We start from the raw sequence: 55,818 nt of genomic DNA, 5'->3' as shown, positions 1-55,818 counted from the left end.
AATTTGTTTGGCTTGAGAGCTTGTGTTATGTAAAATCTGAAAATTTTAAAATATAGAATTGGTTTTCTTGATATAAAATCTTAAACTTATCGAAGTCGATAAACTACATTAAAAAGATTTAAAAATAGGCTGCAAAAAAATTAGTTTTTATTTAATGAATTTTATTTGCCACCAAATTTAAGTAGAGCACTTCCCCAAGTAAATCCGCCACCAAATGCGTCTAACAGCATCAAATCCCCATTTTTAAGTCTACCTTCCTCATAAGCTTCATTTATCGCCATAGGAATTGATGCGGAGCTTGTATTGCCGTATTTGCCGACAGTTACTACGCATTGGGAGTCGCTGAAATTTAGCCTTTGTTTTACTGCATCTATTATGCGTAAATTCGCTTGGTGCGGTATAAAAAGATCTATTTCATCACTTGCAATGCCGTTTTTTTCAAGTATGTCAATTACATCTTTAGTTAGCGTTTGAACTGCTATTTTAAAGACCTCGTTACCCGCCATTTGGATAAAATTTAGCCTCTCTTCAAGCATCTGAGGCGAGCAAGGATGTACGCTTCCGCATCCAGGAGTTATGAGTAAGTCGGCGAAATTTCCGTCACTTGCAGTATGCACGTCGATGATCTCGTTTTCTTCGCTTGCCGTAACGATAGCCGCACCCGCTCCATCGCCAAATAGTATGCAAGTGCTTCGGTCTTTGTAATCAACTATTGAGCTAAGTTTTTCTGCACCCACGATAAGTACATTTTTTTTTGCACCGCTTTCTATGAGTGATTTTGCAAGCTCAAGTAGGTAGATGAATCCCGTGCATGCCGCACTTATGTCAAAAGCGGTTACATTATCTATGCCTAAAATTTTAGCTATCTTGCAAGCGGTTGAAGGCATGCAAAGATGATCGGGGCTTATTGTCGCGCAGATAACTGCGTCGATGTCGTTTGTAGTTATACCCGCTCTTTTAATCGCAACTTGCGCCGCCTTTGCGCCTATTTCACTTGTTATTTCGCCTGTGGCTATGTGTCTAGTGTGAATTCCTGTTCGCTTTACTATCCACTCGTCGCTTGTTTCTACCATTTTTTCAAGATCAAAGTTAGTAAGAGTGTCCTTTGGAACGCAAGCGCCGATTGAGATAAGAGAGGCTTTTGGCATAAATTTACCTTACAAAATGTGAAAGTTCGTCTTTGATGACTTCGTTGATGTTTGAATCTGCGAAATTTAAAGCTTGAAATATAGCGTTTTTAATGGCTTTTGCATTGCTTTTGCCATGACTTATAATAACACAGCCATCTACCCCAAGAAGCGGTGCGCCACCGTATTCGTCGTAATCAACCTGTTGCTTAAGCGTCTTGAAAACTTTTTTCATTAGGAGTGAGCCGGCTATCGCGATAGGGGACTTTTTAACGTGCTTTTTGATAATTTTAGTTATCGCGTCGGCTACGCCTTCGCTGGTTTTAAGCAAGATATTTCCGACAAAGCCGTCGCAGATTATCACATCTACACTCCCGTCAAATACTTGATTGCCTTCGGCGTTTCCGACAAAGCTATCCAGCTTGGAAAGTAGCGCGTAAGCTTCTTTTGTTACTTCATTGCCCTTGCTTTTTTCTTCGCCGTTTGATAAAAGTCCTATTTTGGGATTTTTGATTTTTAAAATCTCTTTTGCGTAAGCTTCGCCCATTACGGCAAACTGAAATAGATGTTCGGCTTTGCAGTCAACATTTGCTCCGACGTCCAAAACAAGAGTTTTTTTGCCTAAAACATTTGGCATAAGTGTAGCTATTGCGGGTCTAGAGACATTTTTAAGTCTGCCTACTCGTAATGTAGCTAAACTCATCGTAGCTCCGCTGTGACCTGCAGATACGACTGCTTTAACCTCTTTTGCTTTAAGTAGTTCGATAGCTTTATAAATTGTACTTTCTTTTTTCTTAAGAGCGTCCGTTGCGCCGTCTTCCATGGACACTATTTCAGACGCTTCTAGGTAACTAATGTATTTTTCTAGGTGTGGAGGGATAAGAGGTTTTAAAATTTTAGATTCGCCCGCCAAAACAGCGTTAAATTTGGTTATTTTTAAAGCCTCTATTACACCTTCTATTATGGGTTTGGGACCAAAATCCCCGCCCATTGCATCAATGCAAATGCTTGTCATATATTTTAATACTCACCGGTTGTTTTGTTTGCGCGGTGAGGCATTTTCCATGAGCCGTCTTTATCTTTAACCGGCATAGGAAGTGTTACTTTATAGTGAGTTCTTCTTTTTGCCGCACGTGCGTGGCTAACTCTTCGCTTAGGTACTGCCATTTCATTCTCCTTTATAAATTTTTACATTTTTCGCAATAAAAATAATCGCTTTTAAAAGCCTCTATTTCGCTTATAAAAACTTCATCTAAATCAACAAATCCGTCAAAAAATTCGACTACATCGTCTAAATTTTCTTCCGAGCCTTTGTAAATTCCATCGCTTATAATTAATTTTAAATTTTCATCCAAATTTAGCGTAATATCCTCGCCACATCTATCGCAGGTATGCTCTAAAGAGCCGTTTATACTAGCTTTGCAATCAATTAAACTATGGCTAGTTCTTTTTAAATTTCCGCTAAATTTTAAATCTTCCTTTTTTAATTCAAAAGGAATTTCGTTGTTTGCAATCTTTGCAAATGCTATTTTCAAATTTTTCCTTAGCAGATTTCTCTTGCGGCAAAGAAAAAGTTAATTTCAATTTTCGCGTTTTCTAGGCTATCGCTTCCGTGAACCGCGTTTGCATCGATATTTTCGGCAAAATCGGCTCTGATAGTGCCTGGTGCCGCTTCTTTAGGATTCGTAGCTCCCATTAGTTCGCGGTTTTTAGCTACTGCATTTTCACCTTCAAGAACCATAACTACAACCGGTCCGCTAGTCATAAATTCAACCAAATCGTTAAAGAAAGGTCTTTCTTTGTGAACCGCATAAAATGCCTTAGCGTCGCATTTACTAAGTCTTAATTTTTTCATAGCCGCGATTCTTAGTCCGTTGCTCTCAAATCTATCGACTATCTTGCCGATCACACCTTTTTTTACAGCATCAGGCTTAATGATAGAAAGTGTTTGTTGCATCAAATTTCCTTGTGTTGTTGATTTTTTTCAAGAGTTGGGGATTATATCAAAAAAAATATTAAAAACAAAATAAGCCCGCTAAAACAGGCTTATTAAAATTTAAGCTATAACAGGAGTTGCGCTTTTTCTCATATCAGAGCTTATCTCATCGCGTGACGGCTGTCCTTCGTAAGGCATATCCCATACGATACAACCGTCGGTCGGACAGGCTGAAGCGCAAGCCGGTTCGTCGTTGTGCCCTACGCACTCAACGCATTTATCGGCATATACGTAGTATATATCTTCTCCTGTCGGGTTATCGCTATCATCTACTATGGCTTCTACCGGACACTCGTCTATGCAAGAGCCACAGCTTATGCAAATATCTGTAATTTTTACTGACATATTTTCTCCTTGGATTTAAAAATTTTTGTAACGATATCAAAATATTAGTAAATTTGATATAAAAAATAAAATTTATTTCAAGGGTTTAAATTTATAAATTTCTGTTTAATAGCAAATTTAAAATATAAAATTTAACTGTAATTTAAATAATAAATGATATAATCTAGCCATTAATAAAAATTATTATAAGGAGAGACATATAATGTTAGTAACAAAACAAGCGCCTGACTTTACGGCTGCAGCAGTTTTAGGCAACAATGAGATCGTGGATGATTTTAACCTATATAAAAATATAGGAGATAAGGGAGCGGTGGTATTTTTCTATCCGATGGACTTTACTTTTGTTTGCCCAAGCGAGATAATAGCGTTTGATAAAAGATATGATGAATTTAAGGCTCGCGGTATTGAGGTTATAGCGGTTTCAACAGACAATCAATTCTCACACTTTGCATGGAAAGAAACACCTGTAAACAAAGGTGGCATAGGCAAAGTTCGCTTCCCGATCGTAGCTGATACAAATCACGCTATATCAAAAGGATTTGACGTGCTTATCGAAGAGGCCGGAGTTGCTCTTCGCGGATCATTTTTGATCGACAAATGCGGTAAAGTTCGCCATGCAGTTATAAATGACCTCCCACTTGGAAGAAATATCGACGAGATGATAAGAATGGTTGATACTATGCTATTTACTAACGAGCACGGAGAAGTTTGCCCTGCGGGATGGAACAAGGGTGATAAGGGTATGAAAGCTGATACTGCCGGAGTTGCCGATTACCTAGCTAATAACTGCGACAAGTTATAGGACTTAATATAAAATTTGAGTGGGGCAAATTTAGCCCCTCTTTCTTACTTGAACAAAAACAGCCTTCTAAAATAAAATTCAAAAAATAGTTTAAAATTTTAAAATACGCTTTATAAATTTAGATAAAATAGTTTCAATTTAATAAAATCAATAGAAAAATTTTACTATAATTAGCAAATTTTTGATCAATAATTTCACTTGTCAAGAGGGAGGAGATCGGACTGAATGAATAAAGGTGTAAAAAATAGTAACTCCATAATTTTAAAAAGAGCCATCGATGTCTTTGAAAAAGCGCTAAATGATGGTCATTCCGTGCATTTTTTAAATTTATACAATGGTGTTAAAGTTGAGTGTTTGGGCAAAATTTTATCCGTTGAAAACGATACCGTAGTATGCGAAACTACTTTGTTGCAAATTTTAGCCATGAAAGAAGAGCGTAACGCATACATAGTAACCGATCTTTTTTTCGCTCAGAATTTAAAGGCCGACATAGTATCTTTTGATATCTCAAATTTAACGGTTACGCTTAGAAATTTTATCTATATGAACAACTTACATGCGAATTTAAGACAGTTTCAGCGCGTATATCCAAATCGTTTTACAAAAGTCGTTTTAGAACAGGGCGAAATTCAAGTTAAGGGAAATTTATACGATATCTCAGAAGGCGGCATAGGTGTTGTCAGTGCCGATTGTGCGCCGTTTGATAAGAAAAAACCTATCATAGCGCAATTTGAACTTGAGTTTAATTCAACAAAAGAGATTGTAAGTATCGAGGTGCAGATGAAACTGCTTGCCGATCTGGTTTATCGCGGAGCGGTTAGGTATTGTTGTCAGATATTAAGCGGTCAGCCTAGACAAGCTGATATTGCAAGATTTACAAAAGAGCGAGTTAAAGAGACTATAGAGGAGCTAAAAGAGCAACTTAGCTTATATAACTAAGGTGAATTTATGAAAACTATACAAGAAAATTTAAAACTGTTTTATGTAGGACTTAAGGATAAAGAGCCGTTTTTATATAAAAATAAAGATTTAACGACCCATGCGGCGATTATCGGTATGACCGGAAGCGGCAAAACAGGTCTTGGCATAACGATTTTAGAAGAGGCTTGTATAGATAATATCCCATCTATCATCATTGATCCAAAGGGCGATATGACGAATTTGGCGCTTGCTTTTGAAGAGATGAGGTCTGAGGATTTTTTGCCTTATATAGAAGAAAGCGAGGCTCAAAACAAGGGATTAAGCGTAGAGGAATTTGCGCAAAACGAGAGCCAAACTTGGAAAAAAGGTATAGAAAATTCGTTTCAAAGTTTAGAGCGCGTAAAAACTTTCAAAGATAGCGTAGAGCTTAAAATTTACACTCCAAAGAGTTCTGCTGGAGTCGGTGTGGCTCTGCTTGGCGATTTTGCTTGTCCTTATATGGATAACGAAGAGGAATTTAGCGAGTATGTAAGCTCGCTTGCAAGCTCTATTTTATCGCTTATCGGTGTTGATAACGATGTAAATTCCAAAGAACATTTGCTCATATCAAATATCTTTACTCACAAATTTAAAGAAAACTCAGACGTGACGCTTGAAGAGCTCATAGGCTTTATCGCAACTCCGCCGTTTGCGAAAATAGGCGTGTTTGACGTGGAGAAATTTTACTCTTCAAGCGAGCGCATGAAGCTTGCCATAAAGATAAACACTCTTCTTGCAAGCCCTGATTTTAAGGCTTGGCTAAACGGCGAGCGCTTAGATATAGGCAAGATGCTGTTTGATAAAAACGGCAAGGCGCGTTGCAATGTCTTTACTATCTCACACCTTAAAGATAGCGAGAGGATGTTTTTCGTCACACTTTTACTTAATGAGATCATCGCTTGGATGAGAAAGACCGAGGGAACAAGCTCGCTTAGGGCGATTTTATATATGGATGAAATTTTTGGCTTCTTTCCGCCAAATGGCAATCCTCCTTCAAAAACTCCGATGCTGACGCTTTTAAAGCAGGCTCGCGCGCATGGACTGGGCGTTATCCTAAGCACGCAAAACCCTGTCGATCTTGATTATAAAGGGCTTAGTAATATCGGAACATGGTTTATCGGCAGACTTCAAACCGCCCAAGATAAAGCTCGCGTCATTGACGGTATGACGGGAATTTCAGGCTCGGACATGGATAAAAAAGAGATAGAGGATCTAATCTCAAATTTAGCCAAGCGAAATTTTTTGGTTAAAAACATTCACGAAGACGGGCTTAGCGTTATCTCGACTAGATGGGCGTTAAGCTATCTAAAGGGACCTTTGAGTCGCGAGCAAATTTCAAATTTGATGCAAGACAAAAAGGCTCAATCTGATAGTTTAAGCCAGAAAAATAAAGGCTCAAAAACGAGCGCTAAACCTATAATCTCACCGCAGATTGAGCAAATTTACGCATCAAATAGCGATGAGCTTGAAGGCTATCTTTACGCTAAAGCTAAAGTGAGGTTTTATGACGCCAAAAAAGGACTTGATCATACCAAGGAAGTGAGTTTTCTTTATAGGCTTGATGAGGAGCAAAACGAGATTGATTGGAGTGAGGCGGGGCAGGATATACGCATAGCTACTGTCGGCGAGCCAAGCGGCAAGGTGACCTTTGCTCAGTTGCCCGCTATGATAACCAATGCAAAAGACTTTAAGGCGGTAAGTAAAAATTTTAAAGATTATGTTTATAGAAATGTAAAACTTAGTCTTTTTAGCGCTCTTGGACTAAATTCGTCTCCAAGTGAGAGCAAGGAGGAATTTTATCTAAGATTAAGCGATAAGTGTAATGAAATTCTAGAAGATGAGACGGCAAAACTTACAGAGAAATTTCAAAAAGAAAAGGCTAAGCTTGAAGATAAGCTAAATAAAGCCTTGTTGAAATTAGACAAAGAGCAAAAAGAGGTTAAGTCAAAGGGACTTGAAGCCGCTATTAGTGTAGGGGCAAGCATAATAGGAGCAATCTTTGGTAGAAATTTGCTAAGTCGCACAAATTTGGGTAAGGTGGCAAGTTCTGCAAAAAGCGCAAACAAAATCCTAAAAGAGCGTGATGACGTAAAGCTTAGCGAACAAACCGTAGCCGAAATAAACGCAGATATAGAAGCCTTAATGGCTAAATTTGAAGAAGAGGCCGGCAAGCTAAAAGAGAAAAACGATGTAAAAAATATCGACATAAACGAGATAGAAATTTCTCCAAAAAATAGCGATATATACGATGAAAAGGTAGTTATCCTCTGGCGATAACCCTTATCGTACCAAAGTACAATACACTAAAGCCTTATTTTTTACTACAATAACATCAAAAATAGAAAATAAGGATTTTTATGTCAAGTGTCGGTACTGTAAAAGAAATTTTAGGAAGCGCTTTTGTAAAAGATGAAAGCGGCGAACTTCTAGGGCTTATCGTAGGTGATAGCGTAACGACAGGCGATACCATAATCACAAATTCTATAAACGATAAAGTTGTAATCGCACTTGGTGATAAAGAGATAACTCTGATAGGAAGCGATGCGCTAAAGCTTGATCAAAGCGTCGTATTAAACGAAAGCTTTGGCGAAGAGACAAGCTTGCAGGTTGCTTCCGTGCAAACTGCCATTCTTGATTTAAATTTAAGTGATTTTGAAAATATGGATACAGGTAGCGATAAAGAATCGGCTGCTTTAAGCCAGCAGAATGCTTCTTTAGACGATTCTAAAGATTATTCGGCAGATTTTACGCTTGATTTAAGCAAGGTTGCAAGCCTTGAGAGTGCGAGTCTTAATGAAAATACAAAGCTTGCAGACGACTCAAATCTTAAAAGCATATCCAAGCAAGATCTGCTTGACATTAGCTATAAGGATAAGGGAACTATACTTAAAATAGAGGGTGAACCGACAAGTGGCGTAACTCTATCAAAAGACGAACTTAAAAAAGATGATTCTGCTACAACCGAAGTTAAGTATGAGAAATTTGACGCAGCTGGTGAAAAAGGCACGATATCCATAAAAATCGACACCGACATACAAACGGATTTTAGTTAATACCGCGGAGAATTCTCTCTGTCGGTTTTAAATTTATAAGAAAATCAGAGAAATTTAACTACTATAATATTTTTAAATAAACTCAGGAAAAAAAATGAATGAAAATATTATAGCTTATATACTTGCTTATCTGCTTGGCGGAATTCCTTTCGGGCTTATACTGGCTAAAATTTTTGCAAATGTAAATATCAAAGATGAGGGTAGCAAGAGTATCGGAGCGACCAATGTGCTTCGCGTTTTAAAGCAAAAAGATCCCAAACTCGCTAAAAAAATAGCTGTTTTAACTGTCGTGCTTGATGTCTTAAAGGGTGTTTTGCCTATCCTTATAGCCAAATTTGCAGGCTTAAGCGACGCTACTCTTTGGGCTATGGCGGTTCTTGCGGTTATCGGACACTGCTACTCTCCGTTTTTGAAATTTGAAGGCGGCAAGGGCGTAGCCACAGGTGCGGGAGTGCTAGCACTATTTTTACCGATAGAAATTTGTATCGCGCTTGCTGTTTGGTTTGTAGTGGGGCGCGTGCTTAAAATTTCATCTCTTGCTTCGCTTAGCGCGCTACTTGCGCTTATCATCTCATCTTTTATAATCCATCCTCAAATTCCTGAGATCAACTCGCATGCGCCGATTTTTATAATCGCTTTTGTAGTATTTTACAAGCATATTCCAAACATTAAAAGGCTATTTAGCGGCCAAGAGAGCAAAGTGATATGATAACTACGCTTATTAAGGATTATGAGTTTGAAACTATTGTCGGTATGCTTGAATTTGAGCGAACAAATCCGCAAAAGGTTAGGATAAATGCCGAATTTGCAAGCGAAGATTTTATAGATTATGTTGAAGTGATTGAATTTATTGAAGCGGTTTATGAGGAATTTAAATTTCAAACCGTTGAAACTTCTCTTGAAATTTGCAGTCAAAAATTAAAAGAAAAATTTAGCGGTTTAAAATTTCTAAAAATGGAAATTTTAAAAACCGAAATTTTAAAAAACGCCTTGGTAGGAGCGAAGATAGAGCTTGAATATTAAATTTTTTTTAAAGTATCTTGAAATCTCGCTTAATTTATGCTACAATCTACAAAATTTACACCCCCAAGGATTAATAAAATGAGAATTTTAATAGTAGAAGATGAAGTAACGTTAAATAAAACGATTGCTGAAGGTTTGCAGGAATTTGGCTATCAAACGGATAGCTCTGAGAATTTTAAAGATGCTGAGTATTATATCGGAATTAGAAATTATGACTTAGTGCTTACCGATTGGATGCTTCCTGACGGCGACGGCGTAGATCTAATCAGTATCATAAAGAGCAAATCGCCTCGCACGGCTGTAGTTGTGCTTTCTGCAAAAGATGACAAAGAGAGCGAAGTTAAGGCATTTAGAGTAGGCGCTGATGACTATATCAAAAAGCCGTTTGACTTTGACGTGCTTGTGGCAAGAATTGAAGCAAGACTTAGATTTGGCGGAACCAATGTAATCAAGATTGATGATCTTATAATTGATCCGGATGAGGAGAAAATCACATATCTTGGTCAAGATATCGAGCTAAAAGGCAAGCCGTTTGAGGTTTTAACTCACCTTGCTCGCCACTCCGATCAAATCGTATCTAAAGAGCAGCTACTAGACGCTATTTGGGAAGAGCCTGAACTAGTTACTCCAAACGTAATCGAAGTTGCCATCAACCAAATTCGCCAAAAAATGGATAAGCCGCTAAATATCTCCACGATAGAAACCGTTAGAAGACGCGGATATCGATTTTGCTTTCCAAAAAAAGCTTAAGAACTAGATTTATACTGCAATTAGCATCGGCTTCAACGATGCTAATTCTTATCATTTCAGTGATGCTTTATCACTATATCAAAGTAACGATATATGAAAGCATCTCTCAATCCTTAATGTATGAAGCCAAACTTATCTCCACAAGCTCAAATTTAGCTAAGATGAGAGAAGGCTTTGAGTACATGACACTAAACGACAACTCAACTCAAATAAAAATCATAAACGAAGAGCTCAAGGCTAAAAATCCCTACTTCGTAAATGAAAAAATAGGCAAAAAAACTTATCTTAAGCTTTATTATCCATACGTTGAAAATACGCATATAACGCTTACTAAAGAGACAACTCAGCAAAGCAAATTGATAGATCAAATTTTGATTGATATTTTAATCGTAAATGCGACTTCTATCTTGCTGGTGCTTTTTTACGCCCTGTTTTTATCCAGAATGCTTTTAGTACCTATTAAAATTTTAAGCTTTAAGCTAAGCCAGCTTAACGAGCGGTTTTTAAAAGAAGTTAGCCTAGATGAAATTCCTTCCGAATTTGAGCCGCTTGGCAAGAGTATAAACCGCTTAATAGAGCGAATTCAAACTTTCGTAATGTATCAAAAAGAGCTTTTCATAGGGGTTGCACACGAACTTAAAACTCCGCTTGCGGTTATGAAAACCAAAAACGAAGTTACGCTTATCAAGCAAAGGGAGCCTGAGCGCTACATAGAAGCGCTTAAAAACAATAACGAATCGATAAATTCTATGAACAAGATGATAGGCTCTATCCTTGAGATAGGGCGTCAAGAGGGTGCGCAATTTGAAGAGGCGACAAATATTGATATCATCGAGTTTTTAAACGAAATGGCGAATAATTTTAAAATTTTAGCTCGCGGCGATGATAAAGACGTAGCCACCGATCTTTCTCCTACCTCGCTTCATATGACGCTTCAGCCTACACTATTAACTCACGTTGTGCAAAATTTTGTCCAGAATGCTATTAAATTTTCACCGCCAAAATCAACCATAACCCTTGTTTCAAGGCTTAAAGAGAGCGAATTTGTGATTGAAGTAATTGACGAGGGTATAGGAATTGACGAAAGCAAGGATCTTTTTGCTCCGTTTAAGCGATTTGGCGACAAGGGCGGAGCAGGGCTTGGACTATTTTTAGCCAAAGGTGCGGCTCAAGCGCTTGGTGGAAGCGTTAGTATCAAAAACCGAAAAGATGGCATTAGCGGAGCTGTTTCTACTCTTGTTTTACCGGTCGGAAAAAATATAAAGAATAAATTTAAAAAGATAGCAAAAAATGAAAAATAAAAAGATAAAATTTAGCCTAAATTTCACTCAAAAAAGGGCGAACAATGGCTAAGAGAACCGCCGTTATAGACCTTGGCTCAAACTCTATGAGAATGGCTATATTTGAAAAGACTTCAAGGTACGCTTTTTATATACCGGGCGAATTTAAGATGAAAGTAAGGCTTGGAGAGGGTGCTTATGAAGACGGCGGAGCGATAAGCGAAAAATCGATGAAAAAGGCTCTTGACGCACTTGGCGAGTTTAAAAATATCGCAAAGAGTTACAAGTGCCACAAGGTCTTTTGTATGGGGACTTCAGCTCTTAGAGATGCACCTAATGCAAATGAGTTTATAAAGCTGGTAAAGCGAAATTTGGGGCTAAATTTAAAGGTGGTAAAGGGCGTTGATGAGGCGAATTTCGGAGCGATAGCGGCTTTGAATTTACTTGAGCCGCTTGATGAGTTTGTTACTATCGATATCGGTGGCGGCTCAACCGAGCTTGCGCTGGTAAAAGACGGCAAGATACTTGAAAGCATCTCTCTTGATGTGGGCACAGTTAGGCTTAAAGAGCTGTTTTTCGATAAGAAAAATCTAAAAGGGCTTGATGGCTTCATGAAAGATGTTTTAAAGCAACTTCCGCAAAGCTTTAAGTCCAAAAATGTCGTAGCCATAGGCGGAAGCCTCAGAGCCATATCAAACTGCATAATGCAGATGCAAAACTACGCTCTAAAAAGCGTGCATAATTTTAGCTACAAATTTAGCGATTACAAGGGCTTTATCAAGGATTTAACCGAAGCTAGCGTGCTTGATCTGGCTAAATTTTACGTCAAAAAGGATCGTTTTGATACGATTAGAGAGGGCGCATTTATATTTTTAAGTATCGTTTCGCGTCTTGACTGCGAGCGCGTTTATACTAGCGGAGCCGGACTTAGAGAAGGCGTTTTTCTAAGTGATCTTTTGCGCCCAAGCAAGAAATTTCCGCCGAATTTCAACCCAAGCGTAAAGAGCTTGCAGGATCGATTTTTAGACACTTCAAATAAGGCTGTAGTAAAATACGTAAAAGATATATTTGAAGAGCTAAAGCCTCTGCACGGGATTGATGATAAATTTGCGCGAGAGCTTGAGGTGGCGGCTAAACTTTATAACATAGGCGGATGTCTTGGGTTTTATGGCGAGCATATAAACTCATCAAATTTCGTGATAAATGCTCTAAACTATGGATTTTCACACGAGCAAAAGAGCCTTATAGCTACTATTATCGGTATGAACGGCAAGAAAAATTTAGGCGAATTTGAAAAATTTAAGAGCCTGCTTCCTAGCGAAGATACCGTTAGATGGCTTAGTTTTATGCTAAATTTGGCTAAAAATTTAGATATCAACTGCACGCATAAAAAGCTTAAATTCGAGTTTGTAAATCATACTTTGCAAATTAGCGGCGCAAAAGAAAATTTTATGGCGAAAGAGAGCTTAAAAAAGATCGCAAAACCTGCTACCTTTGCGCTGATTTTTGTTTAAGATTTTTAAGTCATTTAAAGCGTTTTTTAATTTTCTTTTTCGGATTAGCGGCGCAAAGTTTTCTTTTTGTAATTGTATACAGACTAAGATATCCAATCCAAATTTGCTTATTATGTTTTTTAGCTTGCTACAACTATTTTTTATCGCTAGAAGCTACATTATTTGCAGACTTGTTCTCAAATTTTAAGTGATACGCCAAGGCTCTTGTCAATCATTTTATGAGGGATTTTAATTTGATTTTTGTGAGTTATTGAGATTGCAAAAAATCGCTTTTAATTTTGTAAATTTCCAAAACACCAACTAGGCTTAATCCTTGCTGGCCTTATCCTTATAAGCGCTTAGCGAGTTTTGGCGCTCTTCTAAAAACTGCCCGAGTTTTCGTTTGTTCTCTTCAAAAAACGCTTCAAAATCATCTTCATTTTCTATTTTGTCCTCGCCGAATTTATCAAGCAGGACATTGGAATTTCCTACAAGCACGAGATATTTTTTATTCATATGACTTAAAAGCATTACTTTGTTAAACCTATCAAGCGGCTTTTCGTAAAGCACCTCAACGCCGCCGTTTTTATTTTTACTAAAGAGATTTGCAAATTTCGGCGTTTTTGCATATGGCAAGCCGCCTCTTGCCCTAATAGTTCTTTTGATGATAAAAAGCGTTATAAGAAGCGCAAAGAGCACACCGATCACCATATAATACCTTGCTCCTACCAAGCTCTCTTCGCTTTGAGACGGGATAGGGCTTGGAGCATTTATCTGAACGCTACTTAGTCTGTTTTCATTTTCGGCTGAGCCTAAAGCCGTTTGGATTACTCTTACTCTAAGTCCAAATCCATCAGTTGTCTTTGACGCCGTAACTGCGACGTTTGAGCTACTTTTTAGGCTCAAGACCACGCTATTTTGTTTTGGCTCTATGTAAATTTCTTGCAAAATTTTAGAATTTATATTTTTATCGACCACCTGATCGAAATTTAGCGCATTAAATATCAGCATAGTCATATCGTTTTCGTGTTTTTGAAAGATATTTCCCTCATAAGGCGCGTCAAAGCTAAGCATGATATCTACTCTATCGCTTCTTTCGTAGATGTTGTAAGTGAGTAAATTTGATGCAAATAAAGAGATAGCTAAGGCAAAAATCGCGCTTAAAATTCTCATAACTGCTCTCTTTTGAAATACTGAATTACCGATTTGGAGTCAAGAATTTCATTGATACGGATGGCTAAATTTTTCTCATATACCATTACTTCGCCTTTTCCGAAAATTCTATTGTTGATAAAAAGCTCAACACTCTCTCCTGCAGGCTTTTCAAGATCGATTACCGAGCCGTTTTCAAGCTTAAGCAGCTCACGTACGCTAATAGTCGTCGTCCCAAGCTCGGATATAAAATCTACGCTGATATCCATAAGCTCGTCATAGCTTTTAAAAAGTCCGCCGGTATCGGCTATTTGCTCAATCTCTGCACTCATGCTTTCTTATACCCTATCTGAAAAGTTCTGTTTTTTATCTTATAAATCCTCTTATCTTCAAGTTTGATTTTAAAATTTTCTATGCGCCCCAAATACTCAGGCGTTCCAAGCTTATAAGCGCCGTTTTCCTTCTCGTTTAGCAAATTTTTAGAGTATCCTACGATCAAATTTGCAACCTCTTTGCAAAGATCGCTCAGATCGTCTTCGTTAAGCTTATCGCTACCTAATAAAATTTTTGCAAAGTGATTTAAAGTATCTTTTTTAAAATAAAGATAAAAATGAAACTCGCTTTTGCCCTTATAAATCGGTAGCGCCGAACCGTAAAATTCACCCTTTGTAGTGCTTGCCGAACTTACTTCGTAGCCTAAAATTTCATTACAAAGATGCTTTACGCCAAGCTCAACAACCTCCAACATCTACTATCCTTAAAGTGCTAAATAGTGCTAATTATACTTAAAATTTATGGAATTTAGCCTAAATCAAAAAAGCTTTTCGATCTCGCGCATAAGCTCTTTGCCCTTAAATTTAGCCGTTAGCTTGACGATTTCAGTGCCGATTATCGCTCCGTCTGCGAAGCTTTTGACTTCACTAACGTCAGAGCTGTTTTTTACGCCAAAGCCTACGGCTACGGGCAAATCGCTCTTTTGTTTTAAATCTGAGACTAAATTTTTAAGTCTATCTATACTAGCTCGCTGTGATCCGCTTACTCCTACCGCGCCAAGAGCGTAGATAAATCCTGAGCCAATGCTTAAAATTTTATCCGTTCTGTGAGCCGAGGTAACGCTTATTAATGGCACCAGATCAAGCCCGAATTTAGAGCATAGCCCGCTTACCTCTTCACTCTCTTCAAACGGTAGATCGGGTATGATAAATCCGCTTATGCCGACATCGCTTGAGCGCGCGATGAATTTTTCCACTCCGTAAGCGAATATGATATTGTAATAAACCAAAAAGACAAGCGGCTTATTTACGCTTTGCTTGCACTCTTCAAGAAGGCTAAAAATTCTCTCGGTATTTACGCCGTTTGTTACCGCTTCAAAGCTTGCTTCGGCTATAAGCTTGCCGTCTGCCAGCGGGTCTGAGTAAGGAATTCCAAGCTCAAGCAGATCAAGCGAGCTGGCGTCTAAATTTAGTAAAAATTCGCGCGTGTGCTCAATGCTCGGATAGCCCGCTACTATGTAGCCGATGTTTGCTTTTTTGCCCTCAAAGGCTTTGGATATCTTAGCCATAAATTTTTCCTTTCTCATAGCTCATTACCGTGTTAATATCTTTATCGCCTCTGCCCGATACGTTTACTACGATAACGCTTTTTTTATCTAAATTCGGACATAGTTTTTCTAAATACGCAAGCGCATGAGAGCTTTCTATCGCAGGGATTATGCCTTCAAGGCGGCTTGTAAGACGAAGCGCGTTTATGCACTCATCATCGCTTACGGCTTGATATTTTACGCGCTTTATATCGTGCAGGTGCGCATGCTCAGGACCCACTCCCGGGTAGTCAAGACCCGCCGAGATACTATGTACGGGCGCTATCATACCGAAGTCATCTTGTAGTACGATAGTCTTCATGCCGTGTATGATGCCTTCGCGCCCTTTTGTAAGCGTGGCTGCGTGATATGGAGTATCCGCTCCAAGACCGGCTGCTTCTATGCCTACTAAATTTACGCTAATATCTTCTAAAAATCCGCTAAAAATTCCTATCGCATTGCTTCCGCCGCCTACGCAAGCTATGATGTAATCGGCTTTTACTCCGTATTCTTTTAGCTGCTCTTTTGTCTCGCTACCGATGACGCTTTGAAGCTCTCGCACGATCTTTGGATAAGGGTGCGGACCCACGGCAGAGCCTATGACGTAAAAGCTGCTTTCTATCTCATTGACCCACGCTTGAATCGCTGCTGTTGTAGCCTCTTTAAGCGTTTTTAAGCCGTCGTGAATGCTTACAACTTTTGCGCCGAGCAGATCCATTCTAAAGGCATTTAGTTGCTGGCGCGCTACATCGGTTGCGCCCATATACACATCGCATTCTAGCCCAAGAAGTGCCGCAGCAGTCGCAGTCGCCACTCCGTGCTGTCCGGCTCCCGTTTCGGCCAAGAGCTTTTTTTTGCCCATTTTTTTAGCTAATAGGGCTTGACCGAGGGCGTTATTTATCTTGTGAGCGCCGGTGTGGTTTAGATCTTCGCGTTTTAGATAAATTTCATGCCCATAATGCTCGCTTAGTCGCTTTGCGTGATAAAGCGGGCTAGGGCGACCCACATAGTGCTTTAGCAGATCGTTAAGCTCGTCTTTAAATTCCTGCGTACCGGCTATCTTTTCGTAAGCCTCTTCAAGCTCTTCAAGCGCGAACATAACCGTTTCAGGCACGAACTGCCCGCCAAATTTGCCAAAATATGCTTTAGTGTTCATTGCCTTCTTCCTTATTTACGATGTCTAAAATTTCTTTTATCTTGCTTGGAATTTTTATCATATTTTCATCTTCGACTCGTGAGTTTATATCCAAAATTTTAGGCTTAAATTTAAGCGCTTCAAACACGTTTGTTTCGTCTATACCGCCTGCTAATGCGAAACTAAAAGGCTTTAGGTCTTTTAAAATTTCCCAGTCAAAACTCACTCCGTTTCCTCCTAAATTTTCGCCTTTATAATCATAAAGCACCAAATCATGCGGTTCGTTTGTGGCGATAAGTTCGTCTTTTACGCTTAAAACTTTCCAAACGCTTACGCCAAGATCTTTTAAATTCGCATATAAATTTTCGCTTATATCTCCATAAATTTGAGCCGCGTCAAGTCCTGCAAATTCGCAAATTTCCATTATCTCGCAGCTACTTTGCTCGCCCCTTGACGTTAAAGAGCACTCGCTTGCGCCGACAAATACCCCTACGCATTTTGCACCGAATTTGTGAGCTAAATTCGCTATCTGCCTAGCGGTTTTGATGTCCACTTGCCTTGGGCTTTTTGCAAGAATTACTCCGATAAATTTTACTCCGAGTTCAAGCACGCTTTTAGCCTCGACTTCGCTTTTGATACCGCAAATTTTAAGCTCTGTTTTCATGATTTTACCCCGATATAATCTTTAAAATACTCATAAACTTGTCCGCTATCAATCGCCTTGACTATAACGTCCTTTGCGTCCGTCGGGTTTATGACAAAATTTGCCGTATAAAGCGCAAACATCGCGTTTAGAACGACTATGTCAAATTTCGCTCCTTTTTCCTCGCCTTTTAAAATTTTAACCAAAGTTTGTGCGTTTTCTTCGGGAGTTCCACCCTCTATCTCGCTATGAAATGCTCGCTTAAAGCCAAACTGTTCCGGAGTTACGGAGTATTCGTAAATTTCGCCGTTTTTAAGCTCGATTATCTTTGTCTCATCGCATAAACTTATCTCATCAAGCCCGTCCTCACCGCGTACCACCAGCGCATGCTCGCGCCCAAGCAGGTTTAAAGTCTGCGCATAAAGCTTTAAAACAGGCTTGTGATACACGCCTACGAGTTGGTTCTTAAGGCTTAAATTTGGATTTAGCATAGGTCCGAGCACGTTAAACACCGTCCTTATGCCAAGGCGTGATCGCACCTCTTTGACCTCGGCAACTAGCGGATGAAAAAACGGCGCATGGAAAAAGGCTAAATTTTTCTCATCAAGCAGCTCTCTTAGCGTGCTTAGTGAATTTGACATGGTTAAATTTATGCCTTCAAGCACATCCGAGCTGCCAGATCTACTTGAAATCGCCTTGTTGCCGTGCTTTGCGACTTTAACGCCAAGGCTTGCAAGGATAAATGACACCGCAGTTGAGATATTTATCGTCTTAAGCCCATCTCCACCCGTTCCGCACAGATCTATCATCGGCGAAGCGTCGCGGTAGGTTTGGGAGTATTTTAAGATGTTCTTAACGAGGCTTGCAAGACTCTTTGGATAAAGACTCTTTTCGCTAATTAGCACCAAAAGCGCTGCAAGCTGCGTTATCTCGTAATCCTTTGAAGCTATCAGCGCGCAAATTTGCTCAAAATCCCTATCGTCAAGCCCGACGTTATCTTGAAGCTTGATTAAAAACCTCTTGAAATTTGCAGGTTCGCTCTCTTGTATTTTGGCTTCGCTTTTAAAGTTTAGAAAATTTTCGATTATTTTTTTGCCGTATTGCGTGAAGTAGCTTTCAGGGTGAAACTGTATGCCAAAAACCGGGCGATTAACTTCGCGAAGCGCCATTATTACGCCATCATCGCTGATGGCAAGCGGTTTTAAATTTGACGGCAATTCATCAACATAAAGCGAATGGTAGCGCATAACCTCAAATTTGGCTGGCAATCCTTCAAAAAGCGGGCTTTCTTCAAGCACGTCGATAAATGAAGTCTTACCGTGAAACGGCTTTTCAAGACGCTTTATGACAGCACCGCCGACTAGTCCGATCGCCTGATGTCCAAGGCAAATTCCCAAAATAGGCAAGTTTAGATCGCTTTTTAAAATTTCAAGACAAATTCCGCTGTCTTTTGGATGTTTGGGTCCCGGACTTAGCATGATCTTGCTTGGATTTAGCTTGCGAATTTCTTCAAGCGTGATCTTGTCGTTTCTTACGCTTATGACCTCTTCATCGGTTAGCTCTTTGATGTATTGCTCAACGTTAAATACAAAGCTGTCGTAGTTGTCTATCAGAAGTATCATTTATGAGTTTCCCTTGCGTTATTTTTAAATACATTTAGCACCGAGGCGCGTTTTTTGCAAATTTCTTTGTATTCGTTCTCGCCCACGCTATCTATGACGATGCCCGCACCGGCTTGGATAAACACCTCGCTAGCGCCGTTTTTAGGCACAAAAACCGCACTTCGTATGAGGATAGCTTGCTGAGCGTCGCCGTTAAAGTGAAAAAATCCTATCCCGCCTCCGTATGCGTTTCGCTTATAGCTTTCAAGCTCAGAGATGATCTCCATGGCGCGAATTTTTGGCGTTCCGCTGAGCGTGCCTGCGGGAAATACGCTAGAGACTACTTCAAACGAGCTTATATCGTCGCGTTTCATGCCATAAACATCGCTAGCCATGTGCATAACGCTTTCATAAAAGACCACGTGCATCGGGTTTTTCACGCTTACGCTTGAGCTTTTTGCGACGCGTCCGATGTCGTTTCTGGCTAGATCGATTAGCATTTTATGCTCGGCGAGCTCTTTTTCGTCATTTATGAGCTCGTTTTTAAGCCTTTCATCTTCTATAGCGTCCTTGCCTCGTCCTCTTGTTCCTGCGATCGGGGCTGCGAAAATTTGAGAGTTTTTTACTTCGCACACCAACTCCGGGCTTGAGCCTACGATATCACCGTGCGGAGTCGGGAAGTGAAACATATAAGGGCTTGGGTTTGCCGCGCTTAATAGCCTATAAAACTCAAGGCTGTCCATGTCGCTTATTAGTTTCATCTGCTCGCTAAGCACGACTTGAAAGATATCGCCGCTGTATAGATACTCTTTTGCTTTTTGAGCGATGCTTAAAAAATGCTCGCGCTCTTTATCTAAATCCGTACAAATTTGATAAAAGCTATCTTTAGCTTTTAAATTTGACTCTTTGATCTCTTTTAAAAAGTCGTAATATCTGCTCTTTTCGCCGTAAAACGAGTAAATTTTGCTTGTCTTGTCAAAATGCAGATATGCTCTTGCATTTGCGTATAAGAAATTTGGAAATTCATACTGCGAGCTTTGAAATTCGGGAATTTTTTCAAAATATCTAACGCTTTCATAGCCTAAAACTCCAAAAAGCCCCGCAAACGGCGCGCTGTGTTTTTGGGTTAAAAAATAGCTCTTAAGTCCTGCAAAATCAACATCATCGCTACTTATATACTCGCAATCTATCCCGATGATGGCTTGAGCGGTATCTTCTGCTAAAAAGCTGTTTTTAAATTTTTGTCTTATCGCTTCGTAATAAACTAAAGGCTCTAGTAAAAGCATATTAAATCCTAAAAAATAAGTGAAATATTATATGTAAAAAGAGCTTTTATATGCATAAAGGGCTGAATTTAGGTCGCTAAAGTAGAGTGCGCTGAGTAAAAAAGATTCAAATTTAAGCGGGCTAGACCTCAAAAGAGGTCTAGGATTATTCCGTTAAAGCTTTGTGGAAATTTGCTTGTATTCCGCTTATTTTTTCGACTATGTCGCAGTTTTGAGCGCCGTATCTTTTAGCGATATTTTTGATATCCTCATAAGCTACGGTTGTTTTGCCTGCGTCTTTGTAGATTAAAAATTTCAGCGGTAGCTCAAGCGCGATTTGCGGTTCGCACTTCATTAAAAGCGTTCCGACTTTAGGTGCGCCAAATACCACCACGCTGGTTTCAGTCATCTCAAGACCTGCCTCTTTGGCTAGTTTTGAGTGGTTAAATACGTCAAAAAGCATAACTCCTTTTTCTTTAAGAATATTGCTAAATTTAGCTACCGTTTCATCTACGCTTAGATTGTTTGTGCCTTTTATAAGCATGCTTTCACCTCCAAATGCCAGCGACGCTATCGCAGCTACCGATATGAGCAGTTTTTTCACCTGTTCTCCTTTATAAATTTTAGATTTAGATTAAAACGTAATTATACTTTAACAAGCTTAATGCTAAAATTTGCCAAAAGGTTAAAGATGTTTATCGGATATGTTTTTTTGGGCGTTTTAGTCGGTTTTGTTTCGGGATTTTTCGGTATCGGAGGCGGCGCGGTAGTCGTGCCTGCGATGATACTTTTGGGATACGATATCAAATACGCAATCGGTGTTAGCATAATGCAGATGGTATTTAGCTCCATCTTTGGCTCGTTTGTAAATTTACGCTCCAAGATGCTTGATTTAAGACCCGCTTTGGTGCTTGGGCTCGGGGGATTTTGCGGTGCGCTTAGCAGCGGATTTATAGTCTCTCACTTTTCGTCTAAATTTCTACTTGGCGCGCTTATTACCGCTCAGATGATAAATTTAACCAAGCTTTTAACCAGCCCGCTTGAGCCAAAAGGAGAGCAAAACAGCTCGCAAATTTTACTGTTTGCCATAGGACTTATCACGGGAGCGGTTGCTATTAGCGTGGGTATCGGCGGATCGGTTTTTGTTATGCCAGCACTTATCGGCTTTTTAAACTATGATATCAAAAAAGCAGTCAGCACCGGGCTATTTTTCGTAGTGTTTAGCTCAACTGCTGGCTTTATCAGCCTTGCTTCGCATGGGCTGGTTCATTACGATATAGGCGTCGCTATCGGAATTGGCTCTTTGTTTGGGGTGTATTTTGGCGTAAAGACATCGCACGCCATAGATAAAAAGAAACAAAAATACTGGATGATCGCTCTTATAACGACCATCCTTGTAATTACGATTAGAAAATTTCTAGCCGCTTAAATTTTATTAATTTAGCGTAAACAGCGTGTTTTTACCATCTTGGTAGCTTAAGATATTCATCACGCCGTCTTTAAAGAATATGCTTCTTGCGTTTTTGATCTCGCTTGGAAAGGCTATGGTCTTTATCACTTCTTCAGCTTTTGGATCGATTACCGCGATAACGTTGTGATTTTTGCTAAGCGCGTAGATTAGCCCGTCTTTATAAGTCATTGATGTTACGTAAAGATCGCCAAGGGTTTTGCCATCCTTTAAATTTGCACTCGGTGTAAATTCGCCCGAAAGCGTGCGATCGCTTAGCATAACTTTTGAGATAACGAATTTTTTCTGATCTTTGTTGTTCGGAACTGTCGCAAGATATGCGTATTTGCCGTCCGTTGTCATACTTGCGATGTGATGAAATTTGGCTCTTACAGTGTCAATTCTTCCGCGTCCCAAGCCTTTGCCTTGACCTTCAAATTTATCATTTCCTCTTACGAAATCCGCATACTGAAGCGCTTCGTCTGCATTTGGATTTTTAGCAAATCTTAAAAGAGTTTTGTTTGAACCCATTAGCATAAATTTATCATCCATAAAAGGTATCACGCCTATGATAGGATCTACTGTTGCCGAGAAGTAAGGATCTATCTCAAAATCGCTCGTAACTTTGAAATTTTCGTCCATAAAGAATACTTCCCATTTTGAACTTGCCACAAATTCACCGCGAATGAAATCAAGCGAATTTATAGGCTTGCTAAACTCAAGCTCTTTTTTGGAAGCTATTTGGACATTTTCGTCGATATTAAGAGGCGCATTGTTTGAGTTGTTATCAAATTTTACGCCAAGCTTTTCGCCGGCAGGAGCAAATGCGTAATCAGGTGCTTTCACGTCTCTTTTTCCAAGGAAAGATATGCTGTTCCAGTGTTTTTTATATCCGCTATCGCTCCAGATGATGTATTTTGGATTTAGCGTAAAGCGCACCGGATCGCCTTGTCCGTAATAAGGGGGAAGTCCGGTACTAACGAAAGCTTGAAATACGTTTGAAGCTACGATAAACGCTGAAATCATAAATGCGTAAAGAGCCGGCTTTGAAATCTTTCTTATGCTTTCTCCGTCAAGTTCGTCCTCAAATGCGCTAAATTTAGGAGCGAATAAAAATATCACGCCAAGAATCAGCACTACCGCCCAAAATACTACTTCCGCCCAAAAGTATGTATGAATTCCAAAAATCGCAAGCCCAAATCCTTGGTCAAGATCTCGGTGAGCGTGTATGCCAAAGTGTGCAAAAGACTGCCACAAACCAAACCCGGCCATAATCAAAATCATCGCAAGATATCTTGCTTTCATTCCGTATCTAACGATAAAAAACGCCATGACACCGATAAATATCATCGCCTCTCTTTGACCCCAGCAGAGTGTGCATGGGCTATCTTTTAGCGCGTAACCAAAGTACAAATTTGCTATTCCTACGGGTAGTAAAATTATCAAAAACCCCGCTAAGCACATAAGCGTATAGAAAAATTTAGCTTTTTTAATCTCTTGTGTTCTCATTTTGCCTCCTTATAGGTTGATAGTCGTAAGCAAAGCCGCCGACTTGTGTCCTATATAAAGATACATCATAAATAGCCAAGAGACTACGACCAGACCGAAGGCGAGCTTCTCTTTTTCCGGTTTTTTAATGATGATAATCATAGCGATTAGAATCATTAGAAGTTGCAAAAACTCCATATTTTCTCCTTTTTATCGATTTTTTATTTTCTAAGCGATACGATTTTAACTAAGTAAACTTTAAAATAAAATATTAATTTAGATTTTTAAAAGAGTGTAAAATTCGGCGAGAGGATAAATTCTCGCCGAGAAGATTTAAAAATTTTCAAACAAATAAGCTGAGGTTAGCTTGTTTTCAAGATCTTTTATATAGTCTTTAACGGCTTTGTCAAATTCCTTTTTGGTTTGAGTTTTTACTTGCGAATTATCGCTCGTAAGCGTAAAGCTAAGACCGCGTTCTTTGGCAAATTTTGCGGTTTGGTTTATGATATCTTCGATTGTATTTTTGCCATTAAATTTAAGCGCTATAAATGCATCGAAATTTGATAAATCCAGCATATTGTTAAACTCATTGGCATTCATTATTACTGGATTATCTTCCGCGCTAAAATATTCAAAATATCCTCTAATGCGCTCTTTTAGTCTAGTCTTACCGTGCTCATAGACTATCTTTGGCTTTTCATGAAGGCTAAATAATGCACAATCGGCGGATAAAATTTCCATAAATCCCATATATGCGGATTTAAGAGAGTTTTCATTGTCTTTTAAAAGCTCGGCAACTTGAGCGAAATTTATACTTGCCGGAAATACTTCGCTAAACACCTGATATAGCCAGTTGTAGTTTGGTTTCATCTGTTGATTTTTGATGCTTACGTAATTGCCGTCTTTTTGTTTGACAAATAGCGAAACGATATAAAGTTTACTAAGTTCGTTAGGACCTATATCCACGTGAAAATCCTCTCCTATTAGCTCTTTGTGCACGATGAGACTTTTTCTAAATACTTTATTTGTGAAAAAATCAATAGCCTGCTCCTTGTCTATCCTATTTCTGAAATTTGCATTGATATACTCATCAAAGCCTTCCAGTCCAAGATCGGCTTTAAATACGTCATCAAGGTTTACATCCGTTAGGTAAGCAAGCTTGTTGTCGTCAAGATTTTTTGCAAAATCTTTAAAATATATAGGATTGTTAAAAATTTCTAAATACTCATGCACTATGTAGGAGTCTGATTTAGAGTCTTCTATGCCTTGTATATGCTCTAGAAGTAGCCTTGCATTTGTAAAATCGGCTTTCACACCGTCTTGAGAGCAAAATTTCATATACTCTTTAAAAACAGTTAAGAGCTCTTTTGCTTTGTTTGCCTTTACTATCTCGCTCTCGTCTTTTAATTCTTTTGTTCCAAATATCAAAAAATCCCTGATGATATCTTTTATCTTCCAGCCCGGATAGACATTATAGCTTACATAGGCGATGCCGTTTTTACTAAGAAGCCTCTTGATGCTTTTTAGTATCGCGTCTTTTACCACATCAGGAACCCAGCTATAAACTCCATGGCAGATGATATAGTCAAATTCGCCAAATTCTTTTACATCCTCATCGCTTAACTCACAGATATCCTTTTGGATAAATTTTATATTATCCACACGCATCTGTTTTGCAAGCTCTTTTGCTTTATTTATCTGAACTTCGCTTAGATCTATGCCGACAACTTTAGCGTCTGGATTTGCTATAGCAAAAGGAAACAAATTCCCGCCATAGCTACACCCTATCTCTAGGACTTTTGCGCTTTTACTACTTGGCGGAGCAAATGATAAAAACGAAGCCACAGCTTCCATTCTTAGCGGAGAGCATTCCGCAAATGCGCTTGAAAAATAGGGGAGATTGTCGTATGAATTTTGAATTTCTTTCATTAAAACCACCTTAAAATATTTTTATTGATTATATCTTAAATTTTCAAAATTAATCAGATATTTATACCGCTTTGATTAAAATAAATAACTTAAAATTTAGGCGATAATCATGAACGATACAATCAAAATCACAGGTGCCCGCGAGCACAACTTAAAAAATATAAATTTAGAAATTCCAAAGAACAAATTGGTAGTTTTTACGGGGCTTTCAGGCTCTGGCAAGAGCACTCTAGCCTTTGATACGCTTTATGCCGAGGGACAAAGACGATATATCGAGAGTCTTTCTGCTTATGCAAGGCAGTTTTTGGATAAGGTCGGAAAGCCTGATGTGGATAAGATCGAAGGGCTAACGCCGGCAATCGCAATCGATCAAAAGACCACAAGCAAAAACCCTCGCTCTACAGTCGGCACGATAACCGAAATTTACGACTATCTAAGGTTGCTTTATGCACGCGTCGGCATTCAGCATTGTCATCAGTGCGGCAAGCCAATCTCAAAGATGAGTGCAAGCGATATCATAAACGAAATTTCAAAGCTTCCTAAGGGCGCTAAAGTAGTGATTTACGCTCCGCTTGTGCGAGAAAAAAAGGGAACTTGGGCGGACTTAATCGAAAATTTGCGCGCAAAAGGCTTCGTAAGAGCCCAAATAGACGGTGTGATGGTAAGGCTTGATGAGGAAATCGAGCTAGCTAAAACTAAAAAGCACACCATAAAAGTCATAGTCGATCGCTTGGTTATCGATGATGAAAACCTTCAGCGTCTGGCTCAAGACGTAGAGAAGGCTTTGAGCGAGAGTTACGGCGAAGTCGAGATCGAGATAACTAATGCCGACGAGTTAAATTTAAAAGAGAAATTTATACATTACAGCGAGCATATGGCGTGCTTTGATTGCAAAATTTCATTTACTCCGCTTGAGCCGCTTAGCTTTAGTTTCAACTCTCCAAAAGGAGCTTGCGAGCATTGCGACGGACTTGGAATTCGCTACAGCCTTGATATGAATAAGATAATAGACGAGGAAAAAAGCGTAGAAACCGGCGCTATCAAGCTACTTTACGGCTACAATATGAGCTATTATTATAAATTTCTGCTTGCATTTTGCGAACAAAACGGTATCGACACCAAAAAGCCATATTTTGAGCTAAGTGAAGATGAAAAGCGACTTGTGCTTTACGGCAACGCAAAAGAGGTTGAGTTTTTCTGGAAAAGACACAAGATAGCGCGTAAATTTGAAGGTGCGGTAAAGATTAGCTACGATTTATTAAAAGACTCCAAGGATTTTGGCGAGTATATGAGCGAAAGAGGCTGCTCTGAGTGCGGCGGACACAGGCTTAGACCGCAATCTTTAGCCGTGCGCGTAGCGGGGCTTGGGATCGGTGAAATTTTGGATATGAGTATAGAAAATTGCGTTGCGTTTTTCTCAGACTCTAGCAAATTTGACTACCTAAGTGAGCAAGATGGCATGATAGCTTCGCCTATCTTAAAAGAGATAAACGAGCGACTTTATTTTCTTTATGACGTGGGGCTTGGCTATCTCTCGCTTGGACGTGATGCCCGCACGATAAGCGGTGGCGAGGCGCAAAGAATTCGTATCGCAAGCCAGATAGGAAGCGGGCTAAGCGGCGTTATGTACGTGCTTGATGAGCCAAGTATCGGACTTCATGAAAGAGACACATTAAAGCTTATCAAAACTCTTAGAAATTTGCAGTCAAAAGGCAACTCCGTAATCGTGGTAGAGCATGATAAAAAGACGATAGAGGAGGCTGATTTTGTAGTTGATATCGGTCCTGCAGCGGGTAAATTCGGAGGCGAGATTATATTTAGTGGTGATGTAAAAAGCCTTATGCAGACCAACACCTCAACAGCTTTATATCTAAGCGGTGAGAAAAACATCAACTATCAAAAAAACAGAAAACAAGAAAAGTGGATAGAAATTTCAAACGTAAATATCAACAATATCTCAAATTTAAGCGCTAAATTTCCGCTTAGAAATTTAGTCGGTATTACGGGCGTTTCGGGTTCGGGCAAAAGCTCGCTCATACTTCAAACCCTGCTTCCTGAAGCACAAGAGCAGCTAAATAGAGCCAGAAAAGTTAAAAAGATAGCGGGCGTGAATTTAAGCGGACTTGAAAATTTAGATAAAGTTATCTACCTTGACCAAAGCCCCATAGGCCGCACGCCACGCTCAAATCCTGCGACATATACGGGTGTGATGGACGAGATAAGAAATCTCTTTGCGCAGACCAAGGAAGCAAAGCTTAGAGGCTATAAGATCGGGCGCTTTAGCTTTAACGTCAAGGGCGGCAGATGCGAGAAGTGCCAAGGTGAGGGCGAGATAAAGATAGAGATGCACTTTTTGCCCGATGTGATGGTGGTTTGTGATGCTTGTAACGGCTCCAGATATAATGCTCAGACGCTAGAAATTTTATACAAAGGCAAGAGTATTGCAGATGTGCTAAATATGAGTATCGATGAGGCGATAGAGTTTTTTAAAGCGGTTCCTAAAATTTACGCTAAGCTTAAAACCCTGCAAGACGTCGGGCTTGGCTACATTACGCTTGGGCAAAACGCAACCACACTAAGCGGCGGCGAAGCTCAGCGCGTGAAGCTCTCAAAGGAGCTTGGTAGAAGCGATACGGGAAATACGCTTTATATACTTGATGAGCCTACTACGGGACTTCACTTTGCCGATGTCGATCGCCTTACGCAAGTGCTTCATCATCTAGTCGAGCTTGGAAATTCGGTATTTGTGATCGAGCATAATATGGACGTGATTAAAAATTGCGATTATATAGTTGATATGGGACCTGAGGGCGGCTCAAAAGGCGGTAAGATTATCGCTAGCGGAAGCGTAAAAGAGGTGGCTAAAAATCACAAAAAAACAGGCTCTTACACGGGTAAATTTTTAGCCCAGGAGCTTGAGGATATGAAGGCTAAAAAGAGCAAAAAAGATGCAAAGAATACTCAGTGAGTATCTTGAAATTTGCAAGCGCATACTAAGTGTAGCAAAGAAGCAGGCTGGCACACAAGACTATATCGCCGAAGTCATAAATCAGATTTCGTTTAGGCATACAAAAGAGCTTTATGAAATTTGGTTTAAGGAGTGCCTTGAAAAGCGCGACTGGAAGGACTTAAACAGCCTTATATTTCAGCAAAACCGCTTGGAACTCATACCGGGAAGCGCAAGCGGATATGACCATTGCATTAGATTTTCTAAGTTGCTAAATAGCGTTGCGTGCGGTGATTTTGAAGCTGTTAATCAAATAATCCCGCAAGACATCGTAGCTAGCAAAAACGGCTACACGCTGCTAGTTGTGGGTATAAATTTGTTTTTTGCGATGTGGTATAAAAATGAGGTTAAGCTTGAGATGTCATTAAAGGCGGCTAGGAAATTTATAAACTCAAAAAAGCCTGCTAACGAACGAGCTCAAATCGCCGCCATGATAGGAATTTGCGATAAGGATGCGGAAGCGATAAGCGAGAATTTGCAAGCCTTTTGCGCGGGATATAATAAAACAGACGTTTTGCCTTACAAAAAGCTGCTTTGCATGCCTGCGCACGGCATTTACTGCCTTGCTAAAATTTTGCTTGACGAGGAAATTTTTAGTCAAATAAAAATGCCAAAATATAAAAATTTCTCTCGCGAATTTGCCGCTTGGCGAAACGACAATCAAAAGCCTAAGTTAAATTTATATTTTACCTATCCAAAAGAGCTTGAAATTTTTAACCAAATTTTTATGCATCCGCCCGTAAAAAGCATGCTTCATCAGCCATATAAAGATCACGAGCGACTGCCGTACTGGTATATGGATGAAAATGCTATGGTAACGGCTCTTGCAAAGCAGATAGTAGATAAATTAAGGAGTGAGACAAAATGAGACTTTGGATGATCAGTCCTGTTTATCTGGACGCAAAAGGTTTGGTAGCGCTATGGAGGGAGGCGCTTTTAGCAAAGCACGTTTTAAATGGGCTTACAAAGGGATACAAAAATCATCCGCAACTTGATAGATTTTATGCACATGATAATCCCAAAGAGCTTATAAATGCCTATTTGCAAGAAGTTTATGAGGAGGCCTTAAAAAGAGGATATAAATTTGACAAAAGCAAGATAGACGTCTTTAACAGCCAGAATTTATCGCCGGTGCAAGTTACAAGCGGTCAGATAGAGTATGAATTTGCGTTTTTGCAAGATAAGCTAAGAGTGCGAGATAGCACTATGTATGAGCGAAATTTACGCGTGAGCGAAGTTAGGATAATGAGTATTTTTAAAGCCGTAAATGGAGATGTCGAGCCGTGGGAAAAGATAAAGAGGTAAAAGAAATTCAGCGTAAAGGCGCAAGATCGATAAGCGAAATTCCTATCGAAATTTTAGAGCGGTTAAATTCAGGCAAGATCCAAACGGCAAATTTGACCGAATGGCTCGCAGTAGATCAAGAAATTTTGCTTGCAAACGTGCTTGTACAAATAAACAAAAGCGAATTTTTAGAGCAAATTTTAGCTCAGGTTAAAAGCCTTAAAAACAAAAGCGCAAATTCCGTCAGCAAGACGATTGGCGCCGAGCTTTTTAAGATTACAAGCACGGATAAAAGCGGACAAATTTTAAAAGCTTTTAGCACACACAGATCTGATACGGTGAGGTGTTGGGCGGCTTATATGACGGCTTGCGATGAGAGACTTGATATAAGCGCTACTCTTAACGCCATAAAGCCGTTTGCAGAGGACTCTCACTTCGGCGTTAGAGAGATCGCTTGGCTTTGCGTGAGAGGTAAAGTCATCTCAAATTTAGACAAAAGCATAGAAATTCTCTCAAAATTCGCACTTGATAAAGACGCTAATATCAGGCGATTTGCAAGCGAGGCTACAAGACCGCGCGGAGTTTGGTGCGAGCATATATCGGCACTTAAAGCCGAGCCTTGGCGCGCACTAGCCATACTTGAGCCGCTTAAAAGCGATAGCTCAAAATATGTGCAAGATAGCGTGGCAAACTGGCTAAACGACGCGAGCAAAACGCAAGCTGAATTTGTGCGTGAAATTTGCTCTCGGTGGAGCGAGCAAAGCAAAAGCAAGCAGACCGCATATATCGTAAAAAGAGCGCTTAGAACGCTAAATAAAAACTCAGGTCTTTAAAAAATTTGTTTGCATTGTGTAAAATTTAGTAGTGTAAAATAATCCCAAATATCAATCCTAGCGGTTCATCAAAGGAGCTTTATGAGTAAATATAGAACCTCGCCGTGGTCAGATGGAGAAAGCTTTGATAGTCCTGATGGAAAATTTAGGCTCTCGTATTTCGCTTGCACCGAAATTGCGATGGGTGGTCCAACTTCGGGCGAAACTTGGCTATTTGATAAAGAGGGCAGATGCAAGATGCTTGGAGACAGCACTGCTCCTGCTATCATATGGTTTGATGACTCAAAGTATCTTGCTTATGCTAAATGGGATGGTAAGTATTCTCAAGATATCATTATGATAAGGCTTGAAGATATGGCTATAAAGCAGACTGAAGGTGAGTCAATGATGATATTTGAAAGCTTTGAAGGTGGAATTTTAAAGCTTTTTTACGACCATGAGCGAGATAAACGCGTTATGGGCAGTTTATATGTGCCAAAAAAGGAGATAGTAGCAAACGCGGATGAGCTCTTTGCAAATGAGCCTATCGGCGAAAAAATGCAGCTTAAAATCCCATCTCCTTACAGCTACTACATAAGACTAGTTAGCCCTAACGGTAAATTTACGCTTGAGTATGTAAGATATGATAGCCGTAGAAGTATGCGCGGTAGAGTTTGGCTAAGCGGGGAAGGAATGGCGCGAAGAAAGCTCGAAGATAATGCTAAAGGCGCCATTATGTTCTCTAACGACTCCAGATATCTTGCATATGTGAAGCGAGTGGGAAATGCTAAAAAGATTATTATCATGCGCCTTAGCGATATGAAAAAAGTGGAGGAAGGTGGTACATATTGCTTTGAAACGATGTTTGAGAGCTTTGAAGGGGGAATTTTAAAAGTTGATTATCCGTTTGGATATGAGTATGATGATAAAATTCGTTTAAATGCCGATGATCTTTTTAAAAGGCTTGATAAAAGATCTGATATGGAGTGTATAAAGGAGTTTAGGATCAAAAACTATCCTTTTAAGAATACTCCGATCGTTAGAGTATTTGACGAGTATTTTACCTATCTTATCTTTGAAGAATTTCCTATGAATGACGAGAGATATTTTAGCAAGCAAGAAGAAGAGAGCCTTAAATACAGGCTATCGCGACTACTTGATGTGCGAGTAGATGAGGAGGAGGACGGTAAACTTTTTGTGATCTATTCTAATGACTTAGGGGTGGCTCAAAAACTCGTGAGATTTTTGGAGTTTAGAAAGAGAAGATGGATAGACGCTACTTCCGTACTGGCACACGGTGGTGAACTATTTTGTTTTGAAGAGGCAAAGTATCTATTTGATGAGATACATTGGAAGTATAAAAGTCACTATTTTAAGCTTTTATTCGGAGATTCTTTTTTGCGGTTTGGCAGGACTGAAAATAGCGAAATTTTAAGAGTGGAAATTTTGCTTAATAGCGATGATAATATAGTTGCGACTAAAGAAGTTTCTAAAAAAGAGGCCTTAAAACTCATTAAATACTATTTCGATCATGACGATGTGGGCGATATCTCTGATTTTAAGACCGAGAAGTTAAGCGACCCCAAAGATGATACAAATGAATACACAAAGAATTCTCGTCTTAGCAATATGCAGATATTTAGCTTGATATGCGCAGCAGCCTTTGTTCTTGGTGCAGGATATATCTTGTGGGATTTATAGATAAATTTTAGGATGCGAGCTTCATAACGGCTTTAGCTTTTATGGGTTAATGAAACTTGAAATTTATTAAAAGATATAAAAAATTTATTAACTTTCTTCACGAATTTTAGATATTTAAGGAAAATCCATGCAGCACATAAACGTCTTGCTTTTTGATGATTACACCAGTCTTGATGCGCTTGGACCGCTTGAAGTGTTTTCAAGGCTTAAGCAGCACTATGAGATAGAGTATTTCTCTCTTTACGGCGGAGCGGTTAAAAGCTCCGTAAATTCTCAAATTTTAACTCGTAAATTAAGCCAAATAAAAAGCCACGACATCTTGCTTGTGCCTGGCGGATTTGCGACAAGAGAGCTTATAAACGATGAGAAATTTTTAAGCGAGTTAAGAAATTTAGCCGATATGAGCAAGGTTGTTTTAAGCGTGTGCACGGGGTCTGTTTTGTTAGCTCGTGCAGGAGTTTTAAAAAACAAAAGAGCCACTAGTAACAAATCATCTTGGGAATTTGTAACCTCTGCAAGCAAAGAAGTAGAGTGGATGAAGCCCGCCAGATGGGTTAAAGACGGCAAATTTTACACTTCAAGCGGAGTTGCTGCGGGAATTGATATGGTGCTTGGGTTTGTTTCTGAAATTCACGGCTTGCAAACCGCACGTGATATCGCCAAATTAATGGAATACATCTGGAATGAAGATATGAATTTTGATCCTTTTGCGTGAAATTTACAAACGAAGTGAAGTTTGTTTATAGTAAATTTTTGCTACAATTTCTTAAATTTTCGTAAGGACAAAAGATGATAGAAGAATTTAAAAAAAGGATCAAAACTCTCCCTCCGCTTCCAAAGAGCTTTCAAAAAATTTTAGATATTTGCAATGACGACAACGCCGGTGTAGGAGAGCTTGCAAAGGCTATAGAAAGCGATCCTATGATGGTTGCTCAAATTTTAAAAACTGCAAATTCTCCGCTTTACGGCTTTAACAGGCAGATAAAAACAACTCTGCAAGCCGTTAGTCTGTTTGGCAAAAGTATGACCAAATCCTTAGTCATGAGCTCAACCGTGCAGGGTATGCTAAAAGTAAGCGTTGAGCCTTACGGAATTAGCCCTGAGCAGTTTGTAAATATCTCAAATTTGCAAAGCGTGATCGCAAAAGCGTGGTTTAAGCGCATAGCTCCTCAAAAAGCCGATGATCTGTTTTTGTGTGCGCTTCTTCAGGATACGGGCAAAATTTTAATCTCCGATGAGGTCATAAGACGCGATGAGGTGATGTATTTTAAAGACGATATCGCTATGAGCTTTGATATAGGCGCGGTTGAGATGAATAACTTTAACACCACGAGCATTCTTATAACTGCCGATATTTTTGATCATTGGGGATTTGAGCAAAGCATTATAGAAAACATCAGACACTCAAACGATCCTAAAAACGCTCCTGATGAGTATAAACAAACGGCTTGGGCGCTTTATATCATAAGAACTCTTGCAAATCCAAAGCATCAACTAAGCGAGATAGCAACTCAAACGAGTCTAAATTTAGCCAAAGAAAACGGATTTGACGAGGAAATTTTAAAAGAGGTTATAAGCGAAATTCAAGATAAAATGTAACATCGCTTTTGATTTGAGGCGAAGCTTTTTCGCTTCAAATTTAGCTTTAAAAACTCTTTTTAATAAAATCTGCAAATTTAAGGAAATACAATGAACGGCAAAAAAACTCTAACGATAATCGATACTTTCGGCTTTTTTTTCAGGCTTTATTATGCAATGCCGAATTTAAAAAACCGTGACGGCAAGCCAAGCGGGATGATAAGCGGATTTGCAAATTTTATTATGAATTTAAAAAACGAATTTCAAAGCGATTATATTATCTTTGCGCTTGATAGCAAGGGCAAAACGCTTCGCCATGAGATCGCGGGCGATTATAAAGCCAACCGCCAAGAGCCACCCGCACCGCTAAAAGAGCAGCTTCCTATCTGTATAGATATGATCGAAAAAATGGGTCTTTGCTCGTTTAGCAAGGAGGGCTATGAGGCTGATGACATCATAGCAACTGCCGTTAAAATCGCAAAAGAGCAAGATATCTTCGTGCGAATCGTAACGCACGATAAGGATCTTTATCAGCTCATAGAAGACGGCAAGACAAGCATTTACAGCCCGCAAAGCAAAATCGATCACGATAGTGCAAGTTGTGTCGAAAAATACGGCGTTTTGCCTAGTCAAATTCGTGATTTTTTAGCGCTTACCGGAGATAGCTCGGATAATATACCGGGCGTTAAAGGAATCGGCGCAAAGGGAGCTAAAAAACTACTTGACGAGTTTGGAAATCTGGAAAACATATATGAAAATTTGGCATTTATAAGAAACGATCGCACCAAAGATATGCTAGTAGAGGGCAAAGAGAGTGCGTTTTTAAGCAAGAGACTAACATCTCTTTTTGATGATGTTGTCGATGTGATGGATTTTGAAAAGGCGAAATTCCCGTCGTCAAATCCGCTTTTAAAAGTCGCCGAACTACTTAGAGAGTATGATCTTAACCGTATCTTAAAATCGCTTCAAAACAGCGATGAAAATGCCGAATTTAAGCTAGGGTTTAACGCTCATCTTTTAACGGAAGAAAGCGAGATAGAAAGGCTGCTTGAAGATATATCTCATGATACTATCGTGGCTTTTGATACCGAAACTACAGGCATTGACGCGGCAAACGCCAAGATAGTCGGCTTTAGCTTTTGTTTTAACGACACTGATAGCTACTACGTGCCTATTGCGCACAGTTATCTTGGCGCACCTAAGCAGGTGAGCCTCAAATTTGCGGCTTGGGCGGTAGCTCAAATTTATAAAGGTTGCGTTATCGGGCAAAATTTAAAATACGATTTTAAGGTGGTAAAACAAAATTTAGATCTCAATCCGCCTGCAAATTTTAAAGACACGATGATCCTAGCTTGGCTTAGCGAGCCCTCGCAAGCGGTCGGAATGGACGCTTTGGCAAAGCGACTTTATGACTATGATACGATCAAATTTGAAGATGTAGTGAAAAAGGGAGAAACTTTTGCGAGCGTAAATTTGGAAAATGCGGCAAAATATGCAGCCGAGGACGCTTGGATAACTTTAAAATTTTATAAAAGCTTTTTAAATTTGCTAGATCCAAAACTCATAAAACTTGCCAATGAGCATGAATTTCCTTTTATCTTGACGCTTTTTGATATGGAGAACGAAGGTATCAAGCTAAATACGCAAAAAATGCAAAAGCTCATCTTGCAAAATGACATAAACATCAAGGCTTTAACGGCTGAAATTTACGAACTAAGCGGGGAGAGCTTTAATATAAATTCGGTTAAGCAGCTTGGCGAAGTGCTGTTTGAGCACTTAAAACTGCCTGCAAAAAAGAAAACAAAAACCGGATACAGTACCGACGAAGCGGTCTTAACCGAGCTTCTTAGCGAACATCCCGTGATAGAAAAGCTACTTGGCTACCGTGAGCTTTATAAGCTTCAAAGCACGTATTGCGAGCCGCTTTTAAGCCTAGCTAAAAAAGATGAAAAACATAGAATTTACACCAATTTTATGCAAACCGGCACCAGCACGGGTAGGCTTTCAAGCAAAAATCCGAATTTGCAAAACATCCCCGCTAGAGGAAGCCTTGCTTACGAGGTTAGAGAGACCTTTGAGGCAAAGGAGGGCTTTAGCTTCGTAGGACTTGACTATAGTCAAATCGAACTTAGACTGCTTGCGCATTTTAGCAAAGACAGCGCGCTTCTTGAGGCGTTTGCAAACGATGAAGATATCCACGCGCGCACGGCGATTAGTATATTTGGCGATGCAAGCGGAGATAACCGTGCGGTTGCAAAGAGCATAAATTTCGGTCTTATCTACGGTATGGGCTCAAGCAAACTCTCAGGGCAGGTCGGTATCTCGCGCACTGAAGCAAAAGAGTATATAGAGCGCTATTTCAAGGCTTTTCCAAGCATTAAGGGCTTTTTAGAAGGCATTAAAACCGAAGTTAAAAATAACGGTTTTGTAAAAACTCTGCTTGGCAGAAAGCGGTTTTTTGACTTTAGCACGGCAACTCCTATGCAAGTAGCCATGTATGAGCGCGAGGCTGTAAATACGATATTTCAGGGCTCTGCGGCAGATATCATAAAGCTTGCGATGGTAAAGATCAGAGAAATTTTAGATGCTAGAGCTAGGATGCTGCTTCAAATTCACGATGAGCTCATCTTTGAGGTTGAGGATAGCTATGCGCAGGAATTTGGCGAGCGAGCCAAAGCGATCATGCAAGATATATATAAACTCAACGTGCCTCTTAAAAGCTCGCTGAATATAGCTAAAAATTGGGGCGAGCTTAAGTAAAGAACTCATTTTTATGATTTATTTAGTTTAAATTTGGCTTTTAATTGAATTAAGATTAAAATTTAGTTTGTGTATTAGAGAGAAAGTATGCTATGAATAAAAATTTATTAGATATTGATAATTTAACTGAAGGTATAATGAAGGATAATGAAATCAATGATATTAATTTGCAAAAATATTACAAATTAAGACGGTTTTTGAGTGCTTTGCGTAATGACAAATTTACTTTTCAAAAGCCCTCAAATTGGGATGATCCGTTTGAAGATTTTATTTCAAAATTAACAAATTATTCAAAGTATGCTTATGTGAATAGACTTGAAATTTCTCATGGTATTTATGCTATGTCTACTTTGAATAAAAAGATTGAAAGTGAAGCCATGTGGAAAAATTTTGCAAATTCAACTGGTGTTTTAGTACATACCACAACAAGAAAAATAATAAAATCCATAATTAAGTATTTAATAGATAATGATTGTTTTAAAGATAGGAATTTACATTTTAGTGGTAGAGATGTTGAAAGGCAATTAGTAAACTCAATAAAAATAAATAAGATTGAATATATGACAGACGAGAAAATAGCAAATTACTTTAAGCAAGCTACTAATAAAGAGCAATTTGATTATGGTCGATTAGCTTTTAATGCATTGTCTATTAAGAGAAGAGAGTATGATTATGAATCAGAATATAGGGTATTTATAGTACCAAAGCTTCTTGGATTAGAAAAGGTAAAATTGTTGCATATCGGGTATTTTAAAGAGACTATAGATAAGGTGATCCTCTCTCCTTTGGCAAACGATGTTAGAATAATACGATTAAGCAATATTCTAGAAAAGAAATATGGAATACACAATATTGAAAAATCTCATTTGTATGATTTAGAGTATTTTAAGAAAAAATTTGATTTATAGTATTATGCTATTCAAGCTGCATTTTATATCCAATCCCTTGTACGTTTTTTATTAGCTTAGGGTAAATTTTACTCCTTAAGCGATTTATGTAGTTGCGTATGGTTTCGGGCGAAGCGAATTTGCCTTGCCATGTGTAAGATTCGATGGTCTCATAAGATATAACTCTGTTTTTATTGTTTGCCAGCAGGTTTAAAAGTCTTTGTTCTGTTCTTGTTAATTCAATCGCTAGATCTTCTTTAGCTAAAATTTTAGCTTCGATATCATATGTAAAGCCGTTTTTAAGATCTATTAAATTCGCTCTATCATCTCCCTTTTCCTCGGATAGAGCCATTATCATTGATATTAAAAGTTGCTGCTTGTCAAAAGGCTTTTTAAGGAAAAATTTGCTGTTTAAGCTTATGCTTTCTATTAAATTTTGCTCGGTATCATAGGCGGTTATAAATATTATAGGCACTATTTTATCGACTTTTCTTATTTGCTTAGCCGTATTTATACCGCTCATATAAAGCATATTTATATCGCTTATTATCAGGTTGATCTCATTTAAATTAAACTGCTCAAGTCCGTCTTCGCCGTTTGTCGCCTCATAAATTTTATGAACAATAATATCCTCTCCAAACGCACCGTGAGCCAAAAACATAGCGGTGAATATAAATTTTAAAGATCTGCTCATCTTTTCTCCTTTTTAAAATTTTAATGCGGTGATCGCACTTAATAAGTATTTCCTTAAGGTAATTTGTTGATATAATTTTAAATTACAAAAATAAAAAAGTATAATTTCTTACTTCTTGCAAAAATAAGATTAAACGATAGTAAGTCAATAAATTCAAGTATCTATTCTCAGTATTTTTTGTAAATTTACTTGGTAGTCAAATTTAAGTTTAGTAATATCTGAATTTGGCGATTGAGTATTTTAAAGTAACGAATTTTAAAGATAAATTCGTTATTGATATTATCGTTAAGTTTCAAAATCGGTTTTTAACGATAATATTTTTTGTTTGTTAATAATCTTAAATTATCTTATTAAAAAATAAATTTAATAAAAACTATAAATTTAAGCTAATTAACCCCCTATGTTTGCTAAAATTATTGCGGAACAATAATATTCCAAAAGGAGAATTAATGGAGTTTCTAACCGGTTTAAGCGAAGGCACTCAGTTTGCCATTCAGCTTTTAGTTGTTCTTATTTGTCTGTTTTACGGAGCTAAAAAGGGCGGTATAGCGCTTGGTTTATTAGGCGGTATCGGGCTTATCGTTTTGGTTTTCGGATTTCATATACAGCCTGGCAAGCCCGCAATTGCCGTTATGCTTACCATACTTGCCGTTGTCGTTGCGAGCGCAACTTTGCAAGCAAGCGGCGGACTTGACGTTATGCTTCAAATAGCGGAGAGAATTTTAAGGAAAAATCCAAAATATGTAAGTATCCTAGCGCCTTTTGTAACCTGCTTTTTAACGATACTTTGCGGAACCGGACACGTTGTATATACTATTTTACCGATAGTTTATGATATAGCGATTAAAAACGGCATTCGTCCGGAGCGTCCTATGGCTGCAAGTTCGGTATCTGCACAAATGGGAATCATAGCAAGTCCGGTTTCGGTGGCTGTTGTAACCTTAACCGCGTTTTTGGTAAATGCAAAGACTCCTTTAGCCGGCTTTGACGGGTATATCGATCTTCTTAAGATAACGATACCTTCTACGTTTTGCGGTGTTTTGGCTATCGGAATTTTTAGCTGGTTTAGAGGAAAAGATCTTGATAAAGACGAGGAATTTCAAGAAAAAATTAAAGATCCTGAATTTAAGAAATATGTTTATGGCGAAGGAGTGTCTTTGCTTGGACAAAAGCTTCCTCAGTCAAGCTGGAATGCGATGTGGATATTTTTAGGAGCTATCGCAATCGTCGCACTTCTCGGATACTTTAAGGAATTTCGCCCTGCATGGCCGAAATCAAGCCCTGCGAAAGTTGTTGAGGTTGTAGCTGACGGCAAGACCGTAAAGAGCTTTAACATAAAAGACGGCAAAATAGTCGCGATAGTAAAAGACGGCAAGATCGAAGAGAGCGTTGTTGCAAGTAAGGCAAAAAGCTCTATGAGTTATGAAAATATCGAAATTTACGCCAAAGACGGCAAGCTGACTCAAAAGTTAAGCGCTCAAAACGGAGGCGTGGAGTTGATAGAAGAGGGCAAGAGCGAAACCATAGCTTCGGCTAAAATTTTAGTAAAAGATAGCGTTAAAAAGCCGGCTCCTATGGGCATGGTTGATGTTATTCAGATTTTCATGCTGCTAGCCGGAGCGCTTATCATCATCTTTACAAAAACGGATGCGAGCAAGATCAGCAAAAACGAAATTTTCCGCTCGGGTATGATCGCACTTGTTGCGGTGTTTGGAATTTCATGGATGGCTGAGACGATGTTTGCCGTGCATACTCCGATGATGAAAGAAGCTCTTGGCGATATCGTTAAACAGCACCCTTGGACGTATGCGGTTATGCTGCTTTTAGTTTCTAAATTCGTAAATTCCCAAGCCGCCGCACTGGTAGCTTTCGTGCCGCTAGCTCTTGGTATCGGCGTTAGTCCTGCGATCATCCTTGCGTTTGCACCTGCTTGCTATGGATATTATATACTTCCTACCTATCCAAGCGATCTTGCCGCTATCCAGTTTGACCGCTCGGGAACTACCAAAATAGGCAAATTCGTTATCAATCACAGCTTTATCATACCCGGTCTTCTTGGTGTGTTTGTATCTTGTGTGGTTGGTTATATCTTAGCCGGAGTATTTGGCTACTTATAAAATTTAAGGGAGATTTCTCCCTTAAATTTGCTTGTCGGCACTTTGTAATTTCTTGAATTTATGTAAATTTGCGCGTTTTAAAAATATCGGAAATTATTTCCTAAAGCCTGTTGCCGCTTGAGTGGATGTTGAAATTTGTATATTTACCTAAGCCTATCGCCAAATTTGCTTTTATCGCTCATATAAACAAAGCTTAGCACCTCCGCAACCGCTCTAAAAAGCTCTGCAGGGATCATATCGTTTATATCACATACCTTATAAAGCTCTCTTGCAAGGGGTGGATTTTCTACGATTTTTACTCCATTTTTGATGCCTATATCTTTTATCCTAAGGGCTAAGAAATCAACCCCTTTAGCTAGAACTATCGGAGCTTTTTCTTTGGTTTTGTCATATCTTAACGCTACCGCATAGTGTGTCGGGTTTGTGATGATAACATCGGCTTCCGGGATATTTTGCATCATCCTTTTGCGGCTTGCTTCCATTTGAAGGCGCCGAATTCTAGCCTTAACCTGCGGATCTCCCTCCATCTGCTTATATTCGTCTTTTACTTCTTGTTTTGTCATTCTTAAATCTTTAAAATACTGAAATCTTACTATCAAGACATCAATTAGTCCTATCGCAAAAAGCACTATAAGCATGACAAAGGCGAGTATTATCATCTTTTCTTTTAGCCACTCAAGCTGAGCTATCATAGGTAAAAATATAGTATGCGGAAGCTCTTTTATGAAGCTTAAAAACATAAAAAACCCTACGCTAAACACGATCGTAACTTTTAAGGTCATCTTGATGGATTCGATAAGTTTTTTTAGAGAAAATAGATTTTTAAGACCTTTGAGCGGATTTATTTTGTTTAAATTCGGTTCAAGAGGTTTTGTGGTAAATATAAAACCAAATTGGATTAAATTCGCGATAATTCCTGCGATAGCCACGCAAATGGTAATCGGCAAAATCATCAAAAGAACCCTAAGTATCGTATCGATAGCGACGGTATAAATTAATTTTGCGTCTATCTCTTGACCTATCAAGCTTTGGTAATATCTATAAAGGGCAAAAAACTGATCACCAAGAAAGCCAAGGAGTAAAATTACTGCAAAAATAGCCACAAAAAGAGTTATAAAGCCTGCTAAATCTTGGCTTTTGGGGACATTGCCGTCCTTTTTTGCGTCCTCTATTTTTTTGGAGGTGGCTTCTTCGGTTTTTTCCTGATCGTTTTCTGCCATGGTCTAATCGCGTTTAAAATTTAAGCCAAGCGGCTTGGTTTATAGTGATAGCTGCTACAATTTTATCACGCCTGATTGAGCATTTGTACGCAGGCTTTTGGGATATATTTTTATTTGCTAGTAGAGTGAAATTTGATAAATTTGGATTGGTATTTGGTCGCGCGATAAACTTTGTCATGAAATTTCCTTTTTTGGTTTAATGATTATATCAAAACTGCTTTGTATTTTTAAATTCGTAAATTAAATTTTAAATCAAAATTTCAAATAGTAATAAGAGATATTTTATCTTATTTAAGGAAAATTATTTAAAAATAATTTATTATAACTAATAAAATTTATTAGAAATTAATTTAAAATGTTTTATCATTGTCACTTTAATTTTTAAATTAAAGGAGTAGTTGTGAAATCTAAGATTTTATTTTTAGGTTCGGTTGTTTTGGCGAATTCTCTTTTTGCCGATAGTCTGATAAAAGAGGCGCTTGATTCTGGTCTTATCGCGATTCCTAGCGATTCTAAAGCTCTTACAAAGATGATAAACGATGCTTCGCCGGATTCCAAGCAGTATCCTACGACAGAAGCCGCTTATGAGCTTGGAAAGAGGCTTTATTTTGATCCTCGCCTTTCAAAATCAGGTATCATAAGCTGTAACACCTGTCATAACTTAGGTCTTGGAGGCGTTGATGGAGTGCCTGCATCAACAGGTCACAAATGGGTTCCAAACCCTCATCATATAAACGCACCTACCGTATATAACTCCGTTTTTAACTCGGTTCAGTTTTGGGACGGTCGCGCGGAGCACTTGGCTGCACAAGCGGCGGGTCCTATGACGGCTTTGCCTGAAATGGCTTCAACTCCTGAGCTTGTCGTAGATAGACTAAAATCAATCCCCGCTTATGTAGATGAGTTTAAAAAGGCGTTTAACAGCGAGATAAATTTCGACCTTGTAACTACGGCTATCGGTATTTTTGAAAGAACACTAGTAACCCCTTCAAGATTTGATAAATTTTTAGAGGGTGACGCTAATGCCTTAAATTCAGCCGAGAAAAAAGGTCTTAAAGTATTCATTGACAAAGGATGCGCTACCTGCCATAATGGCGTAAATTTGGGCGGAACTCTTCAGCCGTTTGAAGTTGCCGCAAAGTATGAATTCGCAAATGTAGGTGATTTTAAAGGTGACGCAAACGGAATGGTAAAGGCTCCTACACTTAGAAACATCGAGCTAACCGCTCCTTATTTCCATAACGGCGCTATTTGGTCGCTAAAAGATGCGGTAAAAGCTATGGGTAGCATTCAGCTTGGAATCGAGATAAGCGAGCAAGAAGCTAACGATATGGTAATGTTTTTAAATTCCTTAACAGGAACTATGCCAAAGGTTGAATATCCGATGTTTCCTGCTTCGACAGATAAAACTTCAAAGCCTGAATTAGACTACTAAAATTTATGATCGGGAGGCTATCCTCCTGATTAAATTCAACTTAAATTTATAAAAAAAAGTATATAATCCACTCCTTACAACCAACAAAGCTCCATAAATCTTTTTTAAAAGTGCTTTTTGGTAACTTACCAAAGAAGGGATAGCAATGTCAAAATATGCTATTATAAAACACGGCGGAAAGCAGTATAGAGTGAGCGAAGGTGAATACCTTAAGCTTGATCGCTTTGAAGCCGAGCCAAAAGCAAACATCGAAATAAACGAAGTTTTAGCTCTTGGCGGAGATGAAGTGAAGGTAGGTGCGCCGTTTGTTAAGGGTGCAAAAGTTGTCTTAGAGGTCGTAAATTTAGGTAAAGACAAAAAAGTCGTCATCTATAAAAAACGCAGAAGAAAAGACTCTAAATTAAAACGCGGTTTTAGAAGACAATTTACTCGCGTTAAAGTTTTAAGCATACAAGCCTAAGGAGATAAAGTATGGCACACAAAAAAGGTCAAGGTTCAACCCAGAATAACCGAGATTCCATCGGTCGCCGCTTAGGCGTTAAAAAATTCGGAGGCGAATTTGTTCGCGCCGGCAATATCATAATCCGCCAAAGAGGCACAGCAACTCACGCTGGAAGCAACGTAGGTCTTGGTAAAGATCACACTATATTTGCATTGATAGACGGATTTGTTAAATTCGAAAGATTTGACAAAAAAAGAAAAAAAGTTTCCGTTTATCCTGCGGCTTAAATTTTTAGGAGAGTTTAACTCTCCTATATTCTCAACTAAATTCTAATAATTTTAATAAAAGTTCAAAAAACTATTTTTGTTTATCTTTTTAATATCCATAAAATCAAATTTTAATCAACAAAAAGCTATAATGAAAAGAAAAATTTAAGGTAAATTTATGTTTATAGATAGTGTAAGTTTGACATTAAGTTCGGGGCACGGCGGAGCAGGTGCGGTTAGCTTTCGTCGAGAAAAGCACGTTATACTAGGCGGACCTGACGGCGGAGACGGCGGAGACGGCGGAGATGTGTATTTTATAGTTGATAACAACTCTCACACGCTGGCAGCCTATAAGGGTAAACGCGCCTTAAAAGCTCAAAACGGAGAGTCCGGTATGGGTCGCAGGATGACAGGAAAAAAGGGTGAAAACCTCGAACTAGTAGTACCTCCCGGAACTGCAGTATATGATGCCGATAGTGGCGAGCTTTTGCTTGATTTAACGCAGCAGGGTGAGCGCAAGATGTTTTTAAAGGGCGGCAAAGGCGGACTTGGTAACGTTCATTTTAAAAGCTCGACCAACCAAGCTCCCGAATACGCTCAAAAAGGCACTCCGGAAGAAATTTGCAATGTTCGTCTTGAGCTTAAGCTCATAGCCGATGTAGGTCTTGTAGGCTTTCCAAATGTCGGCAAAAGCACGCTCATTTCAACCGTTTCAAACGCCAAGCCGCAGATTGCCAACTATGAATTTACGACGCTCACGCCAAAGCTCGGTCTTGTAGAAGTCGATGAATATAGCGGCTTTGTTATGGCCGATATCCCTGGCATTATTGAGGGAGCAAGCGACGGAAGAGGGCTTGGAGTGCAGTTTTTAAAGCATATTGAGCGGACTAAAGTTTTACTTTATATGCTAGATCTTGCAAACTACCGAACCCTTGAAGAGCAGTTTGGCACTCTTAAAGCCGAGGTTGGCAAATTTTCAAGCGAGCTTGGCGGCAGGGATTATGCTATCGCACTTACTAGGCTTGATGCTTGCGAAGAGGTGGATAAAATTTCGGGCTTCATTAAGAGTCTTGGGCTTGGAAATGATCTTTTAAGCTACAAGCAAGACGTATATGAATTTGATGCTGCCAAGCCGTTTTTTATTATGCCGATATCGTCTGCAAGCGGGGAAAATATAAATGAGCTTAAATTTAACCTGCTTGAGCTTTTGCAAAAAGACAAACTCAAATAGTTCGTTTGGTTAAATTTTGTGCTTAAATTTGCTTTTTATAAGCCAAATTCTCACAAATAAGAGCTATTGTTTTGAAATTTTACGGCTCCAAAATACAAAAGAGAAACGGAGAAGATATGAGCGGTCATAAAACAGCCTTAGTCGTAGGGGCGACAGGAGTCGTCGGACGCGAGATAGTAAGGCAGCTTTGCGAGGATAAGGATTATTTGAGGGTTTTTGTATGGACAAGGCGTGATCTTGATTTTGCACATGAAAAACTAGATGTAAAAAAGATTGATTTTGACAAGATAAGCGAGATAAAGCCGTTTTATGTGGATGAAATTTACTGCGCACTCGGCACGACTTTAAGAAAAGCCAGAAGTAAAGAGCGGTTTTTAAAAGTGGACGGAGAGTATGTGACAGAAGTTGCCAAATGGGGCAAGCTATCAGGCGCGAAGAGCTTTTCAATGATATCTTCGCTTAAGGCCGATGTAAATTCCGGCGTATTTTATTTTAGAGCAAAAGGCGAGGCTGAAAATGCGGTTAAAGAGCTTGGATATGACTCTTTGATGATATTTCATCCCTCGCTTATCAAGGGGCAGAGAGAGGAATTTAGGGTTTTTGAAAATTTCATGATAACCATGTTTAAATTGATACCTAAAAACTTCTTTTCGTCCATGCGGCCTATGAGCGGAAAGCAGATCGCGCAAGCGGTTTTGAAAGTGGCCAAAAACCCGCCTGTGGGAGCTAAGATTTACCGCCCGCAAGATGTAATTAAAACTAACGGATAGAGATATGAATGTAATTTTTATGGGAACGCCCGAGTATGCGGTCAAAATTTTAGACGCTATGGTTAAATTTAACGCCAATCAACTTAGCTTAGACGGCGCTAAAAAAGAGCCGAAATTTAATATCGTAGCCGTTTTCACACAGCCTGATAAGCCCGTGGGCAGGAAGCAGATACTAACTCCTAGTAGCGTTAAGATTTATAGCGAGGCAAATTTGCCCACTGTGCCGATATTTCAGCCAAAGACTTTGCGAGATGAAGCGGTGGCTGAGCAAATTTTAAACTTGAAGCCTGATTTTATAGTTGTGGCGGCGTATGGAAAAATTTTGCCTAAAAGCATACTTGACATCGCTCCTTGTATAAATTTGCACGCTTCGATTTTACCGAAATACCGCGGTGCAAGTCCTATTCAAAGCGCGATTTTAGCAGGTGAAAAGCAAACCGGAGTAACGGCTATGCTTATGAACGAAGGGCTTGATACAGGCGATATGCTTGATTTTGCCTATACGAACTGCGAAAACAAAATGGCGCAAGAACTTTTTAGCGAACTTGGCGATATGGCGGGCGAACTGATAGTAGCAACGCTCTTAAATTTTCAAAATTTAACCCCTATCAAGCAAGACGACAACCTCGCAACCGAATGTAAAAAGATACAAAAAACGGACGGGCTTTTTAGCTTTAATGAAGATGCGCATGAAATTTATAATAAATTTAGAGCGCTTACTCCTTGGCCGGGAATTTATCTTGAGAGCGGACTTAAAATTTTATCTTTGGAGCTATTTGAAGGCTCAAGCGGTGAAGCAGGAGAGATTTTAAGCATTTATAAAGATAGTTTTGTAGTGGGGTGCAATAGCGGAGCCGTTAAAATTTACTCCTTGCAAGAGCCTGCCAAAAAGGCCGTCGATGCAAATTCTTATATAAACGGCAAACGCCTTAGAGTAGGCGATAAAATTTTATGATAAGAGCTGATTTTGGTAGTTGAATTTGTTGATTCAATCCCGTCAACACAGGAATTTGTCTGTGAAGGCGTGCACTCTGGCGTGATAAAGCCGCCTTTTATGATCGTTGCAAACGAACAAACCAAAGGCATAGGCAGCAGAAATAACGAGTGGCAAGGATTTAGAGGGAATTTGTTTTTTTCTTTTTGTGTGGATAGGAGCTTTTTGCCAAATGATCTGCATGAGGCCTCCATAGCTATTTATTTTTCGATGATTATGCGTGAATTTTTAGCTTCGCAAGGCTCTGAAATTTGGATTAAGTGGCCCAATGATTTTTACATAGAAGATAAAAAAATAGGCGGAACAATTACTTCAAAGATAAGCGAAAATTATATTTGCGGTATGGGCTTAAATCTCGTCGGCGCACCAAAAAATGCGGGTATTTTGGATATACAAATTAGTCAAAATCAAGCAGTTTGGGGATTTTGTGAATTATTAGAAAAAAAGATTTTATGGAAGCAGATTTTTAGCAAATTTAGGTTAGACTTTCAGAAATCAAAAAAATTCATCACGCATATAGACGGGCAAGAGGTATCGCTGCAAGACGCAGAAATTTGCGATGATGGAGCTATTTTAGTAAATGAAAAAAAGGTGTATTCTTTAAGATGAGCGAGATAATAACCATAGCAAACCAAAAAGGCGGTGTGGGCAAAACGACCACAGCGGTAAATTTGGCGGCTTCTTTGGCGGTTGCGGAAAAGAGAGTTTTACTCATAGATATCGATCCTCAGGCAAATGCGACTACGGGAATGGGCTTTAGCAGAAATGACTATGAATACAATATCTATCACGTTTTAACAGGGCGCAAGAAGCTTTCTCAGATAGTTCTTAAAACCGAAATTCCTACACTTTTTCTAGCTCCTTCAAACATCGGTTTAGTAGGTATCGAGCAAGAATTTAACGATCAGAGCAAGGATTACAAGCTAATCCTTAAAAATAAAATTGCAGAAGTTTTACACGAGTATGATTTTATCATCATCGATAGCCCGCCCGCACTTGGCAGCATAACCGTAAACGCTTTAAGTGCGAGCGATAGCGTGATTATACCTATACAATGCGAATTTTACGCACTTGAAGGATTGGCGCAAATTTTAAACACGGTTAAAATAATCAAAAAAACTATAAATCCAAAGCTTGCCATAAAGGGCTTTTTACCAACTATGTACAGCTCTCAAAACAACCTTTCAAAAGAAACTGTGGCGAATTTAAAGCAGCATTTTGAAAACAAGCTGTTTAAACTAAGAGACGATAGTGAGGATTTTGTGATCGTGCCTAGAAATGTAAAGCTTGCCGAGTCTCCAAGCTTTGGTAAGCCGGTGATACTTTATGATATAAAATCCCCTGGCTCTCAGGCGTATCAAAATTTAGCTTACGCGATCTTAGGATAAAAGATGGCTAAAAAGAGTAGTTTAGGACGCGGATTAGGAGCTATACTTGAAGATGTTGAGCTTGCTTATAAGGCCGAGTTAAGCGGCGGAAATCGCGATATAGTAACCGAAATTGATCTGAATTTAATAACCGAAAACCCTTATCAGCCACGAAAACACTTCGATGAAACAGCCTTAAAAGAGCTAAGCGAATCAATAAAAAGACACGGACTTATCCAGCCTATAATCGTCATACAAAAAGATGACGGATATATGCTGATAGCCGGCGAAAGAAGATTTAGAGCGACTAAAATTTTAGGTGCCGAGAAAATAAAAGCCATAGTTGCCGATATCGAGAGTAAAAATTTAAGAGAACTTGCGCTTATTGAAAATATCCAAAGAGAAGATCTTAATCCTATCGAGCTTGCAAATTCATATAAAGAGCTTATCGATGAGTATAAGATCACACAAGAAGGACTTGCAAACATCATACATAAGAGTAGAACTCAGATAACAAATACAATGCGGCTTTTGTCTTTAAGCCTTCATACTCAAGATCTCATAAAAGAAGGAAAGATAACTCAAGGACATGCCAAAGTAATCGTAGGACTTGAGCCAAATGATGAAAAAATGGCTGTCGATACGATAATCGGACAGAGATTGAGCGTTCGCGAAACTGAAAATTTGGTTAAAAATTTAAAAGACAAAAGCAAAGGCTCGCAAAAAATCGGTTTTAAAATCGATGAAAAATACACTCAAAAGCTAGATCATTTAAAAGAGCTTCTAGAAAAACTCCACATAAAATCAAAAATTAAAAATAGAAATTTGATACTTGAATTTAAAGATATATCGGATATTGAGAATTTTATAGGCAAAATTAGCTGAAATTTAACTGTAAAATTTAGCTAATTTTTTCCTAACATATTGTAAAATAAGTGCGATTTTTGTTTTTTAGTAATAAAATCATAATTGTCATAAGGAGATTTAATGTTAGAAATCGAATTGCCATTAGTTCTACTAACGGCGGTTGTTTTTCTAGGGCTTATCTTTGTTTTAAACAACATTCTTTACAAGCCGCTTCTCAAATTTATCGATGCGAGGAACGAAGCTATCAGGAATGACGAAGAGAGTGCTAGCAAAAACACGAGCGATCTTAGCGTTCATGAGGCTGAGATTGAGCAGATTATCTTGGCTGCTAGAAGCGAAGCAGGCAAGATAAAGCAAGACGCAATGGGTGCGGCAAAAGAGAGCGCAGCTAAGATAATCGGCGAGAAACGCGCTGTTTTAGAAGCTGATTATGAGGCATTCATGCAAAATCTACAAACTCAAAAAGATGAGTTTAAGGCGGATCTGGTTGCAAAACTTCCTGATCTTAAAAATGTTCTTAAAACTAAACTTGCGAAAATTTAAGGGGTAAATATGAAGAAATTTTATCTTGTTTTATTTATTCCGTTTTTGCTTACCGCAAGCGAGCCTAGCGGAAACGGCTATGATATCGTAGCAAGAACTATCAACTTTGTTTTATTCTTTGGAATTTTATACTATTTCATCGCTACTCCTATCAAAAACGCTTATAAAGCTAGAATACAAAGCATAGCAAATAGACTTGACGGCATCCAAAAGAAGCTTAAAGATTCGCAAGTCAAAAAAGACGACGCCTTAAGAAGAGTTGAAGAGGCTAAAAGCAATGCGATTAGTCTTGTTGAAACTTCTAAAAAAGAGGCAATGATACTATCTGAAAAAATCAAAAACGAAACTAACCAAGAGCTTTTGAATATGGAAAAGAGCTTTGAAGAGCAGAAAGAATTCGAAAGAAGACGCATGACGAAAGTCGTGGTTGGAGAAGTTTTGAATGAAATTTTCGCAAGCGATAGTATGAAAATAGATCAAAACGAACTTGTTAATATCGTGCTTAAGAAGGTTGGCTGATGAAAGAGTTAATAGCAAAAAAATATGTCAAAGCTCTGATGGCTGAGCTAAGCAAAAGCGAGCTTGAGAAATTTATAGACAGCTTAAATGTTATTGCAAATGCGTTTAAAATTCATAAATTTAGGAATATTATAATCTCGCCCAATGTTAAAAGTTGCGAAAAAGTGAAATTTATTTTATCGCTTATTGATGAAACAGATACTAAATTTACGAATTTTATCAAGCTGCTTGGAGAAAACAAGCGTCTTGAACTTTTGCCTGCGATCGTAGCTGAGCTAATGGCTCAAAAAGCTCGCATAGATAATGTGTATCGCGGTAAAATTTATGGCAATTTTGATATCAGCGCAACTCAAATCGAGGAACTTGAGAAGAGTTTTTCAAAGAGATTTGATGCAAAAATTATGCTTGAAGCCATAAAGAGTGATTATAACGGTATAAAAATCGAGTTGGACGATTTGGGTGTGGAAGCGAGTTTTTCTATTGACAGACTCAAAGCCCAAATGACTGAATATATATTAAAAGCAATTTAAAAGGAGAAAAAGCGTGAGTGCAAAAATAAAAGCAGATGAAATTAGCGCTATCATCAAGGAAAGAATCGAAAATTTCGATCTAAACGTTGATGTTGAAGAGACTGGCAAGGTTATCTCAGTAGCTGATGGTGTTGCTAATGTTTACGGACTGAAAAATGTTATGGCCGGTGAGATGGTTGAGTTTGAAAGTGGCGAAAAGGGTATGGCTCTTAACCTTGAAGAGAGCAGTGTCGGTATAGTTATCCTTGGTAAAACTGACAACATTAAAGAAGGAAGTTCTGTAAAACGCCTTGGAAAACTTCTTCGTGTTCCTGTCGGTGACGCGCTTATCGGACGCGTTGTAAACTCTCTTGGCGAGCCGATTGATGCAAAAGGTCCGATTGACGCGAGCGAAACAAGATTTGTTGAAGAAAAAGCAAAAGGTATTATGGCTAGAAAATCAGTTCATGAGCCACTTCAAACAGGTATCAAAGCTATAGACGCACTTGTGCCGATCGGCCGTGGACAGCGCGAGCTTATCATCGGTGACCGCCAAACAGGTAAAACAACGGTTGCTATAGATACTATTATCAACCAAAGAGGTCAAGACGTCGTTTGTATCTACGTAGCTATCGGACAAAAACAATCAACTGTTGCACAAGTTGTTAAAAAGCTTGAAGAATACGGCGCTATGGATTATACGATAGTTGTAAATGCAGGTGCTTCTGACGCGGCTGCGCTTCAGTATCTTGCTCCTTATGCGGGTGTAACTATGGGTGAATATTTCCGTGATAATTCACGTCACGCGCTAATCATTTATGATGACCTTTCAAAACACGCCGTAGCATACCGCGAGATGTCGCTTATCCTTCGCCGCCCTCCAGGTCGTGAAGCATATCCAGGCGATGTTTTCTATCTTCACTCAAGACTTCTTGAGCGCGCAAGTAAGCTAAATGACAAGCTAGGTGGCGGATCGCTTACTGCGCTTCCTATCATCGAGACTCAAGCCGGTGACGTTTCTGCGTATATTCCGACAAACGTTATTTCTATTACGGACGGTCAAATTTTCCTTGAGTCGGATCTATTTAACTCAGGTATCCGCCCTGCGATTAACGTTGGTCTTTCAGTTTCTCGTGTCGGCGGTGCTGCTCAGATTAAAGCTATTAAGCAAGTTTCAGGTAACTTAAGACTTGACCTTGCGCAATACCGCGAGCTTCAAGCGTTTGCTCAGTTTGCAAGCGATCTTGACGAGAGTTCAAGAAAGCAGCTTGAGCGCGGTCAAAGAATGGTTGAAGTTCTAAAACAACCTCCTTATAGCCCGCTTCCTGTTGAGAACCAAGTAGTGCTAATCTTTGCCGGAGCGAAGGGTTATCTTGATGATATAGTTACTTTAAATGTTACAAAATTTGAGTCTGAACTATATCCATATATAGAGGCGAAATATCCTGAAATTTTTGAACAAATTAGAACTAAAAAAGTGCTTGATAAAGAGATTGAAGAGCTTTTACATAAAGCGCTGAAAGATTTTAAAGCGACATTTGCTGTTAATTAAGGCTAAAATATGTCAAATTTAAAAGATATAAAACGAAAGATCAAGAGCGTCCAAAACACTCAAAAGACGACTCGCGCGATGAAGCTGGTTTCTACTGCCAAACTTAGAAAGGCAGAAGAGGCCGCCCGCCAGTCAAGAGTGTATGCGCTTAAGATCAATGAAGTTTTATCGGAGATAGCTTATAAGATCAACCAGTATCGCTCGGTAAATGCGGAGAGTAAATTCTTTGACATTAAGGAGAATGTAGAGAAGGTTGATATCATATTTGTTACCGCTGATAAGGGACTTTGTGGTGGTTTTAATATCCAAACTATCAAAACCGTAAGAAGAATGATAAATGAATTTAAAGCCAAAAAAGTAAAAATTAGACTTAGAGCCGTCGGCAAAAAAGGCATTGAGTTTTTCAACTTCCAAGGTATTGATCTGCTTCAGACTTATGTCGGAGTTAGCTCATCGCCAACTTATGAAAAAGCTCAAAACGTCATAAAAGATGCGGTAAATGACTTTGTAAACGGAGTTACGGATAAGGTAATTCTTGTTCATAACGGCTATAAAAATATGATTTCTCAAGAAATTCGCATAAATGACGTTGTGCCCGTTGAACCGCCTAAGATGGTTGAAGTAGAGACAAATTCTTTGATGGAATTTGAGCCTGAAAACGACAACAAAATTTTAGACGAGTTACTTGAAAAATACTTCGAATACAGCATGTATTATGCGCTTGTAGATTCTCTTGCGGCTGAGCATAGTGCCAGAATGCAAGCGATGGATAATGCGACAAATAATGCAAAAGAGCGTGTTCGTCAGTTAAATTTAGCTTATAACAAAGCTAGACAAGAGTCTATTACCACTGAGCTTATCGAGATTATCAGTGGCGTTGAATCAATGAAATAATAAAAAGGAGAATGAATGAAAGGTGTTATTAGTCAGATAATGGGCCCTGTGGTCGATGTCGATTTCAATGACTATTTGCCAAAGATAAATGAAGCTATCGAAGTAAATTATGAAGTGGAAGGCAAGCAAAACAAGCTAGTTCTTGAAGTTGCAGCTCACCTTGGAGATAACCGCGTAAGAACCATCGCTATGGATATGAGCGAGGGTCTAACTCGTGGTCTTGAGGCTGTTGCGCTTGGAGCACCTATAACTGTTCCTGTTGGCGAGAAAGTTTTGGGTAGAATTTTTAACGTTATCGGCGATCTTATCGATGAGGGCGAAAACGTAGATTTTGATAAAAAATGGTCTATCCACCGCGATCCTCCTGCATTTGAAGAGCAAAGCACAAAAAGCGAAATTTTTGAAACAGGTATCAAGGTAGTCGACCTTCTTGCTCCTTATGCAAAGGGCGGCAAGGTAGGACTATTCGGTGGTGCCGGCGTTGGTAAGACGGTTATTATTATGGAGCTTATCCATAACGTTGCGTTTAAGCACAGCGGTTATTCCGTATTTGCAGGCGTTGGCGAGAGAACTCGTGAAGGAAACGACCTTTATCACGAGATGAAAGAATCCAACGTTTTGGATAAAGTTGCCTTATGCTATGGCCAGATGAACGAACCGCCGGGGGCAAGAAACAGAATCGCGCTAACAGGTCTTACTATGGCTGAATATTTCCGTGACGAGATGGGACTTGACGTTCTTATGTTTATTGATAACATCTTTAGATTTTCTCAATCAGGTGCAGAGATGTCAGCACTTCTTGGACGTATCCCTTCGGCGGTTGGTTATCAGCCTACACTTGCAAGCGAGATGGGTAAATTCCAAGAGAGAATTACATCAACCAAAAAAGGATCGATCACATCTGTTCAGGCTGTTTACGTTCCAGCTGACGACCTTACAGACCCTGCTCCTGCGACAGTTTTTGCTCACCTTGATGCTACAACGGTTCTTAACCGTGCTATTGCAGAGAAGGGAATTTATCCTGCGGTTGACCCGCTTGACTCAACTTCACGTATGCTTGATCCCCAAATTTTAGGACAAGATCACTATAGAGTTGCGCGTGGTGTTCAGGCTGTTTTGCAAAAATATAAAGACCTTCAAGATATCATCGCGATCCTTGGTATGGACGAGCTTAGTGAAGAAGATAAGGTAACTGTTGATAGAGCAAGAAAGATAGAGAGATTTTTATCTCAACCATTCTTCGTTGCGGAAGTCTTTACGGGAAGCCCTGGAAAATATGTAAGCCTAGAAGAAAACATCGCCGGATTTAAGGGAATTTTAGACGGCAAATATGACGATCTTCCTGAAGCCGCGTTTTATATGGTAGGTAATATCGACGAGGTAATGCAAAAAGCTGAAAAACTTAAAGGCTAAAATTTAAAGGAATCTTAATGAATAAATTGCATTTAGAGATTGTAACGCCTGAAGGTCTAGTTTTTTCAAATGATGTTAAGAGCGTGGTGCTTCCGGGTACAGAGGGCGAATTTGGCGTCCTTCCGGGACACGCATCTTTGATATCTTTGCTAAAAGCCGGACTTATTGACATTGAAGATGAAGATAAAAACCACGATGTAGTGGCGATAAATTGGGGTTATGTCAAAATCGACGAAGGCAAGGCTGTAGTGCTTGCCGACGGAGCCGTATATGTCTCCGGAAATTCAGAAGGAGAGATAGCAAACTCTCTAGAAAAAGCCAAAGAGTTGATCCAAAGTATGAGTAGCGATACAAATGCCTTTGCATCGACAGTATCAAAGCTAGACAGCATGGCTAGAGCGAAAGTAAAATAGTGGCTGGGCTTGATATATTTTTAAACTACGTATCAAGAAGTAGTTTTATAACTATTTTTGTACTTAGTTGGCTCTCTTTGTATCTGATAATGAGCTTTACCATACTATTTTCTCGTATGGTGGGGCTTGGTCTTTGGCAAAGAAGAGAAAATGCCTCGCTTGAGTCTTTGCTTATGGGTGCTAAAACCCTTAGCAACGACTCGGCTCTTAAAAAATGCGCTTCAGGCAGAATAAACAAAGAAAAGCTTGGAATTTGCATCAGCATAGCCGAAAAGAACGCTACAAGCGGAGTTACTTGGCTTGCTATCATCGCTTCTACTTCCCCGTTTATAGGACTTTTTGGAACTGTTGTCTCTATCCTTGAGACGTTTTCACAGCTTGGGCAAGGCGGCAACTCATCCCTTGGTGTAATCGCTCCTGCTATCAGTGAGGCTTTGGTTGCAACGGGAGCTGGAATTTTCGTAGCGATACCGGCATATACATTTAACTTGTTAATTAAAAGAAAAGCTTACGAACTTATGAGTACAATCAGGCGAGAAGCCGACATACTCATAGCAAGCAAAGAAGAATTTTAATGATAAATCTTGAAGAGACTCCTGAGCTAAATATCACTCCTCTGGTTGATATTATGCTCGTGCTTTTAGCTATCCTTATGGTGACTACTCCTGCGATTATCTATGAAGAACAGATAGTGCTTCCTGACGGCTCAAAGACCAAGTCATCGACCGCTATGCAAAAGGATCTCATGGTAATCGTTGATGCGCAAAGAAAAGTAAGGATAGATCAAAGCACTATGAGTCTGCAAGAGCTTCCCGATAATATCGTCTTGCTTGGTGCAAAATATGATAAAAATTCGCCGGTTTATATAAAGGCGGATAAAAATTTGATTTATGATGATGTTATGTTTGTTTTAAAAAGCATTAAAAATGCCGGATTTACAAAGGTGGCACTTCAAACTAATGGATAAAATTTTAAAGCCAAATTTTAATACTTTTAATTATTTTATACTCTCTTTTGTTCTTTATATTTGTATGATAGTCGGAATTTTCGTCAAGCTTACTTATTTTGAGCAAGAGGCAAAGAGATATACAGATACAAAAGATGCTTTTATGGATATTACTATAGTGGAGCGTGAACCTGATATAGTAGTAAAAGCACCTGAAAAAAAAGAAGAAGTTATAAAGAGTGAAGAGCCTGAAAAAAAGGTTGAACAGCCAAAAGAGGAGTCAAAGCCCGATACTACAAATAAGCCTGTAGAGCCTGAAGTAGTCCCTGAAGCGGTACCTGAACCAAAGCCTGTAGAGAAAGAAGAGCCAAATTTAAAAGATCTCTTTAAAGACATCGACACTTCAAAGCTAAAAGAGGATAAGGTGGTTAAGAAAAAAGAGACGCCAAAAGATCAAAGCAGGATAAAACCTGAAAAAAAAGAGGCAAAAAAAGAGGCAAAAGCCGCAAGTGATGTGATAAATTCTTTA

At 39.1% G+C, this 55,818-nt stretch carries 60 protein-coding genes (1 of these 60 running past the window's edge); 39 read left to right on the top strand and 21 right to left on the bottom strand.

The window, feature by feature from the left end; all coding sequences use genetic code 11:
• Window positions 1-161: 161 nt before the first annotated feature.
• From CDOM16188_RS07540 to CDOM16188_RS07515, 6 genes are all read right to left on the bottom strand, one after another.
• Window positions 162-1,148 carry a beta-ketoacyl-ACP synthase III gene (locus CDOM16188_RS07540; RefSeq protein ID WP_172201036.1) on the bottom strand — a complete coding sequence of 329 codons (987 nt, stop codon included), beginning with the start codon at window positions 1,146-1,148 and terminating at the stop codon, window positions 162-164.
• Window positions 1,149-1,152: 4 nt separating this feature from the next.
• Window positions 1,153-2,142, bottom strand: a complete 990-nt coding sequence (plsX, locus tag CDOM16188_RS07535; RefSeq protein ID WP_172201033.1) for a phosphate acyltransferase PlsX — start codon at window positions 2,140-2,142, stop codon at window positions 1,153-1,155.
• Between the two features lie 5 nt (window positions 2,143-2,147).
• Window positions 2,148-2,294 (bottom strand): 50S ribosomal protein L32, encoded by a 147-nt coding sequence (rpmF, locus tag CDOM16188_RS07530; protein ID WP_169942201.1) that lies wholly within the window; start codon window positions 2,292-2,294, stop codon window positions 2,148-2,150.
• 11 nt (window positions 2,295-2,305) lie between these two features.
• Window positions 2,306-2,662, bottom strand: coding sequence for a hypothetical protein (locus CDOM16188_RS07525; protein WP_172201030.1), 357 nt, complete (start codon window positions 2,660-2,662; stop codon window positions 2,306-2,308).
• An 8-nt stretch (window positions 2,663-2,670) separates the two neighbouring features.
• Window positions 2,671-3,084: a nucleoside-diphosphate kinase gene (gene ndk / locus CDOM16188_RS07520; protein ID WP_172201027.1), complete on the bottom strand. Its 414-nt coding sequence runs from the start codon at window positions 3,082-3,084 to the stop codon at window positions 2,671-2,673.
• Window positions 3,085-3,183: 99 nt separating this feature from the next.
• On the bottom strand, window positions 3,184-3,468 hold the full coding sequence (locus CDOM16188_RS07515; RefSeq protein ID WP_172201024.1) for a DUF362 domain-containing protein: 285 nt from the start codon (window positions 3,466-3,468) through the stop codon (window positions 3,184-3,186).
• A 202-nt stretch (window positions 3,469-3,670) separates the two neighbouring features.
• Here CDOM16188_RS07515 and CDOM16188_RS07510 point away from each other — a divergent pair, with 202 nt between their 5' ends.
• From CDOM16188_RS07510 to CDOM16188_RS07470, 9 genes are all read left to right on the top strand, one after another.
• Entirely contained in the window at window positions 3,671-4,270 is a 600-nt protein-coding gene (locus CDOM16188_RS07510) for a peroxiredoxin (protein ID WP_169942208.1), read from the top strand.
• A gap of 225 nt (window positions 4,271-4,495) precedes the next feature.
• A complete protein-coding gene (locus tag CDOM16188_RS07505; RefSeq protein ID WP_172201021.1) occupies window positions 4,496-5,209 on the top strand; it encodes a PilZ domain-containing protein in 714 nt (237 codons plus the stop codon).
• A 9-nt stretch (window positions 5,210-5,218) separates the two neighbouring features.
• On the top strand, window positions 5,219-7,507 hold the full coding sequence (locus CDOM16188_RS07500; RefSeq protein WP_172201018.1) for an ATP-binding protein: 2,289 nt from the start codon (window positions 5,219-5,221) through the stop codon (window positions 7,505-7,507).
• Window positions 7,508-7,556: 49 nt separating this feature from the next.
• Window positions 7,557-7,643, top strand: a complete 87-nt coding sequence (locus CDOM16188_RS11475) for a hypothetical protein (RefSeq protein WP_169942278.1) — start codon at window positions 7,557-7,559, stop codon at window positions 7,641-7,643.
• A gap of 734 nt (window positions 7,644-8,377) precedes the next feature.
• Window positions 8,378-8,992 (top strand): glycerol-3-phosphate 1-O-acyltransferase PlsY, encoded by a 615-nt coding sequence (gene plsY / locus CDOM16188_RS07490; RefSeq protein WP_172201001.1) that lies wholly within the window; start codon window positions 8,378-8,380, stop codon window positions 8,990-8,992.
• Entirely contained in the window at window positions 8,989-9,306 is a 318-nt protein-coding gene (locus CDOM16188_RS07485) for a dihydroneopterin aldolase (protein WP_216656261.1), read from the top strand. The genes plsY and CDOM16188_RS07485 overlap by 4 nt, the downstream gene beginning before the upstream one ends.
• Window positions 9,307-9,384: 78 nt before the next feature.
• Window positions 9,385-10,056 (top strand): homeostatic response regulator transcription factor HsrA, encoded by a 672-nt coding sequence (gene hsrA, locus CDOM16188_RS07480; protein ID WP_169942216.1) that lies wholly within the window; start codon window positions 9,385-9,387, stop codon window positions 10,054-10,056.
• Between the two features lie 38 nt (window positions 10,057-10,094).
• Entirely contained in the window at window positions 10,095-11,357 is a 1,263-nt protein-coding gene (locus CDOM16188_RS07475) for a sensor histidine kinase KdpD (protein ID WP_172200998.1), read from the top strand.
• A gap of 44 nt (window positions 11,358-11,401) precedes the next feature.
• Window positions 11,402-12,850, top strand: coding sequence for a Ppx/GppA phosphatase family protein (locus CDOM16188_RS07470; RefSeq protein ID WP_172200995.1), 1,449 nt, complete (start codon window positions 11,402-11,404; stop codon window positions 12,848-12,850).
• A 306-nt stretch (window positions 12,851-13,156) separates the two neighbouring features.
• Here the strand turns inward: CDOM16188_RS07470 and CDOM16188_RS07465 are convergent, their stop codons facing one another.
• The 9 genes from CDOM16188_RS07465 to CDOM16188_RS07425 all read right to left on the bottom strand — a co-directional run bounded on the left by CDOM16188_RS07465 (window position 13,157) and on the right by CDOM16188_RS07425 (window position 20,808).
• Window positions 13,157-14,002 (bottom strand): excinuclease ABC subunit A, encoded by an 846-nt coding sequence (locus CDOM16188_RS07465; RefSeq protein ID WP_172200992.1) that lies wholly within the window; start codon window positions 14,000-14,002, stop codon window positions 13,157-13,159.
• Entirely contained in the window at window positions 13,999-14,313 is a 315-nt protein-coding gene (gene fliN, locus CDOM16188_RS07460) for a flagellar motor switch protein FliN (RefSeq protein ID WP_169942224.1), read from the bottom strand. Before fliN ends, CDOM16188_RS07465 begins: the two co-directional genes overlap by 4 nt.
• Window positions 14,310-14,729 (bottom strand): chemotaxis protein CheX, encoded by a 420-nt coding sequence (locus CDOM16188_RS07455; RefSeq protein WP_172200989.1) that lies wholly within the window; start codon window positions 14,727-14,729, stop codon window positions 14,310-14,312. The genes fliN and CDOM16188_RS07455 overlap by 4 nt, the downstream gene beginning before the upstream one ends.
• A gap of 63 nt (window positions 14,730-14,792) precedes the next feature.
• On the bottom strand, window positions 14,793-15,542 hold the full coding sequence (gene trpA / locus CDOM16188_RS07450) for a tryptophan synthase subunit alpha (RefSeq protein ID WP_172200986.1): 750 nt from the start codon (window positions 15,540-15,542) through the stop codon (window positions 14,793-14,795).
• Window positions 15,535-16,716, bottom strand: a complete 1,182-nt coding sequence (trpB, locus tag CDOM16188_RS07445; protein ID WP_172200983.1) for a tryptophan synthase subunit beta — start codon at window positions 16,714-16,716, stop codon at window positions 15,535-15,537. Before trpB ends, trpA begins: the two co-directional genes overlap by 8 nt.
• Window positions 16,706-17,359: a phosphoribosylanthranilate isomerase gene (locus tag CDOM16188_RS07440; protein ID WP_172200980.1), complete on the bottom strand. Its 654-nt coding sequence runs from the start codon at window positions 17,357-17,359 to the stop codon at window positions 16,706-16,708. Before CDOM16188_RS07440 ends, trpB begins: the two co-directional genes overlap by 11 nt.
• The gene (gene trpD, locus CDOM16188_RS07435; protein ID WP_172200977.1) at window positions 17,356-18,960 is read right to left on the bottom strand and encodes an anthranilate phosphoribosyltransferase; all 1,605 of its coding nucleotides are present in this window, start codon (window positions 18,958-18,960) and stop codon (window positions 17,356-17,358) included. Before trpD ends, CDOM16188_RS07440 begins: the two co-directional genes overlap by 4 nt.
• Window positions 18,957-20,225, bottom strand: coding sequence for an anthranilate synthase component I family protein (locus tag CDOM16188_RS07430; RefSeq protein WP_172200974.1), 1,269 nt, complete (start codon window positions 20,223-20,225; stop codon window positions 18,957-18,959). The genes trpD and CDOM16188_RS07430 overlap by 4 nt, the downstream gene beginning before the upstream one ends.
• A 145-nt stretch (window positions 20,226-20,370) precedes the next feature.
• The gene (locus CDOM16188_RS07425) at window positions 20,371-20,808 is read right to left on the bottom strand and encodes a DUF302 domain-containing protein (protein WP_172200971.1); all 438 of its coding nucleotides are present in this window, start codon (window positions 20,806-20,808) and stop codon (window positions 20,371-20,373) included.
• 87 nt (window positions 20,809-20,895) lie between these two features.
• Here CDOM16188_RS07425 and CDOM16188_RS07420 point away from each other — a divergent pair, with 87 nt between their 5' ends.
• Window positions 20,896-21,633 (top strand): sulfite exporter TauE/SafE family protein, encoded by a 738-nt coding sequence (locus CDOM16188_RS07420; RefSeq protein ID WP_172200968.1) that lies wholly within the window; start codon window positions 20,896-20,898, stop codon window positions 21,631-21,633.
• Window positions 21,634-21,639: 6 nt separating this feature from the next.
• On the opposite strand, the gene CDOM16188_RS07415 is transcribed toward CDOM16188_RS07420, so the two are convergent.
• From CDOM16188_RS07415 to CDOM16188_RS07405, 3 genes are all read right to left on the bottom strand, one after another.
• Window positions 21,640-23,160 carry a disulfide bond formation protein B gene (locus CDOM16188_RS07415; protein WP_172200965.1) on the bottom strand — a complete coding sequence of 507 codons (1,521 nt, stop codon included), beginning with the start codon at window positions 23,158-23,160 and terminating at the stop codon, window positions 21,640-21,642.
• A 9-nt stretch (window positions 23,161-23,169) separates the two neighbouring features.
• Complete coding sequence (locus tag CDOM16188_RS07410) at window positions 23,170-23,337, bottom strand: dihydroneopterin aldolase (protein WP_169942241.1); 168 nt, start codon at window positions 23,335-23,337, stop codon at window positions 23,170-23,172.
• Between the two features lie 135 nt (window positions 23,338-23,472).
• Window positions 23,473-25,068 carry a class I SAM-dependent methyltransferase gene (locus CDOM16188_RS07405; protein ID WP_172200962.1) on the bottom strand — a complete coding sequence of 532 codons (1,596 nt, stop codon included), beginning with the start codon at window positions 25,066-25,068 and terminating at the stop codon, window positions 23,473-23,475.
• Window positions 25,069-25,177: 109 nt separating this feature from the next.
• Between CDOM16188_RS07405 and uvrA the strand changes: the two genes are divergently transcribed.
• From uvrA to CDOM16188_RS07360, 9 genes are all read left to right on the top strand, one after another.
• Window positions 25,178-28,036, top strand: a complete 2,859-nt coding sequence (uvrA, locus tag CDOM16188_RS07400) for an excinuclease ABC subunit UvrA (protein WP_172200959.1) — start codon at window positions 25,178-25,180, stop codon at window positions 28,034-28,036.
• On the top strand, window positions 28,017-28,943 hold the full coding sequence (locus CDOM16188_RS07395) for a hypothetical protein (protein WP_172200956.1): 927 nt from the start codon (window positions 28,017-28,019) through the stop codon (window positions 28,941-28,943). The genes uvrA and CDOM16188_RS07395 overlap by 20 nt, the downstream gene beginning before the upstream one ends.
• Complete coding sequence (locus CDOM16188_RS07390) at window positions 28,940-29,380, top strand: pyrimidine dimer DNA glycosylase/endonuclease V (RefSeq protein WP_172200953.1); 441 nt, start codon at window positions 28,940-28,942, stop codon at window positions 29,378-29,380. Before CDOM16188_RS07395 ends, CDOM16188_RS07390 begins: the two co-directional genes overlap by 4 nt.
• A complete protein-coding gene (locus CDOM16188_RS07385) occupies window positions 29,359-30,192 on the top strand; it encodes a DNA alkylation repair protein (protein WP_172200950.1) in 834 nt (277 codons plus the stop codon). The genes CDOM16188_RS07390 and CDOM16188_RS07385 overlap by 22 nt, the downstream gene beginning before the upstream one ends.
• Before the next feature lie 81 nt (window positions 30,193-30,273).
• A complete protein-coding gene (locus CDOM16188_RS07380; protein ID WP_172200947.1) occupies window positions 30,274-31,872 on the top strand; it encodes a hypothetical protein in 1,599 nt (532 codons plus the stop codon).
• Between the two features lie 127 nt (window positions 31,873-31,999).
• A complete protein-coding gene (locus tag CDOM16188_RS07375; RefSeq protein WP_172200944.1) occupies window positions 32,000-32,587 on the top strand; it encodes a DJ-1/PfpI family protein in 588 nt (195 codons plus the stop codon).
• Window positions 32,588-32,661: 74 nt separating this feature from the next.
• Window positions 32,662-33,471, top strand: a complete 810-nt coding sequence (locus CDOM16188_RS07370; protein WP_172200941.1) for an HDOD domain-containing protein — start codon at window positions 32,662-32,664, stop codon at window positions 33,469-33,471.
• A 90-nt stretch (window positions 33,472-33,561) separates the two neighbouring features.
• Entirely contained in the window at window positions 33,562-36,210 is a 2,649-nt protein-coding gene (gene polA, locus CDOM16188_RS07365) for a DNA polymerase I (protein WP_172200938.1), read from the top strand.
• Between the two features lie 92 nt (window positions 36,211-36,302).
• Window positions 36,303-37,118 (top strand): DUF2971 domain-containing protein, encoded by an 816-nt coding sequence (locus CDOM16188_RS07360; RefSeq protein ID WP_172200935.1) that lies wholly within the window; start codon window positions 36,303-36,305, stop codon window positions 37,116-37,118.
• Between the two features lie 7 nt (window positions 37,119-37,125).
• Here CDOM16188_RS07360 and CDOM16188_RS07355 read toward each other — a convergent pair whose 3' ends face one another.
• Window positions 37,126-37,791: a response regulator transcription factor gene (locus CDOM16188_RS07355; RefSeq protein ID WP_172200932.1), complete on the bottom strand. Its 666-nt coding sequence runs from the start codon at window positions 37,789-37,791 to the stop codon at window positions 37,126-37,128.
• A gap of 449 nt (window positions 37,792-38,240) precedes the next feature.
• Here CDOM16188_RS07355 and CDOM16188_RS07350 point away from each other — a divergent pair, with 449 nt between their 5' ends.
• Window positions 38,241-39,908 carry an anaerobic C4-dicarboxylate transporter gene (locus CDOM16188_RS07350; RefSeq protein ID WP_172200929.1) on the top strand — a complete coding sequence of 556 codons (1,668 nt, stop codon included), beginning with the start codon at window positions 38,241-38,243 and terminating at the stop codon, window positions 39,906-39,908.
• A 143-nt stretch (window positions 39,909-40,051) separates the two neighbouring features.
• Here CDOM16188_RS07350 and flhB read toward each other — a convergent pair whose 3' ends face one another.
• Both flhB and CDOM16188_RS07340 read right to left on the bottom strand, forming a co-directional pair.
• Entirely contained in the window at window positions 40,052-41,128 is a 1,077-nt protein-coding gene (gene flhB, locus CDOM16188_RS07345) for a flagellar biosynthesis protein FlhB (protein WP_172200926.1), read from the bottom strand.
• 13 nt (window positions 41,129-41,141) lie between these two features.
• Window positions 41,142-41,306 carry a hypothetical protein gene (locus CDOM16188_RS07340; protein WP_172200923.1) on the bottom strand — a complete coding sequence of 55 codons (165 nt, stop codon included), beginning with the start codon at window positions 41,304-41,306 and terminating at the stop codon, window positions 41,142-41,144.
• A gap of 222 nt (window positions 41,307-41,528) precedes the next feature.
• Here CDOM16188_RS07340 and CDOM16188_RS07335 point away from each other — a divergent pair, with 222 nt between their 5' ends.
• From CDOM16188_RS07335 to CDOM16188_RS07245, 19 genes are all read left to right on the top strand, one after another.
• The gene (locus CDOM16188_RS07335; RefSeq protein ID WP_172200920.1) at window positions 41,529-42,563 is read left to right on the top strand and encodes a cytochrome-c peroxidase; all 1,035 of its coding nucleotides are present in this window, start codon (window positions 41,529-41,531) and stop codon (window positions 42,561-42,563) included.
• 145 nt (window positions 42,564-42,708) lie between these two features.
• Complete coding sequence (rplU, locus tag CDOM16188_RS07330) at window positions 42,709-43,023, top strand: 50S ribosomal protein L21 (protein ID WP_169942268.1); 315 nt, start codon at window positions 42,709-42,711, stop codon at window positions 43,021-43,023.
• 11 nt (window positions 43,024-43,034) lie between these two features.
• Entirely contained in the window at window positions 43,035-43,292 is a 258-nt protein-coding gene (gene rpmA / locus CDOM16188_RS07325) for a 50S ribosomal protein L27 (protein WP_169942270.1), read from the top strand.
• A gap of 157 nt (window positions 43,293-43,449) precedes the next feature.
• The gene (gene obgE, locus CDOM16188_RS07320) at window positions 43,450-44,502 is read left to right on the top strand and encodes a GTPase ObgE (RefSeq protein WP_172200917.1); all 1,053 of its coding nucleotides are present in this window, start codon (window positions 43,450-43,452) and stop codon (window positions 44,500-44,502) included.
• Between the two features lie 71 nt (window positions 44,503-44,573).
• Window positions 44,574-45,272: an NAD(P)H-binding protein gene (locus tag CDOM16188_RS07315; RefSeq protein WP_172200914.1), complete on the top strand. Its 699-nt coding sequence runs from the start codon at window positions 44,574-44,576 to the stop codon at window positions 45,270-45,272.
• A gap of 4 nt (window positions 45,273-45,276) precedes the next feature.
• Window positions 45,277-46,227: a methionyl-tRNA formyltransferase gene (fmt, locus tag CDOM16188_RS07310; RefSeq protein WP_172200912.1), complete on the top strand. Its 951-nt coding sequence runs from the start codon at window positions 45,277-45,279 to the stop codon at window positions 46,225-46,227.
• Window positions 46,228-46,239: 12 nt separating this feature from the next.
• The gene (locus CDOM16188_RS07305) at window positions 46,240-46,875 is read left to right on the top strand and encodes a biotin--[acetyl-CoA-carboxylase] ligase (RefSeq protein WP_172200910.1); all 636 of its coding nucleotides are present in this window, start codon (window positions 46,240-46,242) and stop codon (window positions 46,873-46,875) included.
• Window positions 46,872-47,654 carry a ParA family protein gene (locus CDOM16188_RS07300; RefSeq protein WP_169973401.1) on the top strand — a complete coding sequence of 261 codons (783 nt, stop codon included), beginning with the start codon at window positions 46,872-46,874 and terminating at the stop codon, window positions 47,652-47,654. Before CDOM16188_RS07305 ends, CDOM16188_RS07300 begins: the two co-directional genes overlap by 4 nt.
• Before the next feature lie 3 nt (window positions 47,655-47,657).
• The gene (locus CDOM16188_RS07295) at window positions 47,658-48,518 is read left to right on the top strand and encodes a ParB/RepB/Spo0J family partition protein (protein WP_172200908.1); all 861 of its coding nucleotides are present in this window, start codon (window positions 47,658-47,660) and stop codon (window positions 48,516-48,518) included.
• A 102-nt stretch (window positions 48,519-48,620) separates the two neighbouring features.
• The gene (locus tag CDOM16188_RS07290) at window positions 48,621-49,043 is read left to right on the top strand and encodes a FoF1 ATP synthase subunit B' (RefSeq protein WP_169942778.1); all 423 of its coding nucleotides are present in this window, start codon (window positions 48,621-48,623) and stop codon (window positions 49,041-49,043) included.
• Between the two features lie 9 nt (window positions 49,044-49,052).
• Window positions 49,053-49,562: a F0F1 ATP synthase subunit B gene (locus tag CDOM16188_RS07285; protein ID WP_172200906.1), complete on the top strand. Its 510-nt coding sequence runs from the start codon at window positions 49,053-49,055 to the stop codon at window positions 49,560-49,562.
• Window positions 49,562-50,092 carry a F0F1 ATP synthase subunit delta gene (locus CDOM16188_RS07280; RefSeq protein WP_169942774.1) on the top strand — a complete coding sequence of 177 codons (531 nt, stop codon included), beginning with the start codon at window positions 49,562-49,564 and terminating at the stop codon, window positions 50,090-50,092. Before CDOM16188_RS07285 ends, CDOM16188_RS07280 begins: the two co-directional genes overlap by 1 nt.
• Window positions 50,093-50,105: 13 nt before the next feature.
• A complete protein-coding gene (atpA, locus tag CDOM16188_RS07275; RefSeq protein WP_172200904.1) occupies window positions 50,106-51,623 on the top strand; it encodes a F0F1 ATP synthase subunit alpha in 1,518 nt (505 codons plus the stop codon).
• A gap of 9 nt (window positions 51,624-51,632) precedes the next feature.
• Window positions 51,633-52,517: an ATP synthase F1 subunit gamma gene (gene atpG, locus CDOM16188_RS07270; protein WP_172200902.1), complete on the top strand. Its 885-nt coding sequence runs from the start codon at window positions 51,633-51,635 to the stop codon at window positions 52,515-52,517.
• 15 nt (window positions 52,518-52,532) lie between these two features.
• Complete coding sequence (gene atpD / locus CDOM16188_RS07265) at window positions 52,533-53,930, top strand: F0F1 ATP synthase subunit beta (protein WP_169942768.1); 1,398 nt, start codon at window positions 52,533-52,535, stop codon at window positions 53,928-53,930.
• A 17-nt stretch (window positions 53,931-53,947) separates the two neighbouring features.
• Window positions 53,948-54,343, top strand: a complete 396-nt coding sequence (gene atpC / locus CDOM16188_RS07260) for an ATP synthase F1 subunit epsilon (RefSeq protein ID WP_169942766.1) — start codon at window positions 53,948-53,950, stop codon at window positions 54,341-54,343.
• On the top strand, window positions 54,343-54,918 hold the full coding sequence (locus CDOM16188_RS07255) for a MotA/TolQ/ExbB proton channel family protein (RefSeq protein WP_172200900.1): 576 nt from the start codon (window positions 54,343-54,345) through the stop codon (window positions 54,916-54,918). The genes atpC and CDOM16188_RS07255 overlap by 1 nt, the downstream gene beginning before the upstream one ends.
• Entirely contained in the window at window positions 54,918-55,310 is a 393-nt protein-coding gene (locus CDOM16188_RS07250; RefSeq protein WP_169942763.1) for a biopolymer transporter ExbD, read from the top strand. Before CDOM16188_RS07255 ends, CDOM16188_RS07250 begins: the two co-directional genes overlap by 1 nt.
• Window positions 55,303-55,818, top strand: the 5' portion of a protein-coding gene (locus tag CDOM16188_RS07245; protein WP_172200898.1) for a TonB C-terminal domain-containing protein. It continues 318 nt past the right edge of the window; the window shows 516 of its 834 coding nt (coding positions 1-516); the start codon lies at window positions 55,303-55,305; its stop codon lies off the right edge, out of view. The genes CDOM16188_RS07250 and CDOM16188_RS07245 overlap by 8 nt, the downstream gene beginning before the upstream one ends.

It is taken from the genome of Campylobacter sp. RM16188, assembly GCF_012978795.1.
In the GTDB taxonomy this organism is placed as follows: Bacteria; Campylobacterota; Campylobacteria; order Campylobacterales; family Campylobacteraceae; genus Campylobacter_A; species Campylobacter_A canis.
Note: the sequence above shows the minus strand (reverse complement) of the source record. Positions and strands in the feature narration are given on the sequence as shown.

Coding starts and splice junctions, on each gene's coding strand:
- CDOM16188_RS07540 (WP_172201036.1), bottom strand. CDS start 1,148: ATGCCAAAAGCCTCTCTTATCTCAATCGGCGCTTGCGTTCCAAAGGAC.
- plsX (WP_172201033.1), bottom strand. CDS start 2,142: ATGACAAGCATTTGCATTGATGCAATGGGCGGGGATTTTGGTCCCAAA.
- rpmF (WP_169942201.1), bottom strand. CDS start 2,294: ATGGCAGTACCTAAGCGAAGAGTTAGCCACGCACGTGCGGCAAAAAGA.
- ndk (WP_172201027.1), bottom strand. CDS start 3,084: ATGCAACAAACACTTTCTATCATTAAGCCTGATGCTGTAAAAAAAGGT.
- CDOM16188_RS07515 (WP_172201024.1), bottom strand. CDS start 3,468: ATGTCAGTAAAAATTACAGATATTTGCATAAGCTGTGGCTCTTGCATA.
- CDOM16188_RS07510 (WP_169942208.1), top strand. CDS start 3,671: ATGTTAGTAACAAAACAAGCGCCTGACTTTACGGCTGCAGCAGTTTTA.
- CDOM16188_RS07505 (WP_172201021.1), top strand. CDS start 4,496: ATGAATAAAGGTGTAAAAAATAGTAACTCCATAATTTTAAAAAGAGCC.
- CDOM16188_RS07500 (WP_172201018.1), top strand. CDS start 5,219: ATGAAAACTATACAAGAAAATTTAAAACTGTTTTATGTAGGACTTAAG.
- plsY (WP_172201001.1), top strand. CDS start 8,378: ATGAATGAAAATATTATAGCTTATATACTTGCTTATCTGCTTGGCGGA.
- CDOM16188_RS07485 (WP_216656261.1), top strand. CDS start 8,989: ATGATAACTACGCTTATTAAGGATTATGAGTTTGAAACTATTGTCGGT.
- hsrA (WP_169942216.1), top strand. CDS start 9,385: ATGAGAATTTTAATAGTAGAAGATGAAGTAACGTTAAATAAAACGATT.
- CDOM16188_RS07475 (WP_172200998.1), top strand. CDS start 10,095: ATGCTAATTCTTATCATTTCAGTGATGCTTTATCACTATATCAAAGTA.
- CDOM16188_RS07470 (WP_172200995.1), top strand. CDS start 11,402: ATGGCTAAGAGAACCGCCGTTATAGACCTTGGCTCAAACTCTATGAGA.
- CDOM16188_RS07465 (WP_172200992.1), bottom strand. CDS start 14,002: ATGAGAATTTTAAGCGCGATTTTTGCCTTAGCTATCTCTTTATTTGCA.
- fliN (WP_169942224.1), bottom strand. CDS start 14,313: ATGAGTGCAGAGATTGAGCAAATAGCCGATACCGGCGGACTTTTTAAA.
- CDOM16188_RS07455 (WP_172200989.1), bottom strand. CDS start 14,729: ATGTTGGAGGTTGTTGAGCTTGGCGTAAAGCATCTTTGTAATGAAATT.
- trpA (WP_172200986.1), bottom strand. CDS start 15,542: ATGGCTAAGATATCCAAAGCCTTTGAGGGCAAAAAAGCAAACATCGGC.
- trpB (WP_172200983.1), bottom strand. CDS start 16,716: ATGAACACTAAAGCATATTTTGGCAAATTTGGCGGGCAGTTCGTGCCT.
- CDOM16188_RS07440 (WP_172200980.1), bottom strand. CDS start 17,359: ATGAAAACAGAGCTTAAAATTTGCGGTATCAAAAGCGAAGTCGAGGCT.
- trpD (WP_172200977.1), bottom strand. CDS start 18,960: ATGATACTTCTGATAGACAACTACGACAGCTTTGTATTTAACGTTGAG.
- CDOM16188_RS07430 (WP_172200974.1), bottom strand. CDS start 20,225: ATGCTTTTACTAGAGCCTTTAGTTTATTACGAAGCGATAAGACAAAAA.
- CDOM16188_RS07420 (WP_172200968.1), top strand. CDS start 20,896: ATGTTTATCGGATATGTTTTTTTGGGCGTTTTAGTCGGTTTTGTTTCG.
- CDOM16188_RS07415 (WP_172200965.1), bottom strand. CDS start 23,160: ATGAGAACACAAGAGATTAAAAAAGCTAAATTTTTCTATACGCTTATG.
- CDOM16188_RS07410 (WP_169942241.1), bottom strand. CDS start 23,337: ATGGAGTTTTTGCAACTTCTAATGATTCTAATCGCTATGATTATCATC.
- CDOM16188_RS07405 (WP_172200962.1), bottom strand. CDS start 25,068: ATGAAAGAAATTCAAAATTCATACGACAATCTCCCCTATTTTTCAAGC.
- uvrA (WP_172200959.1), top strand. CDS start 25,178: ATGAACGATACAATCAAAATCACAGGTGCCCGCGAGCACAACTTAAAA.
- CDOM16188_RS07395 (WP_172200956.1), top strand. CDS start 28,017: ATGCAAAGAATACTCAGTGAGTATCTTGAAATTTGCAAGCGCATACTA.
- CDOM16188_RS07390 (WP_172200953.1), top strand. CDS start 28,940: ATGAGACTTTGGATGATCAGTCCTGTTTATCTGGACGCAAAAGGTTTG.
- CDOM16188_RS07380 (WP_172200947.1), top strand. CDS start 30,274: ATGAGTAAATATAGAACCTCGCCGTGGTCAGATGGAGAAAGCTTTGAT.
- CDOM16188_RS07375 (WP_172200944.1), top strand. CDS start 32,000: ATGCAGCACATAAACGTCTTGCTTTTTGATGATTACACCAGTCTTGAT.
- CDOM16188_RS07370 (WP_172200941.1), top strand. CDS start 32,662: ATGATAGAAGAATTTAAAAAAAGGATCAAAACTCTCCCTCCGCTTCCA.
- polA (WP_172200938.1), top strand. CDS start 33,562: ATGAACGGCAAAAAAACTCTAACGATAATCGATACTTTCGGCTTTTTT.
- CDOM16188_RS07360 (WP_172200935.1), top strand. CDS start 36,303: ATGAATAAAAATTTATTAGATATTGATAATTTAACTGAAGGTATAATG.
- CDOM16188_RS07355 (WP_172200932.1), bottom strand. CDS start 37,791: ATGAGCAGATCTTTAAAATTTATATTCACCGCTATGTTTTTGGCTCAC.
- CDOM16188_RS07350 (WP_172200929.1), top strand. CDS start 38,241: ATGGAGTTTCTAACCGGTTTAAGCGAAGGCACTCAGTTTGCCATTCAG.
- flhB (WP_172200926.1), bottom strand. CDS start 41,128: ATGGCAGAAAACGATCAGGAAAAAACCGAAGAAGCCACCTCCAAAAAA.
- CDOM16188_RS07340 (WP_172200923.1), bottom strand. CDS start 41,306: ATGACAAAGTTTATCGCGCGACCAAATACCAATCCAAATTTATCAAAT.
- rplU (WP_169942268.1), top strand. CDS start 42,709: ATGTCAAAATATGCTATTATAAAACACGGCGGAAAGCAGTATAGAGTG.
- rpmA (WP_169942270.1), top strand. CDS start 43,035: ATGGCACACAAAAAAGGTCAAGGTTCAACCCAGAATAACCGAGATTCC.
- obgE (WP_172200917.1), top strand. CDS start 43,450: ATGTTTATAGATAGTGTAAGTTTGACATTAAGTTCGGGGCACGGCGGA.
- fmt (WP_172200912.1), top strand. CDS start 45,277: ATGAATGTAATTTTTATGGGAACGCCCGAGTATGCGGTCAAAATTTTA.
- CDOM16188_RS07300 (WP_169973401.1), top strand. CDS start 46,872: ATGAGCGAGATAATAACCATAGCAAACCAAAAAGGCGGTGTGGGCAAA.
- CDOM16188_RS07295 (WP_172200908.1), top strand. CDS start 47,658: ATGGCTAAAAAGAGTAGTTTAGGACGCGGATTAGGAGCTATACTTGAA.
- CDOM16188_RS07290 (WP_169942778.1), top strand. CDS start 48,621: ATGTTAGAAATCGAATTGCCATTAGTTCTACTAACGGCGGTTGTTTTT.
- CDOM16188_RS07285 (WP_172200906.1), top strand. CDS start 49,053: ATGAAGAAATTTTATCTTGTTTTATTTATTCCGTTTTTGCTTACCGCA.
- CDOM16188_RS07280 (WP_169942774.1), top strand. CDS start 49,562: ATGAAAGAGTTAATAGCAAAAAAATATGTCAAAGCTCTGATGGCTGAG.
- atpG (WP_172200902.1), top strand. CDS start 51,633: ATGTCAAATTTAAAAGATATAAAACGAAAGATCAAGAGCGTCCAAAAC.
- atpD (WP_169942768.1), top strand. CDS start 52,533: ATGAAAGGTGTTATTAGTCAGATAATGGGCCCTGTGGTCGATGTCGAT.
- atpC (WP_169942766.1), top strand. CDS start 53,948: ATGAATAAATTGCATTTAGAGATTGTAACGCCTGAAGGTCTAGTTTTT.
- CDOM16188_RS07250 (WP_169942763.1), top strand. CDS start 54,918: ATGATAAATCTTGAAGAGACTCCTGAGCTAAATATCACTCCTCTGGTT.